The 56,887-nt window shown below is 72.4% G+C and carries 47 protein-coding genes and 2 pseudogenes (2 of these 49 cut by a window edge); 19 read left to right on the plus strand and 30 right to left on the minus strand.

Going from position 1 to position 56,887, the window contains the following annotated elements; all coding sequences use genetic code 11:
* Window positions 1-835 carry the 5' portion of a polysaccharide deacetylase family protein gene (locus ACIQOW_RS34685; protein WP_401091769.1) on the minus strand. Its footprint begins 77 nt before the window's first position, so only the first 835 of its 912 coding nucleotides appear in the window; it begins with the start codon at window positions 833-835; the stop codon falls past the left edge of the window.
* A 205-nt stretch (window positions 836-1,040) separates the two neighbouring features.
* On the opposite strand from ACIQOW_RS34685, the gene ACIQOW_RS34690 reads away from it, so the two are divergent.
* Complete coding sequence (locus ACIQOW_RS34690) at window positions 1,041-2,702, plus strand: CehA/McbA family metallohydrolase (protein ID WP_401091771.1); 1,662 nt, start codon at window positions 1,041-1,043, stop codon at window positions 2,700-2,702.
* Window positions 2,703-2,909: 207 nt separating this feature from the next.
* Window positions 2,910-3,404, plus strand: a complete 495-nt coding sequence (locus ACIQOW_RS34695; RefSeq protein ID WP_401091773.1) for an ATP-binding protein — start codon at window positions 2,910-2,912, stop codon at window positions 3,402-3,404.
* Window positions 3,405-3,475: 71 nt separating this feature from the next.
* On the opposite strand, the gene ACIQOW_RS34700 is transcribed toward ACIQOW_RS34695, so the two are convergent.
* The gene (locus ACIQOW_RS34700; protein ID WP_401091878.1) at window positions 3,476-3,934 is read right to left on the minus strand and encodes a DinB family protein; all 459 of its coding nucleotides are present in this window, start codon (window positions 3,932-3,934) and stop codon (window positions 3,476-3,478) included.
* A gap of 277 nt (window positions 3,935-4,211) precedes the next feature.
* On the opposite strand from ACIQOW_RS34700, the gene ACIQOW_RS34705 reads away from it, so the two are divergent.
* The 4 genes and pseudogenes from ACIQOW_RS34705 to ACIQOW_RS34720 all read left to right on the plus strand — a co-directional run bounded on the left by ACIQOW_RS34705 (window position 4,212) and on the right by ACIQOW_RS34720 (window position 7,964).
* Window positions 4,212-5,024, plus strand: coding sequence for a class I SAM-dependent methyltransferase (locus ACIQOW_RS34705; protein ID WP_401091774.1), 813 nt, complete (start codon window positions 4,212-4,214; stop codon window positions 5,022-5,024).
* A 283-nt stretch (window positions 5,025-5,307) separates the two neighbouring features.
* Window positions 5,308-6,432 carry a replication initiator gene (locus tag ACIQOW_RS34710; RefSeq protein WP_401091777.1) on the plus strand — a complete coding sequence of 375 codons (1,125 nt, stop codon included), beginning with the start codon at window positions 5,308-5,310 and terminating at the stop codon, window positions 6,430-6,432.
* Window positions 6,429-6,638, plus strand: coding sequence for a helix-turn-helix domain-containing protein (locus ACIQOW_RS34715; protein WP_401091779.1), 210 nt, complete (start codon window positions 6,429-6,431; stop codon window positions 6,636-6,638). Before ACIQOW_RS34710 ends, ACIQOW_RS34715 begins: the two co-directional genes overlap by 4 nt.
* Window positions 6,638-7,964: pseudogene (locus tag ACIQOW_RS34720) on the plus strand (tyrosine-type recombinase/integrase). The gene ACIQOW_RS34715 and the pseudogene ACIQOW_RS34720 overlap by 1 nt, the downstream one beginning before the upstream one ends.
* Window positions 7,965-8,263: 299 nt before the next feature.
* Here the strand turns inward: ACIQOW_RS34720 and ACIQOW_RS34725 are convergent.
* On the minus strand, window positions 8,264-8,401 hold the full coding sequence (locus ACIQOW_RS34725) for a hypothetical protein (protein ID WP_401091781.1): 138 nt from the start codon (window positions 8,399-8,401) through the stop codon (window positions 8,264-8,266).
* Window positions 8,402-8,933: 532 nt separating this feature from the next.
* Here ACIQOW_RS34725 and ACIQOW_RS34730 point away from each other — a divergent pair.
* Entirely contained in the window at window positions 8,934-9,284 is a 351-nt protein-coding gene (locus tag ACIQOW_RS34730) for an XRE family transcriptional regulator (protein ID WP_401091783.1), read from the plus strand.
* 56 nt (window positions 9,285-9,340) lie between these two features.
* On the opposite strand, the gene ACIQOW_RS34735 is transcribed toward ACIQOW_RS34730, so the two are convergent.
* The 5 genes and pseudogenes from ACIQOW_RS34735 to ACIQOW_RS34755 all read right to left on the minus strand — a co-directional run bounded on the left by ACIQOW_RS34735 (window position 9,341) and on the right by ACIQOW_RS34755 (window position 19,526).
* On the minus strand, window positions 9,341-15,658 hold the full coding sequence (locus ACIQOW_RS34735; RefSeq protein ID WP_401091880.1) for an RHS repeat-associated core domain-containing protein: 6,318 nt from the start codon (window positions 15,656-15,658) through the stop codon (window positions 9,341-9,343).
* On the minus strand, window positions 15,651-16,697 hold the full coding sequence (locus tag ACIQOW_RS34740; RefSeq protein ID WP_401091785.1) for an MFS transporter: 1,047 nt from the start codon (window positions 16,695-16,697) through the stop codon (window positions 15,651-15,653). The genes ACIQOW_RS34735 and ACIQOW_RS34740 overlap by 8 nt, the downstream gene beginning before the upstream one ends.
* Window positions 16,698-16,770: 73 nt before the next feature.
* A pseudogene (locus ACIQOW_RS34745) lies at window positions 16,771-17,367 on the minus strand (MFS transporter); the annotation flags it as partial.
* The gene (locus ACIQOW_RS34750; protein ID WP_401091787.1) at window positions 17,261-17,707 is read right to left on the minus strand and encodes an RrF2 family transcriptional regulator; all 447 of its coding nucleotides are present in this window, start codon (window positions 17,705-17,707) and stop codon (window positions 17,261-17,263) included. The pseudogene ACIQOW_RS34745 and the gene ACIQOW_RS34750, both read right to left, overlap by 107 nt.
* Window positions 17,708-17,921: 214 nt before the next feature.
* On the minus strand, window positions 17,922-19,526 hold the full coding sequence (locus tag ACIQOW_RS34755; protein ID WP_401091788.1) for a gamma-glutamyltransferase: 1,605 nt from the start codon (window positions 19,524-19,526) through the stop codon (window positions 17,922-17,924).
* 262 nt (window positions 19,527-19,788) lie between these two features.
* On the opposite strand from ACIQOW_RS34755, the gene ACIQOW_RS34760 reads away from it, so the two are divergent.
* Window positions 19,789-21,036 (plus strand): MFS transporter, encoded by a 1,248-nt coding sequence (locus ACIQOW_RS34760; RefSeq protein WP_401091790.1) that lies wholly within the window; start codon window positions 19,789-19,791, stop codon window positions 21,034-21,036.
* 49 nt (window positions 21,037-21,085) lie between these two features.
* Here ACIQOW_RS34760 and ACIQOW_RS34765 read toward each other — a convergent pair whose 3' ends face one another.
* From ACIQOW_RS34765 to ACIQOW_RS34810, 10 genes are all read right to left on the minus strand, one after another.
* Window positions 21,086-21,802: a gamma-glutamyl-gamma-aminobutyrate hydrolase family protein gene (locus tag ACIQOW_RS34765; RefSeq protein ID WP_401091792.1), complete on the minus strand. Its 717-nt coding sequence runs from the start codon at window positions 21,800-21,802 to the stop codon at window positions 21,086-21,088.
* A complete protein-coding gene (locus ACIQOW_RS34770; RefSeq protein ID WP_401091794.1) occupies window positions 21,799-23,289 on the minus strand; it encodes an aldehyde dehydrogenase in 1,491 nt (496 codons plus the stop codon). Before ACIQOW_RS34770 ends, ACIQOW_RS34765 begins: the two co-directional genes overlap by 4 nt.
* A 78-nt stretch (window positions 23,290-23,367) precedes the next feature.
* A complete protein-coding gene (locus ACIQOW_RS34775) occupies window positions 23,368-24,816 on the minus strand; it encodes an APC family permease (RefSeq protein ID WP_401091795.1) in 1,449 nt (482 codons plus the stop codon).
* 174 nt (window positions 24,817-24,990) lie between these two features.
* Complete coding sequence (locus ACIQOW_RS34780) at window positions 24,991-25,602, minus strand: TetR/AcrR family transcriptional regulator (protein ID WP_401091796.1); 612 nt, start codon at window positions 25,600-25,602, stop codon at window positions 24,991-24,993.
* A 27-nt stretch (window positions 25,603-25,629) separates the two neighbouring features.
* On the minus strand, window positions 25,630-26,475 hold the full coding sequence (locus ACIQOW_RS34785) for a fumarylacetoacetate hydrolase family protein (protein WP_401091798.1): 846 nt from the start codon (window positions 26,473-26,475) through the stop codon (window positions 25,630-25,632).
* Window positions 26,476-26,488: 13 nt separating this feature from the next.
* Window positions 26,489-27,424 (minus strand): 3,4-dihydroxyphenylacetate 2,3-dioxygenase, encoded by a 936-nt coding sequence (locus ACIQOW_RS34790; RefSeq protein ID WP_401091800.1) that lies wholly within the window; start codon window positions 27,422-27,424, stop codon window positions 26,489-26,491.
* On the minus strand, window positions 27,417-28,880 hold the full coding sequence (locus ACIQOW_RS34795; RefSeq protein WP_401091802.1) for an aldehyde dehydrogenase: 1,464 nt from the start codon (window positions 28,878-28,880) through the stop codon (window positions 27,417-27,419). Before ACIQOW_RS34795 ends, ACIQOW_RS34790 begins: the two co-directional genes overlap by 8 nt.
* 35 nt (window positions 28,881-28,915) lie before the next feature.
* Window positions 28,916-29,722, minus strand: coding sequence for an acetoacetate decarboxylase family protein (locus ACIQOW_RS34800; RefSeq protein WP_401091803.1), 807 nt, complete (start codon window positions 29,720-29,722; stop codon window positions 28,916-28,918).
* An 88-nt stretch (window positions 29,723-29,810) separates the two neighbouring features.
* Entirely contained in the window at window positions 29,811-31,031 is a 1,221-nt protein-coding gene (locus tag ACIQOW_RS34805) for an NAD(P)/FAD-dependent oxidoreductase (RefSeq protein WP_401091805.1), read from the minus strand.
* A 3-nt stretch (window positions 31,032-31,034) separates the two neighbouring features.
* Window positions 31,035-31,223, minus strand: a complete 189-nt coding sequence (locus ACIQOW_RS34810; RefSeq protein ID WP_401091806.1) for a ferredoxin — start codon at window positions 31,221-31,223, stop codon at window positions 31,035-31,037.
* A gap of 413 nt (window positions 31,224-31,636) precedes the next feature.
* Between ACIQOW_RS34810 and ACIQOW_RS34815 the strand changes: the two genes are divergently transcribed.
* Both ACIQOW_RS34815 and ACIQOW_RS34820 read left to right on the plus strand, forming a co-directional pair.
* A complete protein-coding gene (locus tag ACIQOW_RS34815) occupies window positions 31,637-32,992 on the plus strand; it encodes a glutamine synthetase family protein (protein ID WP_401091808.1) in 1,356 nt (451 codons plus the stop codon).
* A 17-nt stretch (window positions 32,993-33,009) separates the two neighbouring features.
* A complete protein-coding gene (locus ACIQOW_RS34820) occupies window positions 33,010-34,305 on the plus strand; it encodes a cytochrome P450 (protein WP_401091809.1) in 1,296 nt (431 codons plus the stop codon).
* Between the two features lie 95 nt (window positions 34,306-34,400).
* Here ACIQOW_RS34820 and ACIQOW_RS34825 read toward each other — a convergent pair whose 3' ends face one another.
* The 4 genes from ACIQOW_RS34825 to ACIQOW_RS34840 form a co-directional block, all read right to left on the minus strand.
* Window positions 34,401-35,888 (minus strand): SulP family inorganic anion transporter, encoded by a 1,488-nt coding sequence (locus ACIQOW_RS34825; RefSeq protein ID WP_401091811.1) that lies wholly within the window; start codon window positions 35,886-35,888, stop codon window positions 34,401-34,403.
* A 148-nt stretch (window positions 35,889-36,036) separates the two neighbouring features.
* Window positions 36,037-36,639, minus strand: coding sequence for a carbonic anhydrase (locus tag ACIQOW_RS34830; RefSeq protein WP_401091813.1), 603 nt, complete (start codon window positions 36,637-36,639; stop codon window positions 36,037-36,039).
* A 646-nt stretch (window positions 36,640-37,285) separates the two neighbouring features.
* Window positions 37,286-38,446, minus strand: coding sequence for a serine hydrolase domain-containing protein (locus ACIQOW_RS34835; RefSeq protein ID WP_401091815.1), 1,161 nt, complete (start codon window positions 38,444-38,446; stop codon window positions 37,286-37,288).
* A gap of 317 nt (window positions 38,447-38,763) precedes the next feature.
* On the minus strand, window positions 38,764-40,095 hold the full coding sequence (locus ACIQOW_RS34840; RefSeq protein ID WP_401091816.1) for an MFS transporter: 1,332 nt from the start codon (window positions 40,093-40,095) through the stop codon (window positions 38,764-38,766).
* A 226-nt stretch (window positions 40,096-40,321) separates the two neighbouring features.
* Here ACIQOW_RS34840 and ACIQOW_RS34845 point away from each other — a divergent pair, with 226 nt between their 5' ends.
* From ACIQOW_RS34845 to ACIQOW_RS34855, 3 genes are all read left to right on the plus strand, one after another.
* A complete protein-coding gene (locus tag ACIQOW_RS34845; RefSeq protein ID WP_401091818.1) occupies window positions 40,322-41,725 on the plus strand; it encodes a condensation domain-containing protein in 1,404 nt (467 codons plus the stop codon).
* 34 nt (window positions 41,726-41,759) lie between these two features.
* Window positions 41,760-42,863 carry an alkene reductase gene (locus ACIQOW_RS34850; protein ID WP_401091820.1) on the plus strand — a complete coding sequence of 368 codons (1,104 nt, stop codon included), beginning with the start codon at window positions 41,760-41,762 and terminating at the stop codon, window positions 42,861-42,863.
* 106 nt (window positions 42,864-42,969) lie between these two features.
* Window positions 42,970-43,779, plus strand: a complete 810-nt coding sequence (locus ACIQOW_RS34855; RefSeq protein WP_401091822.1) for an aminoglycoside N(3)-acetyltransferase — start codon at window positions 42,970-42,972, stop codon at window positions 43,777-43,779.
* A gap of 56 nt (window positions 43,780-43,835) precedes the next feature.
* Here ACIQOW_RS34855 and ACIQOW_RS34860 read toward each other — a convergent pair whose 3' ends face one another.
* From ACIQOW_RS34860 to ACIQOW_RS34885, 6 genes are all read right to left on the minus strand, one after another.
* Entirely contained in the window at window positions 43,836-45,365 is a 1,530-nt protein-coding gene (locus tag ACIQOW_RS34860) for a M1 family metallopeptidase (RefSeq protein WP_401091824.1), read from the minus strand.
* A 184-nt stretch (window positions 45,366-45,549) separates the two neighbouring features.
* On the minus strand, window positions 45,550-47,076 hold the full coding sequence (locus tag ACIQOW_RS34865) for a M1 family metallopeptidase (RefSeq protein WP_401091826.1): 1,527 nt from the start codon (window positions 47,074-47,076) through the stop codon (window positions 45,550-45,552).
* Between the two features lie 214 nt (window positions 47,077-47,290).
* On the minus strand, window positions 47,291-48,163 hold the full coding sequence (locus ACIQOW_RS34870; protein ID WP_401091828.1) for a sulfurtransferase: 873 nt from the start codon (window positions 48,161-48,163) through the stop codon (window positions 47,291-47,293).
* A 219-nt stretch (window positions 48,164-48,382) separates the two neighbouring features.
* The gene (locus ACIQOW_RS34875) at window positions 48,383-49,465 is read right to left on the minus strand and encodes a class I SAM-dependent methyltransferase (RefSeq protein WP_401091830.1); all 1,083 of its coding nucleotides are present in this window, start codon (window positions 49,463-49,465) and stop codon (window positions 48,383-48,385) included.
* 158 nt (window positions 49,466-49,623) lie between these two features.
* Window positions 49,624-49,950 (minus strand): hypothetical protein, encoded by a 327-nt coding sequence (locus tag ACIQOW_RS34880; RefSeq protein WP_401091832.1) that lies wholly within the window; start codon window positions 49,948-49,950, stop codon window positions 49,624-49,626.
* 154 nt (window positions 49,951-50,104) lie between these two features.
* On the minus strand, window positions 50,105-50,713 hold the full coding sequence (locus ACIQOW_RS34885) for a polysaccharide deacetylase family protein (protein ID WP_401091834.1): 609 nt from the start codon (window positions 50,711-50,713) through the stop codon (window positions 50,105-50,107).
* Between the two features lie 533 nt (window positions 50,714-51,246).
* Between ACIQOW_RS34885 and ACIQOW_RS34890 the strand changes: the two genes are divergently transcribed.
* Window positions 51,247-52,107: an SAM-dependent methyltransferase gene (locus ACIQOW_RS34890; protein ID WP_188300970.1), complete on the plus strand. Its 861-nt coding sequence runs from the start codon at window positions 51,247-51,249 to the stop codon at window positions 52,105-52,107.
* Window positions 52,108-52,151: 44 nt separating this feature from the next.
* On the opposite strand, the gene ACIQOW_RS34895 is transcribed toward ACIQOW_RS34890, so the two are convergent.
* A complete protein-coding gene (locus ACIQOW_RS34895; RefSeq protein ID WP_401091837.1) occupies window positions 52,152-53,021 on the minus strand; it encodes an Fpg/Nei family DNA glycosylase in 870 nt (289 codons plus the stop codon).
* Between the two features lie 117 nt (window positions 53,022-53,138).
* Here ACIQOW_RS34895 and ACIQOW_RS34900 point away from each other — a divergent pair, with 117 nt between their 5' ends.
* The 5 genes from ACIQOW_RS34900 to ACIQOW_RS34920 all read left to right on the plus strand — a co-directional run bounded on the left by ACIQOW_RS34900 (window position 53,139) and on the right by ACIQOW_RS34920 (window position 56,591).
* Window positions 53,139-53,627, plus strand: coding sequence for an SRPBCC family protein (locus tag ACIQOW_RS34900; RefSeq protein WP_401091839.1), 489 nt, complete (start codon window positions 53,139-53,141; stop codon window positions 53,625-53,627).
* A gap of 90 nt (window positions 53,628-53,717) precedes the next feature.
* Window positions 53,718-54,395 carry a hypothetical protein gene (locus ACIQOW_RS34905; RefSeq protein WP_401091840.1) on the plus strand — a complete coding sequence of 226 codons (678 nt, stop codon included), beginning with the start codon at window positions 53,718-53,720 and terminating at the stop codon, window positions 54,393-54,395.
* Between the two features lie 120 nt (window positions 54,396-54,515).
* On the plus strand, window positions 54,516-55,307 hold the full coding sequence (locus ACIQOW_RS34910) for a thioredoxin domain-containing protein (protein WP_188300966.1): 792 nt from the start codon (window positions 54,516-54,518) through the stop codon (window positions 55,305-55,307).
* The gene (locus ACIQOW_RS34915) at window positions 55,304-55,942 is read left to right on the plus strand and encodes a vitamin K epoxide reductase family protein (protein ID WP_401091842.1); all 639 of its coding nucleotides are present in this window, start codon (window positions 55,304-55,306) and stop codon (window positions 55,940-55,942) included. Before ACIQOW_RS34910 ends, ACIQOW_RS34915 begins: the two co-directional genes overlap by 4 nt.
* A gap of 64 nt (window positions 55,943-56,006) precedes the next feature.
* Window positions 56,007-56,591, plus strand: coding sequence for a dihydrofolate reductase family protein (locus ACIQOW_RS34920; RefSeq protein WP_401091844.1), 585 nt, complete (start codon window positions 56,007-56,009; stop codon window positions 56,589-56,591).
* Between the two features lie 31 nt (window positions 56,592-56,622).
* On the opposite strand, the gene ACIQOW_RS34925 is transcribed toward ACIQOW_RS34920, so the two are convergent.
* Window positions 56,623-56,887, minus strand: partial view of an adenosine deaminase gene (locus ACIQOW_RS34925; RefSeq protein WP_401091846.1) — the end only. It continues 719 nt past the right edge of the window; 265 of the gene's 984 nt are visible here — the last part of the coding sequence; its start codon lies beyond the right edge, outside the window — the gene reads right to left on this strand; the stop codon is at window positions 56,623-56,625.

Here is a 56,887-nt window from a genome sequence, read left to right on the forward strand (position 1 = left end):
CGGTGCCACCGCCCGGGTGGTTCAGGTGGCCGATCACGATCGCGCCCGGCGGGGCCGAGCCGACCTCCTGCCGCACCTCGGCGGCCCGGAGCGTCGCGCCGCCGTCCCCGTTCACGCTGAAGCCGGCCACCTGCTGGCCCAGGTCGGCGACCACCCGGGTGGCGACGTCGTCGTAGTGCGCGGTGCCGGAACGGAAGAACCGGGGCGGGTGCCCGAGCAGCTCGGCGAGCTTGTGGGCGTTGCCCGCCACCTCGTCGTAGACCTCGCCGACGCCGTCGGTGCCCGCGATGCCGTAGGCGGAGCGGCCGGTGACCGAGAGCGGGCGGTGGGCGGTGCCGTGGTTGCCGATCTCGAACAGCGGGTCGGCGGCGAGCAGCTCGAACTCGTCCGGGTTGGCGTCGATCCAGCGGGCGTTCAGGAAGAGCGTGGCCGGCACCTCGTGCGCCCGCAGGAAGTCGATCAGACCGGCGTCGTAGCCGTTGCCGCCGGGACCGCCACAGGCGTCGAAGGTGAGCGCCGTGGCGCTCTCACCCTCCGGCAGCTCGGTGACCACCCCGGAGACCTCCAGCCCCCACTCGCTCGGGGCCAGCGTGCCGTACCGCTCCACCAGCTCGGACCGGGTCGGCTCGCGCGGCGGTTGCCGCGCGGGCTCCGGCGTGGTCTCCGGCGCGGACGCGGCGGCTTCCGCAGGCCCCGCGGACGGTACCGCCGAGGCCGCCGCGGCGGAGACCGACGGTGACGGCGAGGACGAGCCGACGCCCACCGCCCCGGCCCGGCACCCCGACAGCGCCCCTCCGGCCACCACCAGCAGCAGCGTCCGCCGACTCACCGACACGCTCGTCTCCCGTTCGCGCTCTTTCTCATATAAACCGATGACATGACTATGAACCGACCATTCGTCACTCCCCGCAACTCGCCCCCGCCCCCGCCGGGCCCCTCTTCACCGGCCCGCCCCGTCCCCGTGGGCCCCGACTCACCCCCGGTTCACCCAGCGGGGTAGGCACGCGAGCGACCCGCCCGTCCCGATCCGGAGGCCTCCGATGCCGACCGAGCCCAGCGCCCCGCGACCCGACCAGCCGACCCCCCGACCCGGCGACCCGTCGGCCGCACAGCCGGCCAACGGGCCCGCCCGCCGCGACCTGCTCCGCACCGGCCTCGCCACCGGCGCCGCCACCGCCCTCGGCCTCGCCGCCGCCACCGGCCCGGCGCACGCCACCCCCGCCGCCGGCCCGGGCGCCACTTCCGGCGGCTCGCCGGGCGGCACTCCCGCCGACCGCACCCTCACCCTCACCGGCCACCTGCCCACCGGCTCCCCCGACTTCGTCCACCTCCCGGTCGAAGTCCCCGAGGGCATCCGCGAGATCGTCGTCTCCTACGGCTACGACAAGCCCCAGGTCCCGGCCGGCACCCCCGGCAACTCCTGCGACATCGGCATCTTCGACGAGCGCGGCACCGACCTCGGCGGCCCCGGCTTCCGCGGCTGGTCCGGCGGCTTCCGCACCGAGTTCAGCCTCTCCCGCGGCGCCGCGACCCCTGGCTACCTCCCCGGGCCGGTCAACCCCGGCACCTGGCACGTGGTCCTCGGCCCCTACCAGATCGCCCCGCAGGGCCTGGACTACCACGTCGAGGTCACCCTCAGGTCCGGTGCGCCCGGGCCGCGGTTCACCCCGCACTACCCGGCGGAGCGGGCCCGCGGCCGCGGCCGCGCCTGGTACCGGGGCGACTGTCACCTGCACACCGTCCACTCCGACGGGCGGCGCAAGCCCGAGGAGGTGGCCGCCGGAGCCCGGGCGGCCGGCCTCGACTTCATCGTCTCGACCGACCACAACACCAGTTCCTCGCACGCCGCCTGGGGCCCGCTGGCCGGCCCCGACCTGCTGATCCTCCCCGGCGAGGAGATCACCACCCGCAACGGCCACTGGCTGGCCCTCGGCCTGAAGCCCGGCCAGTTCGTCGACTGGCGCTACCGCTCGCGCGACGAGGAGTTCCCGCGCTTCGCCCGCCAGGTCCACCGCGCCGGCGGCCTGGTGGTGCCGGCGCACCCGTACTGCCCGTACGTCGCCTGCCAGTGGAAGTTCGGCTACGACCAGGCCGACGCCGTCGAGGTGTGGAACGGCCCCTGGACGTACGACGACGAGTCGGCGGTGGACACCTGGGACGGCCGGCTCGCCGTCGCCCTGCGCGAGGGCCGCTCCTGGCTGCCCGCCCTGGGCAACAGCGACGCCCACAGCGAGCCGCAGCCGATCGGCTCCCCGCACACCGTGGTGCTGGCCGAGGACCTCACCCGGGACGCGATCCTGGACGGGCTGCGCGCCGGGCGCAGCTGGCTGGCCGAATCCTCCGCCGTCGGACTGGAGTTCACCGTCACCGGGAACGGCCGCCAGGCGGGCATCGGCGAGGAGCTGACCGTCCCGGCCGACGCCCCGCTGGACGTCAGGGTCACCGTCTCCGGCGTGCCCGGCGGGACGGTCCGGCTGCTCACCGACGAGGGCCAGATGCACCAGGAGTCGCTGCCCGCCGGCGGCTCGGGCACCGTGGTCTGGCGCACCACCGCCTCGCTCGCCGCCTACGTCCGGGCCGAGGTGCGCCACCCGAAGGCGGACGGCACCCCGGGCAGGGGCAACGCGATGGGCCCCGACCTGCCCTGGGGGCTGATGGCCGCGCTCACCAACCCGATCGTGCTGAGCACCGGGGGCCGCTGACAACCCCCTTCCGGCCGGCCGACCCGCCCGGAACCCGGGCGGGGGAGGACTCGGACCACCCGTTTGGACTAGGTTGAACCCCGAAACGCATCAGTCGTAGGGACGAGGCGGTCGGTTGTCCGATCCGGGCCGACCAGCCCGTTCGCACGCCGACCGCCCCGCCCCGGCTACCCGTCCGACCCCGGCCCCGCGAAGGGATCAGCAGCTGTGAACCGTACGACCGTAGGTGGGCCGGAGCTCGGGGGCGGCCTGGGCGCCGGGGGCGTCCTCGTCCTCGTCGACCCGGCCGGGGCCGGGAACAGCCCGGTCGCGGAGCTGCTCGCCCGGGAGCTGAACCCGAGCGTCCACCTGCGGACGGACGACTTCCTGCGGGTCATCCGCAGCGGCCAGCTCCCGCCCCACCTGCCCGAGGCCGGCCGCCAGAACGCCACCGCGATGGCCGCCGCCGCCCAGGCCGCCTTCGCCTACGCCACCCGCGGCTACCAGGTCGTGGTGGAGTCCCCCACCGTCCCGGGCGCCCTCGACACCTTCCGCCGCGAGAGCCGCACCACCGGTGCCGCCCTCCACTACGTGGTGCTCCACCCAGGCCCGGCCGCCGAGGACGCCCCCCACACCCTCGACACCACCGACCTGGACGCCGAGGCCACCGCCGTCTCCGTCCTCGCCGTCCTCACCCGCCGCACCCACCTGCTCGGCTGGTAGGCGCCGCCCCGGCGGCCGGCCGCTCTCCGGCGCGGGCCGCCTCCGGGTCGTCCTCCGGGTCGTCGGCACGGTCACGCGCCCACCGTGCCGTCGATCGCCTCCCGCAGGAAGTCCGCGTGCCCGTTGTGCCGGGCGTACTCGTGGATCAGGTGGAGCATCACCAGCCGCAGCGACACCTCGGCGTCCCACCGGGCCTGGTAGCCGGTGACGTCGAGGGAGTCCGCGGCGAGCTCGATCCGGCGGGAGTGCCCGACCTCGGCCCGCCAGGCGTCGAAGGCCTCGGCCCGGGTGGCGCCGGCCGGGTCGTACGCGGCCTGGTAGTCGCCGTCCTCGGACCAGACCAGCGGCAGGTCCTCGCCGTCGATCACCCGGCGGAACCAGGTGCGCTCGACCTCCGCCATGTGCCGGACCAGCCCGAGCAGACTGAGCGTCGAGGGCGGGCTCGCCCGCAGGCGCAGCTGCTCGTCGGTCAGGCCCTCGCACTTCAGGGCGAGGGTCGCCCGGTGGAAGTCCAGGAAGCCGCGCAGCATCTCGCGCTCACCGCCGGTCAGCGGCGGGGCGGGGCGGTCGTCGGGGACGTTCACGGTGTCGTTCTCCTCGTACCGGTCGGGAATCCCCGCGGACTGTAGCGGACCACCGGGCCGGTCCGGCGGGTATTTTTCCGGCCCGCCCCGGGCGTCGCAGCGTTCCCCGCCGTCCCGCGGACATCCCCTTATCACGTACCGTGTTCGGACCACCACAGGTTTGGGTACGTACCTCGGCGCGCCCGACCGCCGGGCGCCCACCGAGCAGGAGACCCAGCGGCCCATGGATCACAACCGCATCCCCCCGACCGTGCGCCAGACCTACGGCGCCGACGACCTCAGCACCGCCCCGTCGTTCGCCGGAGGCTTCATCAACTTCGGCTACTGGCAAGGGATCGACCTCACCGCCCCGACCCCCGAGGACCGGGTGCACAGCCAGGAGCAGCTCTACCGGCGGGCGTTGCGGGAGTTCCCCGAACCGCGCCAACGACTGCGACTGGCCGAGGTCGGCTGCGGCCGCGGCCTGGGAGCCGCCCTCGCCCTGCGGGAGTTCCGGTTCGCGGCGGTGACGGGCGTGGACATCCACCCCGACCAGATCGAACGAGCCCGCGCCGTCAACGCGAGAGCCCTGGCGACGTACCCCGATCGGTTGGCCTACACCCTGGGCTCGGCGGACGAACTCCCCTTCTCCGACGGCTACCTGGACGGCGTCTTCTCCGTCGAAGCGGCCCAGCACTTCCGCGAACTCACCGGCTTCGCCCGCGAGAGCGCCCGCGTCCTGCGCTCCGGCGGCCGCCTCGTCGTCACCACCTTCTTCACCGCCCCCGGCCCCGACGCCGAGGAACGCCTCAAGATCCTCCTCGCCAGCTTCGCCGACGGCCTCGACGTCGCCCACCCCCTCGACGACTTCACCGCCGACCTCACCCGCCACGGCTTCACCGACATCACCACCGAGGCCATCGGCGCCGACGTCTGGCCAGGCCTCGACCGCTACCTCACCGACACCGTCCCCACCGCCCACTGGACCCGCCACTTCCTCCCCGCCTGGCGCGACGCCCTCCTCGACTACCACGTCCTCACCGCCATCCGCATCTGACACCAGGCCCGAGCCCGGGGTGCGATCGCCCCGCACCGCGTCCCTGGGCCCACCGGAGCGTCCACGCAGCGAGAGCCCCGCCGGACCTGTTCGGCGTCTCATGGCCGTCGCAACACCCCAGCTCAAGGGGTGCGATGGACTTCGAGATCTGTGGAGACCGGATGCCGTAGGGCGGTAGGAAGCTCCATGTCGAGCGGGCGGAATACTTCCGGCTCGCGGATCAGGGCTACAGGACCATAGAGGCGTCCCAGCTGGTGGGCCTCCACGAGTGGACCGGACGCGAATGACGCAACGGCCGGACCGATCCGAACAGGTTCCGGGCGCCCGCTCGACCGAGCGGGCGCCCACCGCCGTGTCCGGTTACTCCCGTTGCCTGAGCGAGGACGAGCGGACCCGGATCGCCGACCGGCTGCACGAACCCATCGACGCGCTGCTCGGCACGCCGTTGGACCTGAAGACCTACGGCTACCCGGGCGCGGTGCTGCTCAACGCCCACGCCGGAGCCCTGTGGGCGCGCTTCACGATCTACCTGCGCCGTGAGATCGCCGCCCGGCTCGGCCTGACCCAGAAGGCGCCCCGCGCGGTGCTGCGCGTCTCCTTCACCAAGGTCGCCGAGTACCAGAAGCGCGGCTCGGTCCACTTCCACGCCGTGATCCGCCTTGACAGCCCGGACGGCAGCGCTCAGCCCCCGCCGCCGACCGCCACCGTGACCATGCTCGCCGACGCCATCCGGGCTGCCGCCGCCCGCGTCTCGGTCAGCGTCGTCTCGGACGCGGTCGGGGAACGCGAGCTCGCTTGGGGCGAACAGCTCGACGTGCGCGAGATCGCCGCCTTCGGCACCGACACCGAGCTGACCGATCACGCGGTCGCCGCCTACGTGGCCAAGTACGCCACCAAGTCCGCCGACTCATCCGGCGCTCTCGACCGCGCCCTGTTCTGCCGCCCCTGCCAGGGACGCGGCATGACCCTGACCGGCCACGGAACCCCGCTCCAGTGCACCACCTGCGGCGGCACCGGACAGGCCCGGCCGCTGCCCCGCCTCGCCGTCGAACGCCACGTGCGGCAGATGATCCGCACCTGCTGGGAGCTGGGTAAGCGCCCGGAGTTCGCCGACCTCAAGCTCTGGAAGTGGGCGCACATGCTCGGCTTCCGGGGCCACTTCTCCACCAAGTCCCGCTGCTACTCCGTCACCCTCGGTGCTCTGCGCGACGACCGCCGCGCCTGGCGTACCGAACAGGCCCGCGCATCCGCCGGCCTGCCCGATCTCGACCCGAGCACAACTCTCGTCATCGGCCACTGGGCCTACCACTGCTCGGGCTACAGCCCCGGCGCGGAACTCCTCGCCGCCGCCGTCCGGCACCGCAGAGAACTGGAACGGCGGTTCACCGCAGAGGGCGGCCCCTCATGACCGCCGTGCTCCCCGTGCCGGGCACGGGCGAAGACCTGCTGACGGCCCCCCAGGTCATGACCCGACTCCAGCTCGGCCGCTCCGCCGTCTACGACCTGCTCCGTTCCCGGCAGCTCGCCTCCATCACCCTGGGCCGCTCCCGCCGCATCCCCACCAATGCCCTCTCCGACTTCATCCGCACCCGACTCGAACAGGAAGTCGCCTGATGACCACACCCCGCGACACCCCCGCTTCCCGCCGAAGCCGCGCCAACGGCGACGGCACCGTCTACCAACGCAAAGACGGCCGCTGGGAAGCCGCCGGCTACGTCCTCGCCCCCGGCAACACCAGCAAGCGCATCCGCGTCTACGGCACCACCCGCAAGGAAGCACTCGCCAAGCTCACCGAGAAGACCGCCTCCAGTAACCGCGGCGTCCCCGTCGTCACCGCCCAGGGCAGCCTGGCCGCCTATCTGACGTACTGGCTGGAGAACGTCGCCGTCCACCAACTCCGCGAGAACACCCACACCCGCTACACCACCTGCGTCAACCAGTACCTCATCCCCGGCCTCGGCAAGAAGAAGCTCGCCAAACTCACCGCCAAGGACGTCCGCACCTGACTCAACGAACTCCGTACCGACTGCCAGTGCTGCGCGCGGCATCGACGCCCGCCGCAAGCCCGACGCGCAGGCCGACCGCCGCCCCCGCTGCTGTGCCATCGGCGAGTGCTGCCGCAAGTACCTATCCCCGCTCACGCTCGCCTACATCCACTCCGTACTCAAGTCCGCCCTGGAACACGCCGTGCGCGAAGAGGAGATCCCGCGCAACGTCGCCCGCAACGTCCGCACCGGGACGCCCCGGCCGCGCCGCTTCAACCCGCTCACTGCCGACGAGGCCCGCACCTTCCTCACCGCCGCGCAGGGCCACCGCCTGCACGCCCTGTTCGAACTCGCCCTCCGCACGGGACTCCGCAAGGGCGAACTCCTCGGCCTGCGCTGGGAAGACCTCGACCTCGACGCCGGCACCGCCGCCATCCGCCGCACCCTCCAGCGCACACGTACCGGCGGCCTCACCACCTTGCCGACCAAGACGATCAGCTCGGAGCGCCGAATCGCGCTGCCCTCGTTGTGCCTGCGTTCTCTTCGTGCCCATCGCGAGCAGCAGGCCCAGGATCGGGTGAAGGCCGGTAGCGGGTGGACGGACAGCGGTCACGTCTTCACCCGGCCCGACGGGCACCCGATCGAACCCGCTACCCTCACCCGCCACTTCAAGGTGTTACTCGGCCATTCTCGCCTCCGGGCGATCCGTTTCCACGATCTTAGGCACTCGACCGCGACTCTCCTCCTGGAACAAGGCGTCGAACTCGTCGTAATCAAGGAACTCCTCGGCCACGCCCACATCGGCGTCACCGCCACCGTCTATGCCCACGTCCGCCTTCGCCTGCAACGGCAAGCCATCGACCTCCTCGGCTGTGCCCTTCGCGAGCCCGCCGACGCTGCCGGCCAACCCAAGGACGGCGACGACCCGCCGCTTGGTGCAGCACCCGTCCGCTGACGTTGCCGTCAACTACTGCCGTCAAGGCACGACGAAGCCCTCCCCGCGAGCCTGTGTGGGAGGGCTTCGTCGTGCCTTGAGATGGTTTCTTAACAGGGAGCATTGAGAGCAATCTCGGAATGCGGGAATAGCGCCCACTAAACCAAAATTCCAGACCGAATGATTCCATCGAGATCGACCCTAGTCGATAATTCCAATGGCCTCAGGAAGTCCAATGATCGCACTCCTGCGGTCAACACCCTCTTCCTGTTCCGCACTCTCCAGAATCAAGGAGCAAACCTACTGTCGATCTTCTTCAGTCAGCCTTGGAAGAAGACGGCTGGCGGTTCGAGGATCCCCATGGCGACATCGGGATCGATTCCCTCATCGTCGGCCAAGTCGATCGACACGGCAATGCTGAAGAACGCCTGCGCCAGGACCTTGTTCACGCTCATCATGGCACCACTCTCACTCGAATGATCAAGAGATTTCCAAGAATCTTCCGCGCCCTCATGGCCGCGGCAACAGTTGGAGCTCCCACCGGCCTGCGCAGCCGCTCCACTCAAGCGCCAGGGGTTGACTAGCAGGCTTGCCCGCACGACTTGCTGAACGTTGTGACGGCTATCTTACGGCCAATCAGTACGCCGTTCACTTCACCGAGTCCGTCAAACCTGATCTGCCGCGTCTGGCCAGAGGGGTAAATATAGTCGAGCGCCAGCCCTGCACGTGAGAAAGCAGTGAGCCTGCGCAACCGGTCAAAGCTGACACACTCGCCGTGATCGACCCCCTAGACCCCGCCACCATCCATCCAGACCGCCAATCCATCGATAATCTCAACGAGACCCGTGGATACCGATGATGGCTCCGACGAACCACCGGCCCCAGCAGACGTCCACCGATGTTGCGGCCACTGCTGGATGCCACACCAACGCAGCGACGTTCACACCTGGACCCTGGCGCCAGACTTGGTTTACTCAGTAAGCTACAAGAATGACTCAACGGTTTGCCGACATCCTGCAGGGCCTCATGGACAACCGCGGATTGTCTCCTCGAAGTATTAGCCGAGCATCGGCGCGAGCCGAATCTACCATTTTGCAGTTGCTCCATGGAAGCATTCCACCATCGCCGGAAATAATGAAAGACATCGCGCCGGCATTGCAAATCTCCGAGGTCGATCTGCTCGTAATTGCCAACCTTTCCACGAGGCAACCCTCAAGCCCTGCCAAACCCTACCGTAATTCGATGGAAATCGGCGAGCTTGTTTCGATCGCAAGCTCACTGGAAGACGAGAAGATTCGGCAATTGATCGATTTCGCCCGAAACCTAAAGTCGGAAGATTAAACCCGAGCCAAGCGTCTGCCCCGCCTGCCAGGCAGGCAGGGCAGACGAGCGGGAACTCACTTAAATTTAAATGGATCCCAGGCTGCTCCACTCGCGTCGAATCCATTCCTGTTCAGAGCGCCTCGCGCCACCAATTCCATCCCCTCCCCGTCCGGCCTATAATGGCCAGAGAAGTTGCCAAATTTTACGATGGATCCGTCCAGTACATTAAATGTGCCGGCCATGGATACAGGCATGCCGCCAGATAGGCTCGTATGCCCCGCCCAAACCTCGGCATCGTAGATGCTTTCGTGAAACGCCCTCACTGAACCACCCGGCATCACTACGTAGGTGTACTCGCCTTCCCGGAGATTTCCTCCCCTCGTCACCAAATCGCCCTCCCGGAGGGGAGCCTGCGGCGTAGTGTCGGCGCCAGGGCGCCCCGTGGGATACATCCTGGTCTGCTCTGCGCTCAGATCGCAGTTGTGGACGAGGATGGGCGAGGAACCCGCCAGCACATAGTACGTGTGGAGCTGGTCGATGGTGAGGTTGTAGGTGACCTCGTCGGCCTGGTGGTAGTTGCGGACGGCTGTGAGAGTGATGGTGCTGCCGTCGGGCTGGCGGAGCTGGTCGCCGGGGGTGAGCTGGGAGGCGTCGGTCCAGCGGTCGGTGCTGACGTCCCAGAAGGGGTGGTGCCAGGTGGTGGTGAGGGTCTGGGCCGGGGCGAAGGGGACAGCCGGCGGGGCGCGGTCTCCCGGCTTGGCCTCGATGGTGAGGTCGGTGAACTCCTGGTCGTCGGGGGTGGTGATGGTGGCGACGATGGGCCGGGGAATCGTTTCGCCAGTGGTGGGCGCGGTGGCCGTGACCAGGTCACCGACAGCCAGCCGGTCGATGGCCTTGGTCGTTCCGTCAGCGAGCAGGACCTGGGTCCCGGCGGGGAAACTGTTACACGCCCCCGCGCCCAGACGGGCAGCCAGTGCGCCGAAGGCGGCTCCGTTGGCTGCCGCGGTCGCCTCTTCCGTCAACAGCGCCTTGGTCGAATGGTCTGCATTGCCGTCCAGAATGTTGTTCAGTCCGGCTCCGAGCGCCGCTACTGCCCCGCCGCATACCGCACCGGCCGCGACCGCGCTGGCGCCACCGGTGGCGAGACCGCCGACGGCCCCGCCCCCATAGCAGACCACGCCCGCAATGGTGGTGACGGTCGCGACGACGATCTCACGGACCACCGGATGGTCGGTGGTGAAGTTCTGGGCGCGCTTGGCTCCGTTGCTGGCGTGGCAGCCGATCCCTGAAAGGGACGTCCACGATCCGCACTTCTTGGTTCCTCGGCCGTTGCCTCCTCCTCCGCCGCCGCCGCCGCTGCCGCCACCACCGCCACCGTTGCTGCCGCCATTACCCGCGCTGCCCGCACCATTGCTCACGGTGGTGGGAGGGAAGGCCCCCGGATCGGTACCTCGGGTCTGTTCGGCACACTCCAGGGTGGCGCAGAAGGAGGCCGAGCTCTTGGTGGTCTGTTCGGCACACTCCTGACTGGTACACCAGCTGCCATAGAGGCCGCTGGGATCGCTCATGTTGATGGGGTCGTTGTTGCTGTAGGCGTATCCGTTCCACTGCTGGGGATCGGAGTCGCCGAGCAGTGGGTCGGGGTTGAGGAAGCGTCCGGTGAGTGGCTGGTACTCGCGGGCACCCAGGTTGGTGAGCCCGGTGGACGGGTCCAGGGTGCCGCCGACGAAGCCCTTGTCGCCGGCCCAGGTGGAGGGGTCGGGCTGGGTGCCGCGCGGGTTGCCGAACGGATCGGTGGGACGACGGGACACCGTCTGGGCCGCGCCGGTGTCGATCTGAACGCCGTTGGTGCCGTGCGGGTCGGCGCACTGGTAGACGATCCTGCCGCCGCCGGTCGCCGCGGTGACCCGGGTGATGGTGATGCCGCCGGGCGCGCTGTAGTAGCGCACGTCGGACATCGACCGGGACGGGGACTTGGTGTCCAGGGTGAGTTCGTCGGCACCGAGGTTGAGCGTGGTGCTGCCGGGGTTGCGCCGGATCAGCTGGTTTCCGTCGGCGTCGTAGAGGTACGAAGTACCTTCGGCCTCACCTGTTTTGGTGACCGAGGCGAGCTTGTCCTCGCCGTCCCACGTCAGGGTGGTGGTGCCGGTGGTGTCGGTGACGGCCGTGGTGTTGCCGAGCGCGTCGTACTGGTAGGTGGCCTTCTTCGTCCCGGCGGACGAAGTGGTGGTGCTGGTCAGCAGCGCGTGCGGACCGCCGGTGCCGCCACCCGTGTTCGGCGCGTTGGTCCTGGTATTGAAGGAGCCGGGAGCGCCGAAGGTCTGGACAGTGGTGACGTCCTTGGTCGTGTCGCCGGCAGGGTCGTGCTGGGTCAGGCCGGTGCGGTTGCCCGTGGCGTCGTAGGTGTAGCTCTGCCAGTAGGGAGCAGGACCACCGACCGATGGCTTGGCCGGGTTTCCGCTGACGGCCGGGCCGTTGGCGTTGTTGCACCCGCCGATGCCGGGGACCGAGGTGGGAGCGCCACTGCCGGTGGTACTGCCGCTGGTGTCCGACCAGCTGCCGCTGGGTCGGGTGACGGTGCCTCCGGTGTCCGTCCAGGCGTTGGTCAGGCGCCCGAGGTGGTCGAAGGTGAAGCACTGGGTGTCGGTGCCTGTGGCGTTCTGCAGGTCACTGACGGAGGTGATCCGGCCGGAGGGCGTGTAGGTGTAGGAGGTCCGGTCCAGTGTGGTCGTGCCGAGCTGTCGGTCCAGGTAGGAGTTGATGAGGCGGCCGGTCGCGGCGTCGTACTGCTGGGTGGAGACCACCTGGGTGCCGATGTCACCGACGGTGGTGACGATCGGTCGCCCCTCCTCGTCGTACTGGACGTCGGTGACCAGGGTGCTGTTGCCGCCGGAGGTGATCATCAGACCGGTGTTGAGGTAGAGGTACGCGACGCTCTCCGCGGGCAGACCTCCCATGGCCGGCAGTTCGGTGCGCTTGAGAGAACCAAGGATGGGCGAGTATTTGTTGCTTGTGGTGTATGTGCCCGCGAGCTCGAGCTCGTTCGACGGGATGGTCGTCGTGGTGCCGAGCGGGTGATAGGCGGTGTCGTAGCCGGTGACAGCCTGGGTATAGGCCTTGCCGCCGTCGGCGCCCCCCACATAGCGGGTCGAGGAGACGGGCTTGCCCTTGGCCCCGGGCAGCGTGTCGTAGGTCCAGCCCGCGAGCTGGTTGGCGCGGCTGACCGACCCGGCGTACATGCCGGTCTTGCGTCCGAGAACATCGTAGGAGTAGGCGAGGACGTTGCCCTTGCCATCCGTGGTGGACGCGACGTTGGAGGCGGCGTCGTAGGTGGTCAGTGACGTGCCGGTGTCAGGGTCGGTCGAGCTGACCTTGCGGCCGCGCAGGTCGTAGACGTAGGACCAGGAGTTGCCCGAGGAGTCGGTGCGCTTCGCGACCTCGCCGCTGGGCGTGTACGCGTACGAGGTGACGTCCGCGTCGGCTGCCACCCCGGTCGGCGTGGGCGTCCGGTACTGCCACAACTGGGTCGTCTTGCCCCGGGCACTGGTGAACACGCTGGTAGGGAACGCGCCCTCGGGCGGGGTGGTGTCGGTGCGGTCGACGCCGGGGTAAGCGGTCGTGGTCGCCCACTGCTGATGTCCGTACGAGACGAGAGCGCTGGTGGTGGCACGTCCCAGGCCGTCGTACGTCACCCAGGTCTGGGCGGGCACCTGGGAGTCCTGCGACACGAACACCGTGCCGTTCGGCTGGCTCTTGGGGTCGTAGTGCGCCGCAGAGGACTTGATCGGCCAACCGTGCGAGTCGTACGCCGTGTCGGTGATCAGCCGGCCGTCGTCGCCCAGGGCAGTGCTCCGCTGGGTCTGCCGGATCCGGCCCAAGCCGTCGTACAGCTCGGTCTGGACGTTGTAACTCTTGTCCTCACGAATGGACTTCGAGGTGACGGTGGACGGCGCAGTGATGCCGTTGACCGCGTACTCGAAGACGTAGTTGGCAGCCTCATTGGTGGGCCGCTCGGGCTGCCACACCGCGACGATCCGGCCGAGGGCGTCGTACTTCCGGGTGAGGGCGCGCCCGTTCTCGTCGGTGGCGACCAAGGGCTGGCCGCGTCCCTGGTCGACGGTCTGGTTGGTGGCCCAGGTGGCGCCCATCGGCCCGGTGACGGTGGTCTTGACGGGTAGGGAGCCGGTCGCCGGGGTGTAGGCGGTCGTGGTGACGGCCCCGTCCGGCCCGGTCACGGAGACCGGTCGCCCGTAGTCGTCGTAGGTGGTGGCGGTGAGCTGGGTGTAGACCGGCTGGCCGCTGCCGTCGTAGTGGTCGACTGTCCAGGAGGAGGTCTGGTTCCCGGTCGCCAGTGCCTCGCCGAAGGGCTTGCCGTCGAAGTAGCCACGGGACTCGGCGATGGTCGTGGCCGTACCGGCCTTGGTGGTGCACGGGCCGGCCACCGTGAGCGTCCCCGAGGACAGCATCACCATCATGGGGTCGGCACTCTTGGCGTAACTCGTGGTGGTGCAGGTCTCAGGTGCGGCGGAGGTCCCGTCGCCCTGGTCGTCGACCTGGAGCGGGCGGTTGCCGTGGTCGGGGTCGGCGTCCGACGTGCGGACCCTGCTGGTGGTGCGCCAGGTGCCGTCCGCCAGGCGCCCCCAGCTCTTCTCCGTGACCTTGGTGGCGCCGAAGCGGGCGACGATGTCCGGCAAGTTTCCGGACTGACTGCGGGTGGCGGTGACGACGTCGCCACTGGTGAAGGTGGAGTTCGCCGAGACGACGGAACCGCCGGCCCGGTCGTAGGTCTGACTGCCCAGCACCGTTCCGGCGAGCCACTGGTCATCGGTGTGGGTCACGGTGGCCGCGCCCGGGTACGGGGTGAAGGAGACGGAGGCGTTCCTGGTTCCGCTGCCGGTCGCGTCCCCGTTCATCCCGCGCAGGTAGGTACTGACGGCCTGGGTCCGGGGTGCCTCGGTCGCATTGCCGCTACCGGTCGTGGTGGTGACGGTCTGGTAGCCGCGGAACTCGTCCCAGGTGCGGGTCTTGGGGTCGACGAGCTCGCTGTCGTTGCGGTGCCAGGCCGCTCCGCCGCCGTAGGCGTAGTGCGTGGACTTGATGAGGTCGGTGCCGGTGATGGAGTCCTGCTCGGTGACGTCCGTCACCAGGACCTTGTTGAACCAGTCGCTGACCGGGTCCGGCGAGTCCGACCCGGGCAGGTGCCACTTCACCGGCATGCAGGCCATCTGGTTGTCGTCCGCGGAGGCCGGCATGTGGCCACTCGTACGACTGCACTCGGACTCGGCGTAGACGACGTTGATCTGGCCACCGGTCTCGGTGGTGATCTGCTGGATCCGAGGGCGCTTGAACATCGGGGCGGCCACCGCCAGGCCGTCGACCCGGTTGGAGATCTGACGAGGCGTGAAGGTGACCGCCGGCAGGGCGATCGGCTGCTGACCGTTGCTTCCGGTTCGGGTGATGGAGGACAACCACAAGGACGGCTTGGTCTCGTCCCCCGGAGCGGGGAAGGCGTACTTCAGGTCCCAGGTGTCGACCGTCGTGTACGTGGACCCGGTGAGCACCTGGGTGGCGATCTTCGACAGGCGTAGCGGAGACCAGTAGGTGGGCGAGTAGTTGGTGCAGGCGCCGCTGGAGGCGCAGGCCTGGTCGAGCGGAGTGTCGGGCCAGTTCAACTGGTTGGCGACGACACGCTCGGCCGGGGTGCAGGTCACCTTGCCCGAGGCACTGCATCGTTCCTCGGTGCTGAACACGATCTTGGCGGCCGGCTTGGCGCTGCCGTTGGCCGCGAGTTGGTCGGGCAGACGCTGGCCGTAGCCGATCTCGGTGACCTGGTCGGCCCGCACGTAGGGGGTCAGCGTGCCCGAGGCGTTGTTCTGGCCCCCGCCCCGGCTGTAGTAGTTGACGTCCTGCTTGTAGGCGAAGGTGGTGAGGTTCTGGTGCGGGTCGACGATGTAGTCGAGGTTCCAGCGCCATCCCTCCTGACACCACGAGGACGTGCCCTTGGCCGCGTCATAGCAGTCGTCCCCGCTGTTCGGGGAGTAGACGGGCTGGTAGTCGACGGAGTTCGCTGCCGGATCGCTGTGGTTGCCGCCGGGCAGGTGGTTGAGCCCGAAGTAGTACTGCGTGCCGTCGGTGATGGTGACGCGCCAGTACTCTCCGTTGCGGGCCTCGTTGGCGGCACCGGTGAGTCGCTCGATCCGGGTGCCGTCGTCGTGCTGCAGGCGGTAGGTACCGGTCTTGTCGGGCACCAGGGCGCCCGAGTGGCCGCCGAGGTTGAGTGAGGCGATCTGCCCTGCCCAGCACTGGTCCCCGGAGTTGGCGATGCCGGCGTTGGCACAGCCCTTGTAGCTGCGCTCGATGTAGCCGGGTCGGTAGTCCCAGCCCTCACCCATCCAGGACGACTGCGCGTTGGTCGAGGAAGTCTTCCCGTCGACGGACGAGGAGTCGTAGAAGAGGCCCACCTCGGCCGACGCGCCGCCGATCGAGGCCGGTGTCTCGATCGGGTAGGAGTAGGTGAAGTTGCCCATGTTCGAGCCCGCCCCCCACGACGCCGACGGCGTCATCGGGGAGGCCGAGTAGCTCCCCAGCGGGCCGCCGGCCGTCGGGGCAGCCGTCAGCACCACCGGGGAGCCGGCCGGCGACGAGCCCGCGGAGAGCGCAGCCGGAGCGCCGGACACGGCGCTCGGTAGCCTCACCTCCGCGCTCAGCACTCCGGTGGCGGCGTCCACCGTCGACGGAACCGGGGTCTGTTGCCGGCACTGGGGCAGGTCGGGCGTACTCAGCACAGTAGAGGGGGTTGACTGCGTCACTGGCGCCCTGCTGCCTCGCGGACACCAGCACGCCGAACACGGCGGGGCCGGTACCGGCCCCGAGGAACTGGGCCCCCTGGAGGATCCCGAGGCCGGCACCGACCTGCTCGGGGGGCAGCTCGCTCGCCGCGGCGCCGATGATGCTGGTCATCACGAGCATGAAGCCGATGCTCAGCCCGAGGATCCCGACGCCCGCGAAGACCACCGAGGAGCCGCCGGTGAAGGCCGAGAGGAACAGCGAGAACAGACCGATGAGGCCGAGCCCGGAGAGCACCAGGACCCGCGTGTCGACGCGGCCGGCGAGGCGTCCGATCCACGGCGAGAGCAGCGCGGTCACGACGCCGGCCGGGATCATGACCAAGGCGCCCTGGCCCGGGGTGAGTTCGTTGACCTCCACCAGCAGCAGCGGGACGAACACCAGACCGCCGAGGTTGACGACCATGGCCAGGAACGCGACGAGGATGTCGGTCCGGTAGACGCGATGGGTGAACAGCGCCGGCGGAACGAACGGCTGGTCGACCCGGACGGTGCGCACCCCGAAGACCACGAGCGCCGCGATCGCGACCACGAGGCTGCCCCAGGACAGGGGGTCGGTGAAGCCGGAGACCTGCGCCCGGGTCATGCCGAACAGGACGAGACCGGCTCCGAGGCCGAGGAGTACGCCGCCGGGGAGGTCGAGCCGGACCGCGCCGCTCCGGCGGCAGCAGCGTCGTGACGGCGAGGACCGAGAGCACGGGGATCGCGGCCGCGCCGATGCCCGTCACGATCCGCCCGGCCACGAGCACGGCCAGGCTCGGGGAGATCGCGCAGATCAGGCTCCCGACGGCGTAGGTGAGGAGCGCGAAGGCAAAGAGACGACGCAGGCTCACGCGGTCCGAAATGCGGCCGTACAGGGGAATCCCGACCGAGAACATCAGCAGGAAGCCGGTGACGACCCAGGCGAGTTCGGCCTCGGAGGCCCGCAACTCGGACCCGATCGTCGGAAGCATCAGATTGACCATGTCGCTGGCCGTGACCGTGGCGAGGATCGCCGGCATCAGCACGGCCAGTAAGCCCAGTTCCGAGCCGGTCCGCCCGGTCGTTGTCGACGTGGAAGTCATAGGAGGCCCTTCGGGTGGCTTTCCGCCACCGTGATGGTTACAGTTAGGGCACAAGAAAGGCGGAGGACACTGCCTCCGCCATCGGTCAGTCGGTGACGTGCTGCACGGCCTCGCGCTCACTGTCCCGCACCTGCCGGACGAGGTGGGCGATCGTCGTCCGCCCGAGCCGTTCTTCCAGGGCCCGCTCCGCATCCTGGAACTCCGCCTCGAGCAGCTTCTGCATGTTCCGCCCCACCTCGCATTCGGCGCTCGGTGGATGCGGGTGCCGCGACAGGATCGGCCCCGCCTCCACGGCGGTGTACACGTCGTAGAGCGTGATCTCGCGGGCGGGACGGGCAAGCGACCAGCCGCCGTTGCGCCCCTCGGTGGACCGGACCAGGCCGGCATCCCGCAGACTGCCGAGGATCCGCCGCACCAGCACCGGATTGCCGGCCAGGCTCTCCGCGATCTCCACCGAGGTCAGCGAGCGATCCCAGCGCCCCAGCATGGTGAGTGCGTGGATCGCGACCGCGCTCCTGCTGCTGATGCTCACGACTCCCCCTTCGTGACGGACGCCCCGCCGATCCAACTGTAACGACGCTAGTAGCAGTTTGAATCAGGTGTCAATCCGGCGGCGACGCCCCGGCGTTCGAGGGACGTGTTCGGAGCACGGGGCATCCGCCGGAACGACACCTCGGTCGCCGCACCCAGGGAGGCCATGGCGTTGCCGGCCCGGGCCACGCGCAGTGGTGCGCCGCCGGCGGCTCTCAGCCGTCGGCGCGCGGGTCGGAGGCGGCGCGCGGGCCGTCCGGGGTCTCGCGCACGACCTGGAGGTGGCCCGCCGCGTCGTCGAGGGCGGCGAGTGCGGTCGTGTGGAAGCCCGCGGCCCGCAGGCCGTCGGCTGCCGCGTCGCCGGCGCCCTGCTCCACCGCGATGCCGAAGCCGTCCTCGCCGGGGCGGGCACCGGCCGTCAGCCGGCCCACGATCCAGCGGGGCCGGGCGACGGCCTCGCCCGCGGTGAGACCGGCGGCGAGGTTGAGTGCCAGGTGGGTGTGGATCTGGGGCTGGGCGCGGCCGCCCCTGGTGCCGTGGGCGCCGACCAGCCGGCCGTCCCGGCGAACGAGGACCGGCATCAGCGTGTGCGCCGGCCGTCGGCCCGGCCCGATCTCGTTGGGGCTCCCGGCGACGCCGCTGAAGCAGGCGCCCCGGTTGTGGAGGAGGATGCCGGTCTCCGGGTCCACGACGCCCGACCCGAAGGTGTGGAACACGCTCTGGATCAGGGACACCCACCGGCCCTCGCCGTCCGTGGTCACGATGGCGACCGTGTCCCCGGAGGCGCGCGCGGGGATGTGCGGCGGCCGGCCGTCGGCCCGGGTGGAGAGCAGCCGGTGGATCGGGGTGCTCCCGAGGGCGGCCTCGACCAGATCGGAGACCTCGCCGACATCGCCGACCTCGCCGTGGTCGCCGTGGTCCGGGGAGAACCCCGGATCGCCGAGGAGCCGGTCCCGCTCCGCGGCACACAGGGCGAGGACGCGCCCCACCGGTGCCGCCTCGGCCCCCAGGGCGTCGGGGACGCGCACCCGGCGTTGCCGGATCACCTCCAGGGCCACGAGTCCGCGCAGGAAGAAGCGGCCCTGGCTGTTCCCTCCCGAGCTGAGGTACTCCTCGCCGGCGAAGCGGGCGCCGAGCGGCGCGGACAGGGACGAGGTGTGCGCCGCGAAGTCCTCGGCGTCCAGCGCGCTGCCGCCCGCCCGCAGGGTGGCGACCACGCTCGCGCCGAGGGCTCCGGCGTAGAACGCCCCCGTCCCCTCCGCGGCCAGGGTGCGGAGACTGTCGGCGAGCCGCGGAAGCGGCACGTGCTGTCCGGTCCGGAGCAACTCGCCGCCGGGGAGGAACAGTTCACGGGCGCCGGGATCGGCGGCGAGGGCGTCCGCCTCGTGCTCCAGGCCGCGGCGCAGACCGGGCGCCACCGCGAACCCCTCGGCCGCGATCCCGGCCGCGGCGAGGAGGGCCGCGCCGAGCGGACGGCTTCCCCACCGGTCCGCCAACTGCTGCCAGAGGTCGAGGACTCCGGGCACCGTCACGCTCCTGGCGCCGGTCACCGGCACCTGCCCGCCGGCGTCGAGGTGGTCCGCCCGTCGCCACCCTCGGGCGCTGCGGCCGCTGCCGTTGACGACGACCGGTTCGTGGTCCGGCCCTCCCACGAGTGCGAAGGCGTCGCCGCCGATCGCGCACTGGTGCGGGTAGACCACGGTGAGGACCGCGGCGGCCGCCAGGGCGGCGTCGACGGCGTTGCCTCCGTCTGCGAGGACCGACTCGGCGGCCCCGGTGGCGGTCCGGTGGGGAGTGGCGACCGCGCCTGGGTGGTTCATGTCGGCCCCTTCGTGATTCGTCGTCGTCCGTCGTCGTGCGGCTGTGGGACAGGAGGGATACGGCTCCGGAGATGCGCCGGTGAAGGCCGGAGGGGTTGGTCACGCCCGTCACCACCATCCACCGAAATCCACGATTCCGGTTGCGCGGAGCGGGTGGAACGACGCGATCCGGACATCAGGCCCGGCCGTCGCCCGCGTCGGGCCGCCGTCGGACCGGGTACGCCCCGTACCGCGGGGCACCACGGGCGCGTACGATCCGGGCGTGCCCCGTAGGACGTCCGTCGCAACCGCCCCCGGCATGCCGCACCTGCTCCTGCTGGCGCTCTCCTGCGCCTCGGGCTTCGCGCTCCTGCTGCCCGTCTCCCCGCAGTGGGCCGTGCACGGAGGCGCCGACGCGTTCGGCGCCGGACTCGTCACCGCCACGCTGATGGCGACCACCGTGCTGGCCCAGCTCCTCGTCAGGGCGGCGCTGCGCGGGCTGGGCTGGTCGCGCACCCTCGCCCTGGGCGCCCTGCTGCTCGGACTGCCCGCACCGGTGCAGGCGTTCACCGACGGCCTGGGGGCGATCCTGCTCACCACCGCCCCGCGGGGGCTCGGCTTCGGCATCCTCACCGTGTGCGGCTCCACCGCCGCCGCGACCCTGGCTCCCCCCGGGCGCCAGGGAGCGGCCATCGGCCTGTACGGGCTGGCCCTCGCCCTGCCCCAGACGGTGCTGACGCCGGCCGCCCCGGCGCTGGCCGCGGCGCTGCCCCTCCCCGCGGTCATCGCCTGCGGCGCGCTGCCCGTCCTCGGCCTGCCGTTCGCCCGCGGCCTGGGACGCGCGGTCGAAGCCCGCACCGCGCCGCCCGCACCGGAAAGGACGGCCGCCACCGCCACGGTGCTCCGCCGCATCCTGCTGCCGCTGGCCACCCTGCTGCTGGTGACGTCGGCCGGAGGTGCCGTGCTGACCTTCACGCCCCAGTTCGCCGGCCGCCCGGCCCTGGCGGCGACGGCGCTGTTCGTCTTCACCGCCGTCGCCGCGGGGGCCCGCTGGGTCTGTGGAGTCCTGGCGGACCGCTTCGCGCCCCGCCCGCTGACCTGCGCCCTCCTGGTCGCCGCTTGCGCCGGCCTCGCGCTGATCGCCCTCGCCGTCCGCTCCGAGCGGCCCCCGCTCCCCGGGCTGCTGACCGGTCTCGTCCTGCTGGGGGCGGCGTACGGCGGGCTGCAGAGCATCACACTGGTGCGGGCCCTCGACGAGGCCGGGCCGGAGAACCGGCACACCACGTCCGTCGCCTGGAACATCGGCTACGACTCCGGAACCGGCCTCGGCTCCCTGCTGCTCGGTGTCGCCGCACAGGTCGCGGCCTTCTCGACCGGGTTCACCGTACTGTCCGGAGTCGCGGCGCTGGCCGCGGTCGTGGTCCTGTCGGCGGGCAACCGGCCGCACCACGGGCCCGCAGCGTCCGCCGGGGCCGCCAAGGCAGAGGCCGCGGACCGCGAGACCTGCCGGCCGCTGTCCGGCCACCCGTAGCATCGGACGCCGACGGAGAACTCCCGGACGAAGCCCTCCCCGCGACGGCTCAGCCTGCGGCCCGCACCAGGGCGTCGAAGAGGCGCTGCTGGGCCGGGTCCTCGTCGGCGGTGTCCTCCGGGTGCCACTGCACGGCCGCGAACCAGCCGTCGTGCTCAGGGAGTTCGACGGCTTCGACGGCTCCGTCGGCGGCCCGGGCGGTGACGGCCAGGCCCGCCCCGAGCCGGTCCACGTGCTGGTGGTGGTAGCAGGACGCCTCGACCCGCGCGGCGCCGGTGATCCGGGCCACGGCGGAGCCGGGGGCGAGCGGGACGGGGTGCCGCAGGTGCCGGTGCTCGCGCCCTGGGCCGCCCATGTCCTGGTGCAGGGTGCCGCCCAGGACCGTGTTGACCACCTGGAGTCCACGGCAGACCGCCAGCAGCGGCACCGCGTCCGCGAGAGCCCGCCGGGCGAGTTCCAGGTCGAACCCGTCCTGCTCCGCGTCCACGTCGTAGACGGCCTCGTGGGCGTCGGACGCTCCGTAGCGGTGCGGGGCGAGGTCGCCGCCGCCGGGGAGCAGCAGCCCGTCGAAACGGGAGAGCCTGGCGGCCACCTCGGCCGGGTCGGCGACGCCGCCCGGGGCGTGCGGGTGCAGGGTGACGGGCTCGCCGCCGGCCCGCCAGACGGCCTCGGTCAGGGCCCGGGCGCTGACCTCGGCGGCGTACCGCAGCGCGGAGGTGGAGGCGGCGAAGCGGGCGGGGATCGCGATCAGCGGTCGGTGGTTCACAGCTGGATCCAGGTGGTCTTGAGTTCGGTGTACTTCTCCAGGGCGTGGGCGGACTTGTCGCGGCCGTTGCCGGACTGCTTCATTCCGCCGAAGGGCACGGTGAGGTCGCCCTCCTCGTAGCAGTTGACCCAGACCGTACCGGCTCTGAGTGCGCGGGAGACCTTGTGCGCGGTGGAGAGGTCGGAGGTCCACAGCCCGGCGGCGAGGCCGTACTCGGTGGCGTTGGCGAGGGCGACGGCCTCGTCGAGGCCGTCGAAGGTGAGGACGGCGAGCACCGGGCCGAAGACCTCCTCGCGGGCCAGCCGGCTGTCCGGGGCGACCCGGTCGAAGACGGTCGGTTCGAGGTAGCAGCCGCCGGTCGCGGTCAGGGTGCGCGCGCCGCCGGTGCGCAGCCGGGCGCCGTCGTCCAGGGCGGTGCGGACGTGGCCGAGGACCCGGCCGAGGTGCTGCTCGCCGACCAGGGCGCCCATCTCGGTGGCGGGGTCGAGCGGGTCGCCCACCCGCAGGGCGCGGGCGCGGGCCACGACGGCCTCGGTGACCTGCTCGGCGACGGAGGTGTGGACGAGCAGCCGGGAGGGCGCGGTGCACATCTCGCCCTGGTTGAAGAAGATGCCCCAGGCGGCCGTGGCCGCGGCCCGTTCCAGGTCGGGGGCGTCGGGCAGGACGATGTTGGGCGACTTGCCGCCCAGTTCCAGCCAGACCCGCTTGAGGTTGGAGTCGGCGGAGTAGCGCAGGAAGTGGCGGCCGACGGCGGTGGATCCGGTGAAGGCGAGGACGTCCACGTCGGGGTGCAGCCCGAGGGCCCGGCCGGCCACCGGTCCGTCGCCGGCGACGACGTTGAGCACGCCCGGCGGCAGCCCGGCCTCCAGGCCGATCCGTCCGAGCAGCAGGGCGGACAGCGGCGAGTTCTCCGAGGGCTTGAGGACGACCGTGCAGCCGGCGGCCAGGGCGGGTGCGATCTTCCAGCCGGCCAGGGTGAGGGGGAAGTTCCAGGGGACGACCGCGCCGACGACGCCTGCGGGCTCCCTGGTGACCAGGGCGAGGGCGTCCGGCGCGGTGTGCGGGGACTCGTCGGTGAGCTTGTCGGCGAGGCCGCCGTACCAGCGGAACGTGCCGATGACGGCCCGCAGTTCGATGTCGTGGGCGTCGGTGACCGGCTTGCCCGTCTCCAGGCTGACGGTGAGCGCCAGTTCGGCCCGCCGCTCCTCCAGGAGGTCGGCGAACCGCAGCAGGGCGCGGCCGCGGTCGGCGGGGGCCAGCCGGGGCCAGGGGCCGTGGTCGAAGGCGCGGCGCGCGGCGGCGACGGCCGCGTCGACCTCGGCCGCGCCGGCGTCCGCGACCTCGGCCAGCACCCGGCCGTCCCGGGGCGACACCACGGCGAAGGTGTCACCGCCGCCGGCTTCGTCGGCGCCGTCGATCAGATGCACGCCGGTGGGCCGGAAGGCCCCGGCCCGGCGGAGCCAGTCGGCGTGGGTGGCGAGGGTCATGCGGTCCTCCAGACCACGTGGGGGAAGCGGAAGGCGGAGGGCGCGCGCCCGGATTCGGGACGCGCGCCCCCGGGCGGGTCAGCCGGAACGTCGTTGCCGGATCCGCTGGTTGGCCACGCCGAGCGCCATGACGACGGGCACCGACAGGACGAGCCACAGCGCGGTGCCCGCCGCCCCGCCGATCAGGGTGGTGAAGTTGGCCAGGATGAGCCAGATGGCGCCCGCGATGCCGAGCGCGCCCAGTACGGGGGCGACCACGGTGTTCCACACCCGGGTGTCCACCCGTCTGCGGCGGAAGAACACCACGACCGAGACCGAGGTCAGCAGGTAGATCAGCATCATCGCCAGGACGGCGAGTCCGCTGAACCAGGAGAAGAGGGTGAGCACCGGGTCCTGGCCGGCCAGCGCGAAGGGCGCGACCAGGAGTGCGGCGATGGCGGTCTGCACCCGGCCGGCCGCCGACGGGGCGTGCCGGCGGTTCAACCGGGAGAGCCGTACCGGAAGTTGGCCGTCCCGGGAGAGGCAGAAAAGGTAGCGGGCGGCCGAGTTGTGGAAGGTCAGCACGCCGGCGAACAGCGAGGTGGCCAGCAGGACCGGCAGGACGCCGCCGATCCAGCCGCCGAACAGGTCGGTGACGGGGGCGAAGACGAAGCCGGCCGAGTCCCCTGCGGCCAGGGCCCGTTCCGCCGCCGCCGGTGCCTTCGAGGCGCCGTGGGCGGAGATCAGCGTCCACGAGGTGAGGGCGAAGAAGCCGGTGACCACGAGCACCGAGAGATAGGTGGCCCTGGGCACCGTCCTCTTCGGGTCCTTCGCCTCCTCGCCGTAGATGGCGGTGGCCTCGAAGCCGAACATGGACGCCAGCGCGAACATCACGGCGACGCCCGGCGCCCCCTGGAGGGCCGCCGACGGGGAGAAGCTCTCGGCCACGCCGAGCCCTTCGGGGCCGCCGCCCCTGACCAGGGTGACCAGGCCGAAGACCAGCAGGATGCCGAACTCGGCGAGCACGAAGGCGGCCAGCACCCGCGCGCCCATCTCGATCCCGGCGGCGCCGAGGGCCTGCACGACGGCCATGGTGACCAGCGTGTAGACCCACCACGGCAGGTCCAGCGGCGTGTGGTCGGCGACGAGGGCGCTGACGATCGAGCCGTACAGGCCGTACATCGCCGCCTGGATGACGCAGTAGGCGAACAGCGCGACGCTCGCGCCGCCCGCACCGGCGGCCCGGCCGAGGCCGGTGCCGATGTACGTGTAGAAGGCGCCGGCGTCGACGACGTGCCGGCCCATCGCGATGAACCCGACGGAGAAGAGCAGGATCACCGCCCCGGCCACCACGTAGGCCGCGGGGGTGCCGGAGCCGTTGCCGATGGCGACCGAGATCGGGGCGGCGCCCGCGATGCCCGTCAGCGGGGCCTGGCCGGAGAGGACGAAGAAGAGGATGCCCAGGACACCCAGGGCGTCGGCTTTGAGCGTGGTCGCTGTGGGGGCGTCCCGCTCGGTCCGCGCTGTGGAAGTCGCCCGACGGTCCACAGGGATCACCTCCGAAAGAGGGGTGGGGGATCGTTTCAGGTCAAACGAATTGCCTCATCGTGGGGTGCGCTCACCCGTTTGACAAGGGGTCGGGAGACGGGCCCGCCGGCGCCCGGCAGCTCAGGTCAGGGCACGTCAGGTCGCGGCAGCACAGTCAGGGCACGGCAGCGCCGGTCAGCGCCCGTCCGGCTCTCCGTCCGACCCGGACAGCAGACTCCTGAGCGCCGCCAGCGCCTCCTCGGTGGCCGCGCTCTCGCCGAACACCAGCTGGTGCAGCACCAGACCCTCCAGCGCGGCGAAGACCAGCCGGGACGTGCCCGGGTTCACCGGCCCGGGCAGGATGCGGTCCAGCTCGCGCCGACTGGCCTCGAAGTACTCCTCGTAGAGGCCGCGCAGGTGCGCCAGCAGCTCGGGCCTGCGCCGGGCCTCCAGCAGCAGCTCGTACTGGAAGGCCTGGAGCTCGGGCCCGGTCTCGACCATGTCCACGAGGCCGGTGGCGAAGTCGGCCGCCGTGCCCTCGCCGGCACCGAGCGCGCTGATGCTCAGCGAGGAGTGGATGGCGTGGGTGAGTGCCTCCTCGATCAGCGCGTCCCGGGAGCCGAAGTAGTGCACGACGAGCCCGTGGGTGACGCCGGCCTCATGGGCCACCGCCCGGTACGTGAGTTGGCGCAGACCGCCCCGGGCCACCACGCGGACGGCCGCGTCCAGCAGCGCCGTCCGGCCCGTCCCGTAGTTCGTCACGCGCTTGCGGGGGCCGCGCGCGGCGGACTCGGCGGACTCGGTCATGGCGTCGACCCTACCGGGGCGTCCCGGTCACCGCTTCGGCGGCCTGACGCCGCGGAACTCCCAGTCGCCGCCCAGCGCGGTGGACAGCACCTCCTCCGACTCCGTGGGCTGCGCCCCCACGTCGGTGCGCACCGGGGTCGGCCCGGTGACGACGTGGTTGGTGAGCCGGCCGAGGCCCTCCACCTCCACCTCCACGACGTCTCCCGGCCGGACCGGCCTGGAGTTGGCCGGGGTGCCGGACAGCAGCACGTCGCCGGGGTACAGGGTGATGGTGCGGGCGATGTCGGCGACGAGGTAGTGCATGTCCCAGGTCATCTCGTCGGTGGAGCCGTCCTGGACGACCTCCCCGTTGACGTGGGTCCGCAGCCGCTTGCCGCGGAAGTCCCAGTCGGTGACCAGCCCGGGGCCGAGCGGGCAGAGGGTGTCGGAGCCCTTGACCCTGAGCATGGAGCCGGCGTCGGTGTCCCGGAAGTCGTGGAGGCCGAAGTCGTTGGCCACGGTGTAGCCGGCGATGTACTCCCCCGCCTCCTCCGGGGAGATGTTGCGCGCCGTGCGGCCGATGACGATGGCGACCTCGCCCTCGTAGTTGAGCCACCGGCAGCCCTCGGGGCGGACGACCGCGCCCCGGTGGGAGTTGAGCGCGGAGGTCGGCTTGTGGAAGTAGGTGGGCGTGTCGGGCAGGCCGATCCGGAACTCCTCCACCCGGCTGCGGTGGTTGAGGTGGACGGCGATCACCTTCGACGGCTCGACGGGCGGCAGGTGGTGGGCGTCCTCGATCGCGACGCGCCGGCCGTCGCCGGCGACCAGTTCCTCGCCGTCGCGCACGGTCCGGACGATGGCGCCGTCGAGGAGGATACGGCGGTACTCGGGCATGGCGGGGGCCTTTCTAGACGAGGCTGTGGGGGTTGCGGGGCGTGCGGGAGGAGGGCGCTCCGGTGCCCGTCCAGCCGTTCTCGGGGCGGTCGAACCAGAGGTGCGCCTGACCGGTGCCGATCGAGTTCTCGTACTCGCCGTACTGGCGCGCCTTCGCGGTGCAGGCCTGCTCGCCGAGGGCGCCGGCCATCATCAGGTAGTGGGAGAACCTGGCCTCGGGCTTGTACCGCCAGAACTCGTCCATGGTGTCGAGGACCCGGTCGTGGCGGCCCTCCTTGAACCAGGCGATCCGTTCCCGGTCGGCCGCCCTGGCCTCGGGGGTGAAGATGTGCGACGGGTCGCCGTCCTCGTGGTCGCGCAGCTCGCGCAGCGGCCAGAAGGTGTGGGACAGCGCCCCCGAGGCGATCAGCAGCACCCGCCGGCCCGGGGTGGCGGCGATGCCGTCGGCCAGCGCGCGGCCCAGCCGCAGGTGGTCCTCCATGTCGCCGGTCTGGCAGACGCCGATGGTCACCCAGCGCTTGTCCGGCAGGCCCTCGCCGAGGTACTTCCAGAGGTTGATCGTGGCGTAGTAGACCGGCAGGTAGGCGTCGTCGATCGGGGTGATCCAGGTGCCGTGCCGGTCGGCGAACGAGGCGATGCTGCGGGCGAGTTCGGGATCGCCGGGGTAGTCGTAGGGCATCCGGCACATGCCGCGCGGCAGCTCCTCGGAGGTGAACAGCCCGGCCCGGCGCCGCTGGGCGGTGACCACGAACTCGACGGTGGTCGCCCAGTGGGAGTCCAGGACGACGACGGTGTCGTAGTCCGCGCGCCCGAAGACCTCCTCGCGCAGCCGCCGCAGGCCGGAGACCAGGGTGAAGTCCCTGCCCCCGTTCAGCTGGAGCCTGGTCTCCTCCGGCAGCACGATGGTGGGGACGTGGGCGAGCAGGCCGGCTCCGACGATCTCACCCATGGTCCCGCCACCCCTTCGGCGAGGTGACGGTGTTCTTGAGGTCGCAGTAGAAGTCGAAGCTCCAGGTGCCGCCCTCGCGGCCGACGCCCGAGTGGCGGGAGCCGCCGAACGGGGCCCGCAGGTCCCGGACGAAGAAGCAGTTGACCCAGACGGTGCCCGCCACCAGCCGCCCGGTGACGCGCCGGGCGCGCTCCTGGTCACCGGTGGCCACGGTGGCCGCCAGACCGAAGCGGGTGTCGTTGGCCAGCCGCACGGCCTCCTCCTCGTCGCCGAAGGTCTGGAAGGTCAGGACGGGGCCGAAGACCTCCTCCTGGACGATCTCCGAGTCCTGGGCGACACCGGCGAGCAGCGTCGGCTCGAAGTACTGGCCCTCCCTGCGGTGGCCGCCGATCACGGCCCGGGCGCCGGCCTCGACCGCCCGCCGCACGAAGCCCTCGATCTTCTCCAGCTGGCGGGGGTGGATGGTGGGGCCGATGTCGGTCGCCTCGTCGCGCGGGTCGCCCTGCCGCAGCCGGGAGGCCCGGTCGACGAAGCGGCGGGTGAACTCCTCGGCGACCGTCTCCTCGACGAGGATGCGGGTGGCGGCCAGGCAGACCTGGCCGGCGTTGTCGTACTGCTCGACCGCGAGGTCGACGGCGAGGTCCAGGTCGGCGTCGGCGAAGACCAACAGCGGTGACTTGCCGCCCAGTTCGAGGCTGAGCGGGGTGAGGTTGGCGGCGGCCGACGCCGCGATGCGCCGGGCGGTCGGCACGGACCCGGTGAAGCTGATCCGGCGCACGTCCGGGTGCGCGGTGAGGGCGTCGCCGATCTCGGAGCCGTACCCCTGCACCACGTTGAGGACGCCGGCCGGCAGCCCGGCCTCGGCGGCGATGTCGGCGAGCAGCGAGGCCGTCAGCGGCGACCACTCGGCGGGCTTGAGAACGACGCTGTTGCCGGCCGCCAGCGCCGGGGCGACCTTCCAGGTGGCCAGCATCAGCGGCGCGTTCCACGGGGTGATCAGCACACAGGGGCCGGCCGGGTCCCAGCCGACGTGGTTGGTGTGACCGCGGGTGTCGAAGTCCTCGTGCCCGAGGCGCAGCAGCCAGTCGGCGAAGAACCGGAAGTTGTGCGCGACCCTGGGCATGACGCCGCGCCGGTGGGAGCGCAGCAGGGCGCCGTTGTCGGCCGTCTCCACGACGGCCAGGTCCTCCAGCCGGCGCTCCACGCCGTCCGCGATGGCGTGCAGGACGCGGGCGCGCTCCTCGCGCGGGGTGGCGGCCCAGCCGGGGAAGGCCTCCCTGGCGGCGGCGACGGCCGCGGCGGCCTCCGCCGCGGTGCCCCGGGCGACCTCGCCGAGGACACCGCCGTCGACGGGCGAGACGTCGGTGAAGGTGCCGGCGGAGGCGACGCGTTCGCCGCCGATCCAGTGCCGGGTGTCGACGGCCACTCCGGCGACGGTGATGGTGTGTTCGCTCATGTCTCGGGGCTCCTCGTGGTCGGTGCGGCGCGGGTTCACTCGGCGCCGGAGGCGTTCGACTCCAGCAGCCGGCCGCCGTCCCACACCACGCCGACCTGCCGGTAGTAGGCGGCGATCGGCTCGCGGACCTCCAGCCGGGCCAGCTCCTCGGTGGGCGCCTCGAACAGCTCCAGCTCGGCGTCGCCCACCCAGGACTGTCCGGCCTCGAAGGCGGCGGCGCCGGACTCGACCAGCTCGTCCAGGGCGAGGCCGCCGCCCTTCTCGATGGAGGGCAGCCAGCGGTGGTGGGCCATCGGGTGGCTGTTGACGAAGCCGTTGGTCCCGGACGGCTCGCGCAGTGTGACGACGGCCTGGGCCAGGCGCCGGTCCGCGGCGGCGAGGGTCGCGCCGAACCGGGCACCGGCCTCGATGCGCGGGGCGGGCCCGTACGGGTGCGGGCGGGTCTGGTGGATGGAGCCGAGCTTCTTCGGGTAGCCCTGGTGGAGTCCCCGGGCGATGGCGAAGTCCTTGTCGACCCAGATGTGGACGCAGCGCGAGTAGGTCTGCCCCCGGTACGTGCAGCGGACGACGGCGAACGCCTCCTTGTACTGGGCGAGCACCGGGTCGAGGAGTTCCTGTCCGGAGGCGGAGCAGGACTGCCAGTCGGCCCAGATCAGCGCGACGGCCCCCGGGTCCTCGTCGGCGAGTTCCAGTGGCTCGGGGAGCAGTTCGCGCACCCGGGCCGGGTCGGTGCGGTACTCGATGGTGAGCAGGTCGCCGGAGTAGCGCCACGGCGGCGAGGGGATCAGCGACGAGGCGCCCGTCGCCGTCTTGGGGTGGAAGTATCCACGGACACTGGCCACTTGGGGTTCCTTACGCGGTGGGAGCGGGTTGCTGGGAAGCGGGTTGCCGGGAAGCGGGTTACCCGGAAGCGGGTTGCCGGGAAGCGAGCTACTGGAGAGCAGGCTGCTCGTCGGCGGGCTGCCGGAGCAGTTCGGCGCGGTAGCGGGCGGCGGCGGCCGCGGCGCTCTGACCGCCCAGGGCGACGACGCCGACCAGGCGGCCGGCCCGGTGGTAGCCGACCAGGACGTCCCCGTCCGGGTCGCCGCCCAGGACGCGCACGTCGTCCCTGCCGAGGGCGGGGGCGCCGAAGGACTGGAGCCGGAAGTCGTGCTGGTCGCTCCAGAAGGTCGGCAGCGGTGCGAACGGCGCGAGGCCGTGGCCGGCGCCGGCGAGGTGCGCGGCGAGCACCCTGGCGCCGTGCCTGGCCGTGTCGGTGGGGATGGACCAGTGCTCGACGCGGCGCGGGACGCCGTCGTACCTGGGGTTGGGGAAGCGGGCGACGTCGCCGACGGCGATCACCTCCGGGCGGCCGCCGGCCCGCAGGTGCCCGTCCGTCAGCACGCCGTCGGTGAGGTCCAGGCCGTTGCCTTCGAGCCACTCGGTGTTGGCCACCGAGCCGACCGACTCCACCACCACGTCCGCGGCGAGCACCCTGCCGTCCGCCAGGACCACCCCGGTGACCTCGCGCTCGCCCTGGAAGGCGGTCACCCCGGTGCCGAGCGCGAAGCGGACGCCCCGTTCCCGGTGGCGGGCGAGCAGCGCCCGGCCGAGCAGTTCGCCGAGTGGTCCGGCCATGGGCAGCGGCAGCGGGTCGACGACGGTGACCTCGGCCGCGCCGAGGGCCACGGCGGTGGCGGCCACCTCGCAGCCGATGAAGCCGGCGCCCACCACGACCACCCGCACGCCCGGCCTGGTCAGCGCCTCGCGCAGCCCCCTGGCGTCGGCCAGGGTGCGGACGGTGTGCCGTCCGGCGGCGGGGCCCGGGCAGCGCAGCCGCCGGGCGCGCGTGCCGGTGGCCACCACGAGTCCGCGGTAGGGCAGGGTCTCGCCGTCGTCGAGTCCGACGGTCCTGCCGTCGAGGTCGGCCCGGACGACCGTGCTGCCCAGGCGCCACCGCACGTCGGCGACGCTGGGCCGGGGCCGGAAGGCGAGCGACTCGAAGGACGCCTTGCCGGCCAGGACCTCCTTGGACAGCGGGGGCCGGCTGTACGGCGGGTGGGGCTCGTCGCCGACGAGGGTGATCGGCCCGTCCCAGCCGGCGGCGCGCAGCTGCTCGGCGGCGCGCAGCCCGGCCATGGAGGCGCCGGCCACGACGATGGGTGCGGTCACGGCTCAGCCCTCGATCCGGATGGCCTGGAGCGGGCAGACGTCGGCGGCCTCCTCGACGTCGGCGCGCAGGGCCTCGTCGGGGTCGGCGACGTACGCCAGGCGTCCGTCGTCGTCGAAGCGGAAGACGTCGGGGGCGGCGAAGACGCACTGGCCGTGGTCCTGGCACTGGTTCATGTCGACGACGACCTGCATGGCCGGTCCTCCTGGGGCTGGGGGAACGCAAGGAGACGGGGGAGGGAAGGGGCCCGGCCCGGGACCACCGGGGCCGGATCTCGGCCAAGGGGGTGGGGGGCGTGGGGCGGCGTGGGCGGGAGAACATCCGCCATGGCTCATTTGGTGTCAAACAACATAGGAACCGCCCGGCCCGCGGTCAAGAGTTATCCGGATGGATAATTTCTGCGGCAGACCCCTTGCGGCCGGGCGATCGCTGTCCATACGGTGGGCCACCAACGAGCGAGCGGTGTCCTGCGCCACCCCGCAGTCCCGAACCCGCCGCCCCCTTCCCCCCAGTGCCGCGGGCTCGCACTCCCCCAGTGCCGCGAGTCCCCGTTCCCCCAGAGCCGCGAGCCCTGGGAGGCGCCCCACTTCCCCCAGAGGAGACGCCGGTGAGCGCATCCGACATCCCGCCCGTCCGCCACCACGTGGAGCGACTGGCCGCCGAGGGCATCGACGTGGTCCGGGTGACCTATCCCGACCTCACCGGCAGCGAACGGGCCCGGGACGTCCTGCTGGACCACCTGCCCTCGGTCTGCGACCACGGCCTCGCCTTCTGCCGCGCCGTCTACCACACCAGCCCCCAGGGGGACGTCGTCGCCGTCCCCGGCGGGCTGGAGGCCGGCCTGCCCGACATCTGCGTACGCCCCGACCTCACCACCCTGACCGCCCTGCCGTGGGAGCCCGGCGTCGCCACCTGCCTCGGCGACGTCACCGACCCGGCCACCGGACGGCCCGCGCCCGAGTCGCCGCGCGACCTGCTGCGCCGGGTCGTCGACCGCTGCCGGGAGCACGGCCTGCACCCGGTCGTGGGGCCGGAGTTGGAGTACTTCCTGTGCGACGAGGCCCCCGGCACCGCCCGGGGCTGGCGCCGCTACAGCGACGCCACCGGCGCCGTCTACACGGCGGGCCTGCGCGCGGACGGCGACAACCACCTGCTGCGCACCCTGCGCCTGCTGCGCGACCTGGACATCGGCGTCAGCAGCGGCAACCACGAGTTCGACGGCTCCCAGTTCGAGATCAACCTGACCCACTCCGACGCCATGACGGCCGCCGACCGCGCCTTCCGCTTCAAGTCCGCGGTCAAGGAACTCGCCCGCAGGGAAGGCCGGCTGGCCACCTTCATGGCCAAGCCCTTCCAGGGCGCGGGCGGATCGGGCTTCCACCTCCACCTGTCCTGCGTGGACGCCGGGGGCGGCAACATCTTCGCCGACCCGGCAGCCCCGTACGGCCTGAGCACCACCGCGCGCCACGCGGTGGCCGGCATCCTCTCCCACGCCCCGGCACTCGCCGCGCTGGCCAACCCGACGGTCAACTCCTACAAGCGCTTCGGCCCCGGCACCCTCGCGCCCTGGCTGATCGACTGGGGGCTGGACAACCGCAGCGCCATGGTCCGCATCCCGCCGGAGCGCGGCCCGGGCGCCCGCTTCGAACTGCGGCTGGGCGACGCGAGCGCGAACCCCTACCTGCTGATCGCGGGCACCATCGCGGCGGCCCTCCTGGGCGTCCTGGCGGGCGCCGAGCCCGCCGCCCCGCTGGAGGGCTACGGCTACGACCCCGCCAGGTCCGCGGTCCTGCCGGTGTCGCTGCCCGACGCCCTCGACGCGCTGGAGGCGGACACCGCCCTGACCGACGTCCTCGGCGAGGACTTCACCACCGCCTACCTCGCGTACAAGCGCGACGAGGTCGCACGCTTCCACCGGCACGTCACCGACTGGGAGTTCACCGAGTACGCCCACCACCTGTGATGCCGAGGAGCGAACCCATGACCACCGCGCCGACCGCGCCCGCATCCGGTGCCGCCCACGAGCCGATGCCGCTGGACCAGGTGAACCTGGCCGATCTCGACAACTTCACCGACGGCGTCACCCCGTGGCGCATGTTCCACACCCTCCGCCACCAGGACCCGGTCCACTGGCAGCCGGAGGAGGCGCCCGACTCCGGCTTCTGGGCCGTCACCCGGCACTCCGACATCGCCCGCGTCGACCGGGACGCCGAGACCTTCACCTCGGCGAGGTTCGTCAACCTGGAAGAGGTCGACGACGACCAGATCAAGAAGCGCGCCTCCATCCTGGAACTGGACGGAGTCCGCCACCGCGCCCTGCGCGGCATCCTCCAGCGCCAGTTCGGCGCGAGCGTCATCAACAGCTACGCCGACTTCCTGCGCGGCCTGACCGCCACCACCCTGGACGCGGCCCTGTCCAAGGGCACCTTCGACTTCGTCGAGGAGGTCTCCGCCGACTTCCCGATCAACGTCCTCGCCCGGCTCCTGGACGTGCCGCCGGAGGACAACCGGCAGCTCGTCGACTGGGGCAACCGGATCATCGGCAACACCGACCCGGACTACGCCGACGTCCTGCTGCACAGCGCGGAGAGCGAGAAGTACCGCGACCTGCCCTTCCGTTCGCCCGCCTCGCTGGAGGTCTTCGGGTACGGCCGCGAACTCGCCCGGCAGCGGCGCGGCGGCACCGGCACCGACCTGGTCTCCAGGCTGGTCAACGAGGTCCCGCGGGACGGGACGCCACTCTCGCCGCAGGACTTCGACAACTACTTCCTGCTCCTGGTCGTCGCCGGCAACGAGACCACCCGCCACACCATCAGCCACTCCATGCTGGCCCTCCTCCAGCACCCCGAGCAGCTGGCCCGCCTCCAGGAGGACCCCTCCCTCATCCCCGGGGCGGTCGAGGAGTTCCTGCGCTGGGCCTCCCCGGTGTACCACTTCCGCCGCACGGCCACCCGCGACGTCGAACTCGGCGGCAGGCGGATCAGGGAGGGCGAGAAGGTCGTCATGTGGTTCGCCTCCGGCAACCGCGACGAGGAGGTCTTCGGCAACCCCTACGACTTCGACGTGACCCGCCGGGACAACGACCACGTCACCTTCGGCAAGGGCAGCCCCCACCTGTGCCTGGGCAACCTGCTCGCGCGCACCGAGATCCGGATCATGTTCGAGGAGCTCATCCCGCGCCTGGCGGGCATCCGGCTCGCCGGCGACGTCCCGCGGGTGCGCTCCAACTTCGTGAACGGCATCAAGAGGCTGCCCGTCGAGGTCACCCCGGCCTGACCGACCGCGCCGCCGTACGGCCCGGAGGCCCGCGCCCCGGGCCGTACTCCCGTGATCGTCGGGGGTACGGCCCACAGGGGGCGCGGGCCCTCGGGTCAGGCCACCGCGGCGGGCAGGCCGAGGAGTTCGGCGGAGCCGCTGCGGTTGTGGCGCTCCTGCCAGAGTTCGAGCGCGCTGCGACAGGCGTGGTCCAGGTGCCGCACGCCGCCGAGGTCGAGGCGCACCGGACGGTCGGCCGGCAGCCCCTCCAGCGATTCGAGGGTCTCCAGGAGACGGGGCAGCCGCAGGAACGTGGCGTTGCCGTGGAGGATCACCCGGACCGCGCCGTCCGGCAGTTCGGTGACCGCGACCTGGAGGTGGGAGGTGTCCCAGGCGCTCTTGAACACCGCGAGGAGCAGGCCCAGCAGCACCCCTTCGAGCAGGTTGGTCACCACGATGGCGACCGCCGTGACGGCCAGGATCACCGCCTCGCCCCGGTCGGCCCGCCAGAGCGGCCGCAGGGTGCGCAGCGGGACCAGCTTGGCTCCGGCGTGGACCAGGACGCCGGCCAGCGCGGCGAGTGGGATGGCGGAGAGCGCGGCGGGGAGCAGGGCCGCGAAGAGCAGCAGCCACACGCCGTGGATCACCCGGGAGGCCTTGGTACGGGCGCCGGCCTGGACGTTGGCGGCGCTGCGGACGATGACGGCGGTCATCGGCAGGGCGCCGAGCAGGCCGCAGACGGTGTTGCCGACGCCCTGGGCGAGCAGTTCGCGGTCGTAGTCGGTGCGCGGGCCGTCGTGCAGCCGGTCGACGGCGGCCGCGCTGAACAGCGTCTCGGCCGAGGCGATCAGCGCGAACGCGAGGGCCGTGCCGAGGACGCCGACACTGCCGAGCGCCGCGAGGTCGGAGGCGCCGGGCAGGTCGATGACGCCGGCGAGTCCGGCCACCTCGACCCGGGCGACGGGCAGGTCGAACAGGGCGGTGACGGCCGTCGCGGCGGCCACCGCGGCGAGCGGGGCGGGGACCGCCCTGACCCTGGCGGGCAGCCGCGGCCAGAGCAGCAGGACCGCGATCGTCCCGGCGCCGATCGCGGCGGCGGCGAGCGCGTGCGGCCGGCCGGCGACGTCGGCGACCAGTCCGGGGAGCCCGGCGAGCTTGGCGGGGCCGCTCGCCGGCCCCTTGGTGTCGGCCAGTGCGTAGAGCTGGCCGGCGATCAGGACCAGGCCGATCCCGGCCAGCATGCCCTGGACGACCGAGACGGAGATCGCCCGGAACAGCCGGCCCAGGCGGGCGGCGCCCATGGCGAGTTGGAGCAGGCCGGCGGCGGCGGTGATGACGCCCAGGGTGGCGAGGCCGTGTTCCTGGACGGCGGCGAAGACCAGCACGGTCAGGCCGGCGGCGGGGCCGGAGACCTGGAGGCTGCTGCCGGGCATCAGCCCGGTCACCAGGCCGCCGACGATGCCGGTGACCAGGCCGAGTTCGGCCGGGACGCCGGAGGCGACGGCGACGCCCACGCAGAGCGGGAGGGCCACCAGGAAGACGACGAGGGAGGCGGGGAGGTCGGCGCGCAGAGTGCTCAGCCGGAGGGCGGGACGACGAGTCATCGGGTCCTCGGGGCGGTGTCGGTACGGACGGCGGTGGTCCGGAGGCGGACAGTGGTGGTCGGAACGTCGACGGCGGACGGGCCGCGGAGGGCCGGGCCCGGGGCCGCGGGAATCGGAGTGGTCACCGGGATCACGGCGGGCACCGGGATCACAGCGGCAGGAAGAGGCCGGCGCCGGGCCGGTGCGCGAGCACCAGCCCGGTGTGGATCTCGTAGAACCAGCCGTGCAGCCGGATCTCCCCCGTGTCCAGCCGGCGGGCGACGGCCGGGTAGCCGCGCAGCCGGTCGAGCTGGTTGAGCACGTGGCGCTGGACCGGCCCCGCGACCGTCGGGTCGAAGACGTCGGTCTCGTCCGCGCGGAGCACGGCCTGGTCGGCGTGGCGCAGCCAGGCGCGGACGGCGGGCACCACACTGAGGTCCTCGTCGCGGACCACGGCGCCGACGGCTCCGCAGTGCGAGTGGCCGCAGACCACGATGTCGCGGACGCCGAGCACCTCGACGGCGTACTCGATGGTGGCGGTCTCGCCGGAGGACCCGTCGGCCCGGTAGGCGGGGACGATGTTGCCCGCGGTGCGGAGTTCGAAGAGGTCCCCGGGGTCGGCGCTGGTGATCAGGGCGGGCACCACGCGCGAGTCGGAGCAGGTGATGAACAGGGCCTGCGGGGCCTGGCCCGCGGCGAGTGCGGTGAGTTCCCGGCCGGTGTCCCCCGCGCGCTGCGGGAACGCCCTGGCTCGGTCGATGAGCGGTTCCATCAGGGTGGATGCCTCCTTCGGTGACCCTCGCGGTGTGGTCCGGGAGGGGCGGTGGGCGGGCAGGCACGTCGGAACCAGTTGTCCCCGGCAGAAGGGTGTGACGGCGGCGGGCGCGGAAATGCCCGGGCCGCGTCGGTGCCCCCCGGCGACCTGTTGACGCGTCAAGGGCAAGTAAAGCACGGGCATGGGGAAGGCAAAAAGCATTCCAAGGGCGGGGAATGTGCCGATCTGGTTAACATCGTGTCACCTGAAACGGGATCCGGCCTTCCGCCCTGGAAAGCCTCGCATGGAAGGAACCTGACGGACCGTCGGGACGTTGGGGTGCGCGCGAGGGCCGCCACCGTTCCGGGAACGGTGGCGGCCCGGGAGCCCGGCCGGGACGGCCTCGCTGTTCCGGCCGAAGCCGAGCAGCGTCTGCCGCACCTGCTCCTGCTGTCCCAGTGCGTAGGCCTCGGCGATGGCGGCGTCCCCCAACGGGTCTCCGGTACCGCGCATCCGGTCGAGCAGGTCATCCGTCCGGCCATTGGCGGCCATGTGGTCCTCCGTCGGGATCGGCACGTGATCCGCATACGTATCACCACGTTCCCGGCCGGCCCGCCAGCCTCACTCGTTCGAGGGCGCGCCGCCCGGGCGGCACCGGGGCGGCTCACCCGGAGCCGGGGCTCCCGGCGCACAGCGCGTGGTCGATCAGCGCGCCGGCCGCGTCCTCCTGGGCCAGGATGTGGTCCCAGGTGTCGCCGCGCGCTTCGGACATGGAGACCACGGCACTGCGCCGCCCGTCCCCGGTGACGCCGTTGAGGGTGATGTAGCCGCCGTCCCCGCCGTCGTGGCCCCAGTACGTTCCCCCGCAGGTCAGCGAGCGTTCGACCAGACCGAGCCCGTACTGGCCGCCGTGCCACATCGTCGCTGTCTCCTCGTCCACCTCCACGGTCTCCTTCATCTCGGCCAGCTGCCGCGCCGGCAGCAGTCGGCCTCCGAGCAGTGCGCGGAGGAAGGCGTTCTCGTCGCGCGTGGTGGTGACCCACGAGAGCCCGCCGACCAGCGGCACCTGCTCGGTGACGTCCACCCGGCCGTCGGGGGCGGGGAAGAGCTGGTAGGCCTGGGCGTGCGGCCGGGGCAGGGTGGGGGAGGCGCCGATCGACCGCGTCCGGTCGAGGCCGAGCGGGCGCAGGACGCGCTCCTCGATCTCCCGCTCGGCGGCGCGCCCGGTGGCCCGCTCGATGATCATGTCGAGCAGGATGTAACCGGTGTTGGAGTAGCGCCAGTTCGTGTCGTCGAGGAACTCCGCCCCGGCCACCAGCTCCTCGGCACTGTGGACCTGGTAGCGCTCCCGCTCGTACTCGTCCCTCGTGTTGTATCCGGGCAGGTGGTCCTTGATGCCGCCCTCGTGCCGGAGCAGTTGGCGAACGGTGATCCCGCTGCCGCCCTTGGCCCGCGCCACCTCCGGCAGCCGGTGGCCGAGCGTGTCGTCCAGCGACAGCCGGCCCTCGGCCTCCAGTTGGAGGACCACGGTCGCGACCATCGTCTTGGCCGTACTGGCCATCCGGAAGTAGCCGTCCGGTGAGACCGGGCGGCCGGTGGTCACGTCGGCGGTGCCGCTGGTGGCGACCGCCTGCCGGCCGTCGGGCCCGACCACCCGGGCCTGTACGCCGGCGATGCCGAGGTGGTGGATCGCCGCGGTGTCCTGGCGCAACCGCTGGGCGACGGAGGAACCGGCGGGTCTGGCAAAGGCGTTGGCCGTGCCGGCCGCCAGCAGCACGGCGACACCGGCCGCCACGACGAGGTGCTTTCGCAGGATCGAGGTCATGGCCGCACGCTAGCCAGTCCAGGACCGGACCGGTCGCGGTCCGGCACCACCCGGGGGCGGATTGCGGGATGTCCCCGAGTGCGCCCCCGAGAATCCCCTGCCGTTCCCTCGGGGCTCAGCCGGGGAACTCCCCCAGGGCGGGACCCGGAGCGCGGGAAAGGACGTGGGAGCGCGGGCTGACCACGAGCCCTCACGTCCATGGGCGCTCACGCCCGCAGGAACGCCGGCACCGCCGGCACCAACCGGACCAGCGCCGCCCGGCCGCCCGCCAGGGCGCGCCGGAGCGCAGGACCGGCGTTGCCGCCCGGCCCCCCGCATCAGCCCACCGAAGCCGTAGCCGGCCGCGGTGACGGCCCGGCACCGGCCCCTGCGGCCACCGCGTCCAGGGCCGCCAGCCGCCCCAGGCTGGCCCGGCGCTGGAGCGCGCCGAGCCCGACGGCCGCCACGCCGAGCCCCACCCAGCCGACCGGCCCGGCCGCCATCACCACCCCGGTCAGCAGCAGCGGCCCCACCGACTTCTGCACCGACTGGGACATCCCGGCGACCCCCAGGTACGAGGCCCGGGCACCCGGCGGCGCCAGCACGACCGCCAGCTCCCAGGAGCTCACCGAGCGCATCAGCTCCGCCACCGTGACCAGCACCGCCGCGGCCAGCAGCGCGACCGAGGCCACGACCGGCCCGGCGCCGGTGGCGAGCACGATCAGCAGGCAGCTGCCCAGCACCGCGACCCCGTACCAGCGCACCGCCGTGGCCGCCCCGCGCGGGCCCTCCGCCCAGGCCGAGACGCGCAGTTGCAGCAGCACCACGAGCACCGTGTTGAGCACCAGGAAGGCCGGGACGACGGCGTGCGGCGCGCCGGTGTGGTGCACCAGCCAGAGCGGCAGGCCGACGCCCAGGATCGAGTCGTCCAGGTTCAGCGGGATGTCCAGCAGGACGAACCGCAGGTAGCCGCGGTCGCGCCAGGGGCTGGGCGCGGCGGACGGCTCCCCGGCCCGCCCCTCCGCGCCTTCGGCCCCGCCTCCCGCACCGCCCTTCGCCGCGACCAGGCCGCACCCGGACGGCTCCCGAACGCGCCAGACCAGCACGGCCGCCAGCACGTACGACAGCCCGTTGGCCAGGATCAGCACCCGGTAGGCGGTCGTGCTCCCGACCGCGAGACCGATCGCCGCGACGCCCGCGCCGAGAGCGACCCCGGCGTTGGCCACACTGCGGAACAGGGCCTGGTAGGTGGTCCGCCGCTCGCCCGCCACCCTGGTCGCGAACAGCATCTCCAGCGTCTTGGCGGCCCGTTCGGCCAGGCAGATCAGGGCCACCACGGGCAGCAGCGCGGCGAAGTCGTCGACCACCAGCAGCAGGCCCATCGCCCCCAGCCGCAGCAGGTGGCAGCCGATCAGCAGCAGGCGCACCGGCACGCGTTCCGCCAGCCGCCCGGCCAGCGGCGAGCCGGCGATCCCGGCCACCGCGCCCACCCCGAGCAGCAGTCCCAGCTGCCGCGCGTCCATCCCGCACACGTACGTGAAGTAGAGCACCGAGGCCGCCGACCACACCCCCGTGCCGGTCCGGTCGACGCCCTGCGCCAGCAGCATGATCCGCGCGTCCCGCCCGCCGGGCGGCCGCCGCAGCTGCGCTATCAGTCCGTTCCCCCGCATGGCAGGCCCCCGTCGCATGAGTCACATGAATCGCGTGGTCACGATCAATCTCGACATCAAGATACTTCATATCAAGAGACCTGCGGAACCCCCGAGCCGCCCCGCCCGGCACGGCACCGCAACCCTCGACGCACGGCGGGCCGTACGCCACACTCTCCCCAGCAGCACCCGCGCTCCCAACGCACCGGCACGACGCCATGACCACCGCACAACGGAGAGCCGATCGGTGACCACTCGCCAACTGCTGGAGATCGCCTTCTCGTCCGGACGGACCGGGTCCGGACCGGCCACCTGGGGCCAACGGGCCATCTGGGACAACGTACGAAAGCTGCCGCCGGCCGACGCGCCGCGCTACAACATCGCCACCGCGGCGCCGCTGGACCCAGGACTCCCGGTGCCCGTCCTGCTCGCCGCACTGGAGCGGCTGCTGCACCTGCACGACTCGCTGCACACCCGGCTGCTCCCCGACGAGGACGGCGGCCTGCGCCAAGTCGTCGACGGCGAAGGAACCCTGGGCGTCCACCTGCTGCCCGCCGCGACGCACCAGGACCCGGCCGAACTCGGCGCCCGGCTGCACGAGGAGCTGGCGGCGCAGGCCTTCGACACCGCGACCCAGTGGCCGGTCCGGGTCGGCGCGGTGACGGCTGACGGGCTGATCCGGCACATCAGCCTGGTGCTCTCGCACACCGCGGTGGACGGCTCCGGGATGAGCCGCCTGGTCGCCGACCTGTCCGCGCTCTGCCTCGGCAGCTCGCCCGAGGAGCTGGCCGAGCTGCGCACACCCGCCCGACAGCCCCTGGAGGAAGCCGAGTTCCAGACCTCCGAGCGGGGGCTGCGGCGGGACGCGGGGGCCCGCAGGCAGTTCGTGCGCAAGCTCCGGCTGGGCCCGGCCAGGCTCTTCCCGCCGGCCGCCGGACAGCCCGCCCGCTTCCCGAACGCGGTGCTCCGCTCCCCCACCCTGCCCCGGGCCGTGGAACGGGTGGCCGCCAGGCACCGGGTCAGCACCGGCTCGGTCCTGCTCGCCGCGGCGGCCACGATGACCGCCAGGCTCGCCGGCTCCTCCGAGGCCGTGCTGAACGTCGTGGTCAACAACCGCTTCCTGCCCGAGCTGGCCAACGCGGTGAGCGTGGTCGCGGGCGACGGGCTGTTCCATCTCCCGGACGCCGCCGCCGAGTTCGGCGACGTCGTACGGCGCACCCACGCGGCGGCGATCGGCACCTACCGCCACGCGTACTACGACAAGCTGGCGCTGGCCGCCGAGGTCGCCGCACTGACCGCCGAGGGAGTCGAACCGGCCGACCGCTCCTGCGTGTTCAACGACACCCGCGAGCTGCTCCCGGTCGTCGCCGACCCCGGCGACGACCGGACCACCCTCAGCTGGCCGGTGGAGTTCGAGCCGCGCCCGGGCCTCACCTACGCCCTGGACGCCCTCCAGTCGGCCGAGGCACTGAGCCTGGCCATGACGGCGGACCCGTCCGTACTCCCGAGACCCGCGATGGAGCGGTTCCTGCGCGGCATCGAGGAGTTGATCCTCACCGAGGCCGACACGGCGACCGACACCGCGACGGACACCGCGACCGACGCACGGACGGACGCACCGCACGACGCACGGACCGCCGTCGGCGCTTGAACCTGACACCGGTGTCAGCTTCTACCGTACCGGCATGACCACGACCACCACCGCATCCCTGCTCACCCCGTACCGCCTCGGCCGGCTCGACCTGCCGAACCGCGTCGTCATGGCTCCGATGACGCGGTACCGGGCCGCCGAGGACGGTACGCCCCTGCCCGTCGTCGCCGAGCACTACGCCCAGCGCGCGGGCGCCGGCCTGATCGTCACCGAGGGCATCTGGCCCAGCCGGCAGGGCCAGTCCGGCTGGCGCCTGCCCGGCCTGGAGACGCCCGCGCACCTGGCCGGCTGGCGCGCGGTGACCGGGGCGGTGCACGCCGCCGGCGGGCGGATCGCCGCCCAGCTGATGCACGGCGGACGCCAGGGCCACCCGTTCAACCGGCTGCTCGGCGACGTCCCCGCGGGCCCCTCCGCCGTCCCCGCCCCCGGCCCGGTGCACATCAGGGACGGCGGCAAGGCGGAGGCCGTCACCCCGCGCGCCATGACCCGCGAGGAGATCCACCGCACCATCGCCGACCACGTCGACTCCGCCCGCCGCGCCCTCGCCGCCGGCTTCGACGCCGTCGAACTGCACGGCGCCAACTCCTACCTGATCCACCAGTTCCTGGCTGACAACACCAACCTGCGCACCGACGAGTACGGCCCCCGCACCCTCCCCGACCGGCTGCGCTTCGCGATCGAGCTGGTCACCGCCGTCGCCGGGGCCGTCGGCCCCGACCGCCTCGGCCTGCGGCTGTCCCCCGGCAACCCGCAGTTCGGCATGCACGAGGCCGACCCGGCACCGGTCTACCGCGCGCTGCTGGCCGAACTCGACGGCCTCGGCCTGGCCTACCTCCACCTCACCGACAACGACGACTACCCGGCCCTGGCCGACCTGCGCCCGCGCTGGTCGGGCCCGCTGATCGCCAACGTCGGCGAGAACCGCGCCGCCACCGACCGCGAGCGGGGCGAGGCGGTGCTCACCGCGGGCCTGGCCGACCTGGTCTCCTACGGCCGCGCCTTCATCGCCAACCCGGACCTGCCGGAGCGGTTCGCCGCGAACGCGCCGCTCGCCCCCGTCGACCCGGTCCACCTCTACGGCCAGGAGGCGGCCGGCTACACCGACTACCCGCGATTCCGGCCCGCCGACCGTCCCTGATCCGGCGGAGGGCACCCCGTCCTGACCGGTTGTCAGTGCCACCCGCTATGGTCGGCCCCGAACGATTCCAGTACGAACAGCACCACCGCCACCAGGGGGCACCACCATGACCGCACCGGGCACCGGCCCGCTCACCACCGCCGACCTCGTCGAAGGCTGGCGCCGGGTGGGCGTGCGCGAGGGCATGGCGCTGATCGTGCACTCCTCGCTCTCCAGCCTCGGCCGGGTCGAGGGCGGCGCGGCGGCCGTGGCGGCCTCCCTGCGCGAGGCGGTCGGGCCCGGCGGCACCGTCGCCGCGCCCGCCTTCACCTCCGACACGGTCCGCGACCCGGCCCCCGGGCACGCGGGCCCGCCCACCCCCGGGATCGCGGAACGGCGGGCCGCCGTCCCGCTGTTCCACCCCGGGCTCCCCTGTTCCACCGGCGCGGTGGCGGAGGCGCTGCGCGCGCTGCCGGAGAGCCATCGCAGCACCCATCCCCAGGTCTCGGTGGCCGCCGTCGGCGCGCACGCCAGGGAGGTCACCGGCCGCCGGTCGCTCGGCTTCGCCGTCGGCCGGGAGTCGCCGTTCGGCGCGCTGCACGACCTCGGCGGCCACGTGCTGCTGGTCGGCGTCGGACACGACCGCAACACCTTCCTGCACTACGCCGAGACCTTCGCACCCAACCGCCGGCTCAAGCTCCGCCGCTTCCCGATGGCGATCCAGGGCGAGCGGGTCTGGATCGAGGCACCGGATGTGGCGGACGACAACGGCACCCACTTCCCGGTCGTGGGCCGGGAGTTCGAGGAACGGACGGGCATCCGCGAGGCCTTGGTCGGCAGCGCGCCCTGCCGGCTGCTCCCGGTCCGCGACCTCATACCCTTCGCCGTCCGCCGCCTCACCGAACTGCTGGCGGCCGACGGCCCCGGAGCAGCGTAGGCCGAGCCGGCGGTTCGCGTCGCACACGCGGCCCGCCGGCCCGATCCGTCACGCCGTCAGTTGCGCGCCTCGTGCACCGAGCCGGCCTCCTGGATCTTCTTCCAGGACTTCGGCTCGGCCGGCGGCTTCCCCTGGTCCGCACCCGCGCCCAGGGCCGGCGAGGCCGCGACCGCGGCACCCGGCGGCACCGGCCCGACGGCCGGCTTGCTCGCGGTGAACAGCCAGGTGTTCAGCAGGTCGCCCAGCTTCTTGCCGGAGACCTTCTCCGCGTACGCCTGGAACTCCGGAATGGTGACGTTCCCGTAGCGGTGCTCGGTGGGCCAGCCCTTGAGGATCCGGAAGAACGCGTCGTCCCCGACGGCGTTGCGCAGCGCCTGGATGGCCACCGCGCCGCGGTAGTACACCGCGAGGGAGAACTGGTTCTCCTCTCCCGGGTCGCCCGGCTTGACGCTCCAGAACGGGTCGTCGGCCGGGAACAAGGCGTAGACGTAGTCGGCCAGTTCCTGCGCGGTGCCCTCGTTCTCGTGCTCGGACCAGAGGAACTGCGCGTACTGGGCGAAGCCCTCGTTCAGCCAGATGCCGTTCCAGTCCGAGAGCGAGACGCTGTCGCCGTACCACTGGTGGGCCAGCTCGTGCACGACCACCGAGGTGTTGGAGCCCCGGGCGAACAACCGGGGGCCGTAGGTGACCCGGGTCTGGGTCTCCAGGGCGCCGCTGGACTGGGTGTTGGGGACGTAGCCGCCGACCGAGCTGAACGGGTACTCGCCGAAGTAGCCGCTCAGCCAGTCGACCAGCTCACCGGTCCGCTCGACACTCGCCCTGGCCGCGGCGGCGTTCTCGCCGAGGTCCTTGCTGTACGCGTTGTAGACCGGCAGCCCGCTCGCCGTGGTGTCCGTGGTGATGTCGAACTTGCCGATCGCGAGGGTCGCCAGGTACGTCGCCTGCGGCTTGTCCTCGCGCCAGCTGTACCTGGTCCAGCCCGCCTGCGAGGAAGTGCCGGTCAGGACGCCGTTGCTGATCACCTGGCTGCCGTTCGGCACCTGCACCGAGACGTCGAAGGTGGCCTTGTCGCTCGGGTGGTCGTTGCTCGGGAACCACCACCCGGCCGACACGGGCTCGCCCGCCACCACGGCACCGTCCGGGGTGCGGTGCCAGGCGGTGAAGCCGCCGTACTTCGTCACGGTCGACGGCACGTCCTTGTAGCGCACCACCACGGTGGCCTGGCTGCCCTTGGCCAGCGGCCGGGCCGGGGTGATCTCCAGCTCCTGGTCCCCGCTGGTGGCGAAGGCCGCGGGCCGCCCGTTGACCCGGACCTCCGTGACGTTCAGCGCGAAGTCGAGGTTGAACCGGGAGAGGTCCTGGGTCGCCGTGGCGAGGATGGTCGTGGTGCCCTCCAGCTCGTCCGTGGCGGGCTGGTACTTCAGCCGGATGTCGTAGTGCGAGACGCGGTAGCCGCCGTTGCCGAGGGTCGGGTAGTAGCTGTCACCGAGTCCGTCCGCGCCCGGCTGGAAGCCGGAGGCCGAGGCGGGGACGGCCAGGAACAGGCTCAGGGCACTGGCAGCGGAGACGATCAATCTCTTGCGCACGTGGTCCTCCAGGGATCACCAGAGTGATTGGGCTGAATCGATCCTTGTCCTGACTGCCCATCACCCACCACCCGATCGCGAGATCTCCATGGAAAGAAACACGCCGAAATGACGGCTTCGCAGCGGTGCGGCGAAGCCGTCATCCCGGCGCGTACGCGAACCGCCGATCCGATACTCGGGACCGTCAGTTGTGCGCCTCGTGCAGCGAGTTGCTCTCCTGGATCTTCTTCCAGGACTTCGGCTCGGCCGGCAGCCGCCCCTGGTCCGCACCCGCGCCCAGGGCCGGCGAGGCCGCCACCGAGGCACCGGCCGGCACCGGCCCGACGGCCGGCTTGCTCGCGGTGAACAGCCAGGTGTTCAGCACGTCACCGAGCTTCTTGCCGGAGACCTTCTCCGCGTACGCCTGGAACTGCGCGATGGTGGCGTTCCCGTAACGGCGCTCCGTGGGCCAGCCCTTGAGGATCCGGAAGAACGCGTCCTCCCCGACGGCGTTGCGCAACGCCTGGACGGCGACCGCGCCCCGGTCGTACACGGCGCCCGCGAACTGGTTGTCGGGACCGGGGTCGCCCGGCTTGACGGTCCAGAACGGGTCGTCGGCCGGGTGCGAGGCGTAGACGTAGTCGGCCAGCTCCTGGGCGGTGCCCTCGTTCTCGTGCTCGGACCAGAGGAACTGCGAGTAGCGGGCGAAGCCCTCGTTCAGCCAGATGTCGCTCCACTGCGAGAGCGAGACGCTGTCGCCGTACCACTGGTGGGCCAGCTCGTGCACGACCACCGAGGTGTTGGAGCCCCGGGCGAACTGCCGGGGGCTGTAGAAGATCCGGGTCTGGGTCTCCAGCGCGAAGCCGGTCGGCACGTTGGGGACGTAGCCACCGACCGAGCTGAACGGGTACTCGCCGAAGTAGCCGCTCAGCCAGTCGACCAGCTCGCCGGTCCGCTCGACGCTCGCCCTGGCCGCGTCCGCGTTGTCACCGAGGTCCTTGCTGTACGCGTTGTAGACCGGCAGGCCCTTCGCCGTGGTGTCCGTGGTGACGTCGAACTTGCCGACCGCGAGCGTGGCCAGATAGGTCGCCTGGGGCTTGGTCTCGCGCCAGCTGTACCTGGTCCAGCCCGCCTGCGAGGAGGTACCGGTCAGGATGCCGTTGCTGATCACCTGGTTGCCGTTCGGCACCAGCACCGAGACGTCGAAGGTGGCCTTGTCGCTCGGGTGGTCGTTGCTCGGGAACCACCACCACGCCGACTCGGGCTCGCCGGCCGCCACCGCGCCGTCCGGCGTGCGGAGCCAGGCCGTGAAGCCGTACTTCTTCACGCTGGACGGCACGCCCTTGTACCGCACGACCACGGTGGCCTGGCTGCCCTTGGCCAGCGGCCGGGCCGGGGTGATCTCCAGCTCCTGCTCGCCACTGGTGGTGAAGGCCGCGGGCCGCCCGTTGACCCGGACCTCCGAGACGTTCAGCGCGAAGTCGAGGTTGAACCGGGAGAGGTCCTGGGTCGCCGTGGCGAGGATGGTCGTGGTGCCCTCCAGCTCGTCCGTGGCGGGCTGGTACTTCAGCCGGATGTCGTAGTGCGAGACCCGGTAGCCGCCGTTGCCGTAGGTCGGGTAGTACCGGTCACCGACCCCGGCCGTGCCGGCCTGGAAGTCGGATGCCGAGGCGGGAACGGCCAGGAACAGGCTCAGGGCACTGGCAGCGGAGACGATCAGCCTCTTGCGCACGTGGTCCTCCAGGGATCACCGGAACGATTGGGTTGAATCGATCCTTGTCCCGGAGGCGCCTCGTCCACTCCCCCATCGTGAGATGTTCATGAAAAGAAACGCGCCGAAATGACGGCTTCGCAGCGGTGCCGCGACGTCGTCACGCCGCCCCGCCCGTCACTCGCGCTCCATCCCCCACTCGCACTCCGCCCGTCACTCACACACTGCCCGCCACTCACGCCCCGAGCACCACGGGCGCCCGGACCAGCGAGCCGTACTCCGTCCACGAGCCGTCGTAGTTCTTGACGTGCGGATAGCCGAGCAGCTCGGTGAGCGCGAACCAGGTGTGCGCGGACCGCTCGCCGATCCGGCAGTACGCGATCACCTCGCGCTCCGACCCCACGCCCTTCCCGCCGTACAGCTCCCGCAGCTCCTCCGCCGAGCGGAACGACCCGTCGTCGTTGGCCGCCTGCGACCAGGGGATGTTGACCGCGCCGGGGATGTGCCCCGGCACCTGGGCCTGCTCCTGCGGCAGGTGTGGCGGTGCGATCAGCTCGCCCCTGAACTCGGCCGGGGAGCGGACGTCCACCAGCACCGCGTCCGCCCCCGGTTTGGCGAACACCTCCGCCTTGGCCAGCACCTCGTCCCGCATCGCCCGCAGCTCCGGCCGCTCGGGCCCGCTCAGCCGGTAGCCGGTGTGCTGGTAGTCCATCACCTCCGGGGTGAGCTCCCGCCCCTCCAGCTCCCACTTCTTGCGCCCGCCGTCCAGCAGCCGCACCGGCCCGAAGCCGCGCAGCCGCAGCAGCCAGTAGGCGTAGGCGGCGAACCAGTTGTTGTTGCCGCCGTACAGCACCACCGTGGTGTCGTCCTCGACCCCGGCCGCCCGCAGCAGGTGCTGGACGCCGTCGCGGTCGGCGTAGTCACGGCCGACCTGGCTGTGCAGGTCGGTGGTCCAGTTCCAGCCGACCGCGCCGGGGATGTGGTCCCGGTCGTAGGCCTCGGTGTCCTCGTCCACCTCGACGACCCTGACCGTCCCGTCGTCCAGGTGGTGGGCCAGCCATTCGGTGCGGACCAACGCCTCGGGGTGCGCATAGCCGTTGCCGGTCATCCCAGGCCCTCCTTCGCTCTGCCCAGGCTGCGGCGCCCGACCACGGACACAGCGGGCCGCACCACCACGACAGGGCGTACGGGCACGGCGAGGCGCCGGCGACCGGGCCGGACAGTTCGAACCTACGCCGACAGCCCGGCCCGGGCCACCCCGGCGAGCCCCTGCGCGAGGCGCCCGACCGCCCCGGCCCGGCGAGCCCCGGCCCGGCGGGCCCGCCCGTCAGCCGTTCGCCGCGCCGTCGAGCCGCGCCACGTAGTACAGGTTCAGCACGTCGCCCTCGACCCGCTTCGTCTCGACCGGCCCGAACCCGGCCTCCGCCAGCATCCGCCGGGCGGTCTGCTCGCCCCAGACCGTCCCGAGCCCCTCCCCGCCCTCACCGAGCGAGACCGTCATGCAGTAGAAGGTCGAGAAGGTGTAGAGCGCGGGCGCCAGCGGGTGGCCGATGTTCTCCGCCAGCTCGCTGCTGGCGGCGATGTCACCCATCAGGAAGACGCCCCCGGGCCGCAGCGCTCCGGCGACGGCGGCCAGCGTGCGGGTCGGGCGGGCCAGGTCGTGGATCACGTCGAAGGCGGTGACCAGGTCGTACTCCCCGGTCAGCGCGGCCGAGTCGGCGACCTCGAACCGGGCGTTGCGCAGGCCCAGCCGGGCCGCGGACGCGCGGGCGGCGGCGATCCCCTCGGCGGAGATGTCGATGCCGGTGAAGCGGCTCTCCGGGAACGCCCGGGCGAGCACCGTGACGGCGTGCCCCTGCCCGGTGCCGATGTCCACCGCGTCGATCCCGGCCCGCAGCCGCTCGGTCAGCCCCGCCGCCAGCGGCACGATCGCGTCCACCAGGGCCAGGTCGTACACCCGGGCGGTCTCCTCGGCCTGGAGCCGCTGGAAGCGCGGGTACGCCGAGTACGGCATCCCGCCGCCGCCGCGGAAGTGCCCGAGCAGCTCCTGCTCGACCTCTCCCATCATCGCGAGGAAGGGCATCATCCCAGCCAGGTTGTCCGGCCCGGCCGCCCTGGTCAGTGACGCCGCGTGCTCGGGCGGCAGCAGGTAGGTGCGCTCCCGCGGGTCGTACTCGACGAAGCCCGCGACGACCATGCAGCCCAGCCACTCGCGGACGTAGCGCTCGTTCAGCCCGGCGGCCCGCGCGATCTCCTCGCCGGTCGACGGGGCGAGCCCGGCCATCAGGTCGTACAGCCCGGTCTGGTGGCCGAGGCTGGTCATCAGCCCCAGACAGGCGTCGTTGAGGACCTCCAGCACGCGCCCGCCGAAGGCCTCCTGCTTCACCGCGTCCGGTTCCCGTACGGACATGACGTCCTCCTCAGCGGCCGGGATGGCGCCCCCCCTCCCCAGTCACGCTACGCCACTCACCCGAATGGCCCCACCGGAAGTGCGGTGGAGCCGATCACGGGTGGCCCGGCGGCTCCTGACCGCTCGCCGGACCGCCGTGGTCCGCGGTGACCGTCCGTTCAGGAGAAGAGGACGGAGCGCAGCTTCAGCCGGTCGCCGAGCTTCTTGCCGGGGGCCATGTCGTAGAAGACGTCGCCCGCGCAGCCGGCGGCCAGGAAGACGGTGGCCGTGGAGCGGGTGAGGTTCTCCGGCGCGAAGCCCGGCGCCGCCTCGGTGGTCCACGGCAGGTCGACGCACTCGCCGCTCTTCGGGTCGGCCAGGCCGGCGAGGACCCCGGGGCCGACCTTGTAGAGGAAGTCGCCCTCGGCGGCGTTGGCGGAGAACGGGACGGCGAGGACGAGGGCGATGGCGCTGGCGGCGGCGAGCACGGCGTTGCGGAGACGCATGAGTGAGGGCCTTTCAGGTGGTACTCGGCGGTACCCGGTTAATCGGTGCGAGATCACCCTAGAGGCCCAAAATCCGCAGAAACGGTTCTCCCTCCTCACCTTTTCGAGTGGTTCAAGGGTTGAAGCCGCCACCCCGGATTCACCCGAAATGCTCTCAGTTCGGCGGAGCCGTGAAGTAGTACCCCGAGTCGACGAGCACCGGCAGGTACGCCTTCAGAGCCGCCACCGTCTGTGACCGGTCCCCGCCGCCGTCGTGGTTGAGCACGATCGACCCGGGCCGGACGCCCTTGAGGACGCGGTCGGTGATCGCCGAGGTCCCCGGCCTGGCCCAGTCCCGCGGGTCCACCGACCACGCCATGTTCCGCATCCCGAGGTCGGCGGCCACCTGGAGCGACTCCGCGGACCAGTCCCCGCCCGGCGCGCGGAACCAGGTGGGCAGCCGGCCGGTGGTCCGGTGCAGCAGGTCGGAGGTGCGTTCCAGCTCGTCCCGCACCTTGGCCCCGGACAGGTGCCGCAGGTCCGGGTGGGTCCAGGTGTGGTTGGCGATGTGGTGGCCGCGGTCCGCGATCTCCCGCACCAGCGCCGGGTGCTCGACCGCGTTCTCGCCGATCAGGAAGAACGTCGCCCTGATCCCGTACTGCTCGAACAGCGCCAGCACGGTCGGCGTGTACCGGGAGTCGGGACCGTCGTCGATGGTGAGCGCCACCACCCGCTGCGCCGGGTCCAGGTCGTACACCGGCTTGCTCTCCGCCTCGGTGAGCACCCGGCGCACCGGCACCGCGCTCGGCGCGGCGGACGGGGGCGGGGCGGACGAGGGCGCGCCCCCCGAAGGCGCGGCGGACGGCGGTGGGGCGGACGAGGGCGTGCCCTCCGGGGCCGCCGCCGAGGGCGCGGCCGGAGCGGCGCCGGGCCCGTCGGGCGCCCCCTCGGGCCCCGCCGAGGCGGACGGGGCGACCGCATCGGCCGCCCCCGCTCCGCCCTCCCCGCCACCCCAGGGGTTCCGGCATCCGGCAGCCGCCCCCAAAAGGGACATTCCGGCCGCAACCAACAGCAATCTTCGCGAAGTAATCTGACGATCTGACAGCATTCTGGATGCTTCCCCCGGCCGTCACCGCGGTTCCCCGGGGGCAACTCAGACGGACCCGATCACCACTCCGACGGCCCAGGCGCGACGGGCGCACACCCCGCGTCCCGATCCCTTCCGCAGATCTTCCCCGACCGGACGCTTCACCTCCCGTCCGGACCGCTACGCTGTGCCTTCCCCAGTGTGATGATCTGCCATCAGAGGACGTGGCCATGACGACAAGTCAGGACTTCCCCCACCAGGGCCCGCAGGAACAGGACCCCGCCGAGCTGAGCCAGTGGGAACGTTTCGGCGTCGACACCACCGCCCCGCACTCTGCGCGCGTGTACGACTACTGGCTGGGAGGGAAGACCAACTTCCCGCCCGACCGCGCCATGGGGCAGGCCATCGAGCAGGCCGTGCCGAGCGTCAAGGAGATGGCCAAGGCCAACCGCGCCTTCCAGGGCCGGGCCGTGCGCTATCTGGCCCAGGAGCACGGCATCCGCCAGTTCCTCGACCTCGGCACCGGCATCCCGACCTCGCCGAACACCCATGAGATCGCCGAGGCGGTCAGCCCCGGCACCCGGGTGGTCTACGTCGACAACGACCCGATCGTGCTCGCCCACGCCCGCGCGCTGATGGTCTCCAGCCCGGCCAGCCGCACCACCTACATCCACGCCGACCTGCGCAAGCCCGAGGAACTGTTCGCCGACCCGGCGCTCACCGCCACCCTCGACCTCACCCAGCCGGTCGGCCTGCTGATGATCGCCGTCCTGATGCTGATCGCCGACGCGGACGACCCGTGGGGCCGGGTCGCCGCCCTGCGCGACGCCCTGCCGGCCGGCAGCTGCATCGCCCTGACCACCCCCACCCCGGACTTCGACCCCGAGGCCGTCGGCAAGGTCGCCGAGGCCGCCCGGGCCGGCGGGATGACGCTGGTGCCGCGCGGCTACGACGACGTGGTCCGCTTCTTCGACGGCTGGGAGCTGGTCGAGCCGGGCGTCGCCCCGGTGCTGGCCTGGCGCCCGGACGGCGAGCCCCCGGCCGACCCGAAGGCCGCGTACTACTGGGGCGGCGTCGCGATCAAGCGCTGACGCCCGCGAACCCGGGGGGACGAGCCGCACGCCGTCCCCCCGGGTCACTTCAGCAGCCGCGAGAGCCGCCGGTCGGCGAGCGGTCTGCCACCGGTCTGGCAGGTCGGGCAGTACTGCAACGAGGAGTCCGCGAAGGACACCTCGCGGATGGTGTCCCCGCAGACCGGACAGGGCTGACCGGTCCGGCCGTGCACCCGCAGCCCGAGCTTCTTCTCCGCCTTCAGCTCCCCCGCCGCCAGCCCGCGCGAGCGCTCCACCGCCTCGCGCAGCGTGCCGCCGAGCGCCTCGTAGAGCCGGGCCACCTCCTCCTCGCCCAGGCTCGCGGCCTGCTTGTACGGCGACATCCGGGCCGCGTGCAGCACCTCGTCCGAGTAGGCGTTGCCCACCCCCGCCAGCGCGCTCTGGTCGCGCAGGAGGCCCTTGAGCCGGCGCCGGTCCCCGCCCAGCAGCGCGGCGAAGTCGGCCAGGGTGAAGGCCGGGTCCAGCGGGTCGGGGCCGAGCCTGGCCACCCCGGGCACCTCGGCCGGGTCCCGCACCACGTAGACCGCGAGCCCCTTCTTCGAGCCGGCCTCGGTGAGGTCGAAGCCGTCCCCCGCCTCGCCCGCCAGCCGCACCCGCAGCGCCAGCGGGTTGCGCGGGCTCGGCCGCGGCGGCTCGGCGGGCAGGCCGTCCTTCCAGCGCAGCCAGCCGGCCCTGGCCAGGTGGATCACCAGGTGCAACCCCTCGGCCTCGATGTCCAGGAACTTGCCGCGCCGGCCCACCGGGCCGACCGTCCGCCCCTCCAGCGCCGTCACCGGCGGGTCGTACGTCTTCAGCGCGCTGATCGCCACCGGCTGCACCCGGGCGATCACGCGCCCGGTCAGCCGCTCGGACAGGAAGGCGCTCAGCGCCTCGACCTCGGGCAGCTCCGGCATGCGCCCAGTCTCCCGCAGCCCGCGTTCCGTCGCCCGTCGCCCGTCACACGCGCTGCCCCCCTTGGCCGGCTCCGGCCCCGAGGCGCAGGCTGGAACGGAGGGAGGTACCGCGCCACCATGAGCACCCTTGAGGAACAGATCGACATCGCCGTCCCCGTCCTCGCCGCCTGGGAACAGCTGCACCGGGTGCACGAGTACCCGCAGTTCGTCGACGGCGTCCGCAGCGCCCACCCGCACGGCCGCAACCTCGCGCACCTCGGGGTGCGGATCGGCGGCGCCGAGCGCTCCGTCGACACCGAGATCACCGACCGCGGCCGGGGCCGGGTGATGGCCTGGCGGACGCTGGACTCCGTCCGGCTGCGCGGCGCCTTCGCGCTGCTGCCGCTCGACGCCGGGCACACCCGGGTGCAGATCCGGGTGGAGTACGACCCGGACTCGATGCACCGGGAGTTCGGCGGGCCGCGCGGCTTCGCCCAGGCGGGGGCGGTCGAGCGGGCCGTACGCGAGGACCTGGACCACTTCAGGGAACTGGTCGAGACGCGGGGTGAACGGAGCCGCCGACGGTCGCCCGGACTCCCCCGACGCCGCCCCTCCGACTCCCCGTGAACACCCGTAAGCGCCGCATAAGCCCAGCTCAGCACGGTTGGTGAGGCTCTTCACAGCCGGCCGTCCGGCAGACCGTTCCACTTTCAACCTGTGGCAGACTCGGATGCCATGGACATCGGCCCGGTCACCAGGACGCTCCGCGCGGCGGTCTTCGCCGCGCTGGTCGTGCTGCTCGCCGGGCTCGGCCAGGTGCTGGTCACCGGCCGCTCGCTGCCGGTCGGCCCGATGCTGCTGGCCGCCACCGCGGTCTTCGCGGTGGCCTTCGCCCTGGCCGGCCGCGAGCGCGGCTACCCGGCGATCGCGGCGGTCTTCCTGCCCCTGGAGCTGGGCGCCGGCGCGCTGTTCGACCTCGCGCAGAGCACCTGTCCCTCCCTGCCGCCCGGCGCCGGGCACGGCCTCCAGCCGCTGCTGTGCGGCGGCGGCTCGCTCGGCGGCCTGCTGCTCGGCCACGGCGTCTCCCCGCAGACCGCCGTGCTGCTGCTCCTGCTGCTGCACACGGTGATCGCGCTGGCCGGCGCCTACTGGCTGCGCCGCGCGGACGCCGCGCTGTGCTGCCTGGCCGGCACCGCCCGGATGCTGGGCGGGTTCCTGCACCGCCACCTGCCGGCTGCCGCCCGCTGGCTGCGGCTGCTGACCGCTCCGCGGCCGGCCCGTCCCGTGGTCCGGGTGCCGTTCCCCCGGGCCAGCCGCGCGCTGGTCCCCGCCGAGGACGTCGTCGTCCGCCCGGCCGTCCGGCGCGGTCCTCCGGTGTTCGCCCTGGCCGTCTGAGCCGTCCGAGCCGCGGGTATCCCGCCCGCTCGGTCCCGCCCGGTCGGCCGTCTCTCTCCCGCGCGGGCCCCGACGGGCCGCGCGCCTCCCCGTACGCCCGAGAGCACAGGACGACACCCCATGAGCAACACCCGCAAGACCGCCACGAAGGCCTCCGCCACCGACCGGATGCGGGCCGCCCGCCTCCAGGCCGAGCGCTCCGACCGGATCCGCCGCCGGGTGGTGGTCGGCGGCGCCTCCGCCGCCGTGCTCGCCCTCGTGGCGGGCGTGGCCTTCGCCGTCGGCGGCTCCTCCGGCTCCGGTCCGGGCGCCGCGAACGGCCCGCTGGTCGTCCCGGCCAACGCGAGCGGCACCGGCGGCACCGTGATCACCTACGGCAAGGCCGACGCCCCGCACACCCTGGAGGTCTACGAGGACTTCCGCTGCCCGTTCTGCGAGCAGCTGGAGACCACCACCGGCAAGGCCGTGCAGCAGCTCGCCGACGACGGCACGTACAAGGTCGAGTACCACCTGGCGACGTTCCTGGACAACAACCTCGGCGGCAAGGGCTCGCGCACCGCGCTGGCCGCGGCCGGCGCCGCGCTGAACGAGGGCGTGGACAAGTTCAAGCAGTTCCACGACGTGCTCTACGCCAACCAGCCGGACGAGCGCAGCGACGCCTTCGGTGACGTCAACCACCTCCTGGACCTGGCCGGCCAGGTGCCCGGTCTGAAGACCGACGGCTTCGTCAAGGCCGTCCAGGAGGGCACCTACGTGCCGTGGGCGGCCAAGGTCAACGAGCAGTTCAACAAGAGCGACGTGACCGGCACCCCGACCGTCAAGCTGGACGGGAAGAAGCTGGACGTCCTCACCAACGGCAAGGCCGTCTCCCCCGAGCAGTTCACCGCGATGGTCAAGCAGGTGACCGGATGACGGCCGGCTCCGCCGCCGTACGGCCCGAGGCCACCGGGCCCCGGACGTACGGCGCGAGCCGCCCGTTCGCCTGGCTGCTGCTGATCGGCGGCGCGGTCGGCCTGTTCGCCTCGGCGGTCCTCACCCTGGACAAGATCCGGCTGCTGAAGGACCCGTCGTACGTCCCCAGCTGCAACATCAACCCGATCATCAGCTGCGGTTCGATCATGCGCAGCGACCAGGCCGAGGCCTTCGGCTTCCCCAACTCGCTGATCGGGCTGGTCGCCTTCGGGGTGGTGATCGCGGTCGGCGCCGGGCTGCTGTCCGGGGCGGCGTACCGGCGCTGGTTCTGGCTCGGCCTCCAGGCCGGGACGGTGTTCGGGGCCGGCTTCGTGACCTGGCTGATGTACCAGGCGCTGTACCGGATCGGCGCGCTCTGCCCGTACTGCATGGTGGTGTGGGCCGCGGTGATCCCGCTGTTCTGGTACACCACACTGCACAACCTGCGCTCGGGCGTGATCCCGGTGGGCCCGCGCCTGCGGGTGGCCGTCCGGGAGGCGGCCCGCTACCACTGGGTCGTCCCGGCGCTCTGGTACGCGGTGATCGCGCTGCTGGTCCTCGACCGGTTCTGGTACTACTGGAGCACCCTGATCTGATCCCGTCCGCCGCCCTCTCCTCCGACCCGGGGCGGGCGGCGGCCATTCCTCCCGGTGGGGTGCCATGCGACGCAGGATCGTGCTCTTCGTCTCCCTATCGGTCGACGGCTACTTCGAGGGCCCCGACCACGACCTCGGCTGGAACCTCGTCGACGACGAGGTGCACACCCACTTCAACCGGGAACTCGCCCGGATGGGTGGTTTCGTCTCCGGCCGGGTGACACACGAACTGATGGCCTCCGTCTGGCCCACCGCCGACCGGGACCCGGACGCCGACGCCCCGATGATCGAGTTCGCGGGCATCTGGCGCGCGATGCCGAAGACCGTCTTCTCCCGCACCCTCGAACGCGCCGACTGGAACACCACCGTCGTCCGCGAGGTCACCCCCGAGTCGGTCGCCGCCCTCACCGCCGGCCCCGGCGGGGACCTCGCCCTCAGCGGCGCGAACCTGGCCGAGTCCTTCCTCGCCCAGGACCTCGTCGACGAGTTCCGCCTCTACGTCCACCCCGTCGTGCTCGGCCGCGGCACCCTCTTCTTCCGCCCGGGCGGCCACCCCACCCCGCTCACCCTGAAGGACACCCACCGCTTCACCAACGGCGTCACCCTGCTGCACTACGAGCGCCGCGGCCCGTCACCCCTGGACGGGTGACGGGCCGCGGCGACGGACGGGCAGGGCCGGGTCAGAAGACGTACGCCTCGACCTCGGCCAGGAGTTCCGCCCGGCGCCGCTCGCCGATGAACGAGGCGCGGAAGGAGTTCGCGGCCAGCAGGCGCAGGGTCTCCCGGTCGAGGGCGAGGGCCTCGCGCACGGCACGGAAGTTGTCCTCCACGTAGCCGCCGAAGTACGCCGGGTCGTCGGAGTTGACGGTGACCAGCAGCCCGGCCTCCAGCATCTCGCGCAGCGGGTGGTCGGCGAGGGTGTCGATGCAGCGCAGCCGGACGTTG

The sequence above is a fragment of the Kitasatospora sp. NPDC091335 genome (assembly GCF_044757205.1).
In the GTDB taxonomy this organism is placed as follows: domain Bacteria; phylum Actinomycetota; class Actinomycetes; order Streptomycetales; family Streptomycetaceae; genus Kitasatospora.

What these genes read in the sequence shown, in the direction of transcription:
- ACIQOW_RS34780 (WP_401091796.1), bottom strand. Translation starts at nt 25,602, where the DNA reads ATGACCGAGTCCGCCGAGTCCGCCGCGCGCGGCCCCCGCAAGCGCGTG.
- ACIQOW_RS34770 (WP_401091794.1), bottom strand. Translation starts at nt 23,289, where the DNA reads ATGACCCTCGCCACCCACGCCGACTGGCTCCGCCGGGCCGGGGCCTTC.
- ACIQOW_RS34820 (WP_401091809.1), top strand. Translation starts at nt 33,010, where the DNA reads ATGACCACCGCGCCGACCGCGCCCGCATCCGGTGCCGCCCACGAGCCG.
- ACIQOW_RS34705 (WP_401091774.1), top strand. Translation starts at nt 4,212, where the DNA reads ATGGATCACAACCGCATCCCCCCGACCGTGCGCCAGACCTACGGCGCC.
- ACIQOW_RS34895 (WP_401091837.1), bottom strand. Translation starts at nt 53,021, where the DNA reads ATGCCGGAGCTGCCCGAGGTCGAGGCGCTGAGCGCCTTCCTGTCCGAG.
- ACIQOW_RS34880 (WP_401091832.1), bottom strand. Translation starts at nt 49,950, where the DNA reads ATGCGTCTCCGCAACGCCGTGCTCGCCGCCGCCAGCGCCATCGCCCTC.
- ACIQOW_RS34910 (WP_188300966.1), top strand. Translation starts at nt 54,516, where the DNA reads ATGAGCAACACCCGCAAGACCGCCACGAAGGCCTCCGCCACCGACCGG.
- ACIQOW_RS34790 (WP_401091800.1), bottom strand. Translation starts at nt 27,424, where the DNA reads ATGGGTGAGATCGTCGGAGCCGGCCTGCTCGCCCACGTCCCCACCATC.
- ACIQOW_RS34735 (WP_401091880.1), bottom strand. Translation starts at nt 15,658, where the DNA reads ATGGGTGAGGGCTGGGACTACCGACCCGGCTACATCGAGCGCAGCTAC.
- ACIQOW_RS34875 (WP_401091830.1), bottom strand. Translation starts at nt 49,465, where the DNA reads ATGTCCGTACGGGAACCGGACGCGGTGAAGCAGGAGGCCTTCGGCGGG.
- ACIQOW_RS34710 (WP_401091777.1), top strand. Translation starts at nt 5,308, where the DNA reads ATGACGCAACGGCCGGACCGATCCGAACAGGTTCCGGGCGCCCGCTCG.
- ACIQOW_RS34795 (WP_401091802.1), bottom strand. Translation starts at nt 28,880, where the DNA reads ATGAGCGAACACACCATCACCGTCGCCGGAGTGGCCGTCGACACCCGG.
- ACIQOW_RS34920 (WP_401091844.1), top strand. Translation starts at nt 56,007, where the DNA reads ATGCGACGCAGGATCGTGCTCTTCGTCTCCCTATCGGTCGACGGCTAC.
- ACIQOW_RS34725 (WP_401091781.1), bottom strand. Translation starts at nt 8,401, where the DNA reads ATGATGAGCGTGAACAAGGTCCTGGCGCAGGCGTTCTTCAGCATTGCC.
- ACIQOW_RS34900 (WP_401091839.1), top strand. Translation starts at nt 53,139, where the DNA reads ATGAGCACCCTTGAGGAACAGATCGACATCGCCGTCCCCGTCCTCGCC.
- ACIQOW_RS34740 (WP_401091785.1), bottom strand. Translation starts at nt 16,697, where the DNA reads ATGACCCGGGCGCAGGTCTCCGGCTTCACCGACCCCCTGTCCTGGGGC.
- ACIQOW_RS34785 (WP_401091798.1), bottom strand. Translation starts at nt 26,475, where the DNA reads ATGCCCGAGTACCGCCGTATCCTCCTCGACGGCGCCATCGTCCGGACC.
- ACIQOW_RS34840 (WP_401091816.1), bottom strand. Translation starts at nt 40,095, where the DNA reads ATGCGGGGGAACGGACTGATAGCGCAGCTGCGGCGGCCGCCCGGCGGG.
- ACIQOW_RS34830 (WP_401091813.1), bottom strand. Translation starts at nt 36,639, where the DNA reads ATGGAACCGCTCATCGACCGAGCCAGGGCGTTCCCGCAGCGCGCGGGG.
- ACIQOW_RS34915 (WP_401091842.1), top strand. Translation starts at nt 55,304, where the DNA reads ATGACGGCCGGCTCCGCCGCCGTACGGCCCGAGGCCACCGGGCCCCGG.
- ACIQOW_RS34890 (WP_188300970.1), top strand. Translation starts at nt 51,247, where the DNA reads ATGACGACAAGTCAGGACTTCCCCCACCAGGGCCCGCAGGAACAGGAC.
- ACIQOW_RS34855 (WP_401091822.1), top strand. Translation starts at nt 42,970, where the DNA reads ATGACCGCACCGGGCACCGGCCCGCTCACCACCGCCGACCTCGTCGAA.
- ACIQOW_RS34835 (WP_401091815.1), bottom strand. Translation starts at nt 38,446, where the DNA reads ATGACCTCGATCCTGCGAAAGCACCTCGTCGTGGCGGCCGGTGTCGCC.
- ACIQOW_RS34700 (WP_401091878.1), bottom strand. Translation starts at nt 3,934, where the DNA reads ATGCTGCGCGGCTTCCTGGACTTCCACCGGGCGACCCTCGCCCTGAAG.
- ACIQOW_RS34755 (WP_401091788.1), bottom strand. Translation starts at nt 19,526, where the DNA reads ATGAACCACCCAGGCGCGGTCGCCACTCCCCACCGGACCGCCACCGGG.
- ACIQOW_RS34870 (WP_401091828.1), bottom strand. Translation starts at nt 48,163, where the DNA reads ATGACCGGCAACGGCTATGCGCACCCCGAGGCGTTGGTCCGCACCGAA.
- ACIQOW_RS34825 (WP_401091811.1), bottom strand. Translation starts at nt 35,888, where the DNA reads ATGACTCGTCGTCCCGCCCTCCGGCTGAGCACTCTGCGCGCCGACCTC.
- ACIQOW_RS34690 (WP_401091771.1), top strand. Translation starts at nt 1,041, where the DNA reads ATGCCGACCGAGCCCAGCGCCCCGCGACCCGACCAGCCGACCCCCCGA.
- ACIQOW_RS34715 (WP_401091779.1), top strand. Translation starts at nt 6,429, where the DNA reads ATGACCGCCGTGCTCCCCGTGCCGGGCACGGGCGAAGACCTGCTGACG.
- ACIQOW_RS34810 (WP_401091806.1), bottom strand. Translation starts at nt 31,223, where the DNA reads ATGCAGGTCGTCGTCGACATGAACCAGTGCCAGGACCACGGCCAGTGC.
- ACIQOW_RS34850 (WP_401091820.1), top strand. Translation starts at nt 41,760, where the DNA reads ATGACCACGACCACCACCGCATCCCTGCTCACCCCGTACCGCCTCGGC.
- ACIQOW_RS34730 (WP_401091783.1), top strand. Translation starts at nt 8,934, where the DNA reads ATGACTCAACGGTTTGCCGACATCCTGCAGGGCCTCATGGACAACCGC.